The 57,671-nt window shown below is 68.8% G+C and carries 48 protein-coding genes and 11 pseudogenes (2 of these 59 running past the window's edge); 36 read left to right on the top strand and 23 right to left on the bottom strand.

All coding sequences use genetic code 11. The features are described 5' to 3' along the window. The 6 genes from ACQEXA_RS13190 to ACQEXA_RS13165 all read left to right on the top strand — a co-directional run. Positions 1-1,036 carry the 3' portion of an IS701 family transposase gene (locus tag ACQEXA_RS13190; protein WP_432938733.1) on the top strand. 314 nt of this gene lie to the left of the window's left edge, so the window shows 1,036 of its 1,350 coding nt (coding positions 315-1,350); its start codon lies off the left edge, out of view; its stop codon occupies positions 1,034-1,036. 102 nt (positions 1,037-1,138) lie between these two features. Next, a complete protein-coding gene (locus ACQEXA_RS13185; RefSeq protein ID WP_432921201.1) occupies positions 1,139-2,467 on the top strand; it encodes an IS701 family transposase in 1,329 nt (442 codons plus the stop codon). Between the two features lie 301 nt (positions 2,468-2,768). Further along, positions 2,769-3,782, top strand: coding sequence for a LysR family transcriptional regulator (locus ACQEXA_RS13180; protein ID WP_433129908.1), 1,014 nt, complete (start codon positions 2,769-2,771; stop codon positions 3,780-3,782). 145 nt (positions 3,783-3,927) lie between these two features. After that, a complete protein-coding gene (locus tag ACQEXA_RS13175) occupies positions 3,928-4,581 on the top strand; it encodes a BON domain-containing protein (RefSeq protein ID WP_432934748.1) in 654 nt (217 codons plus the stop codon). Between the two features lie 108 nt (positions 4,582-4,689). Further along, positions 4,690-4,950 (top strand): hypothetical protein, encoded by a 261-nt coding sequence (locus ACQEXA_RS13170; protein WP_432934749.1) that lies wholly within the window; start codon positions 4,690-4,692, stop codon positions 4,948-4,950. Between the two features lie 189 nt (positions 4,951-5,139). Next, positions 5,140-5,520, top strand: a complete 381-nt coding sequence (locus tag ACQEXA_RS13165; RefSeq protein WP_432934750.1) for an SsgA family sporulation/cell division regulator — start codon at positions 5,140-5,142, stop codon at positions 5,518-5,520. Between the two features lie 4 nt (positions 5,521-5,524). Here the strand turns inward: ACQEXA_RS13165 and ACQEXA_RS13160 are convergent, their stop codons facing one another. Beyond that, on the bottom strand, positions 5,525-5,962 hold the full coding sequence (locus tag ACQEXA_RS13160) for a hypothetical protein (RefSeq protein WP_432934751.1): 438 nt from the start codon (positions 5,960-5,962) through the stop codon (positions 5,525-5,527). Between the two features lie 214 nt (positions 5,963-6,176). Here ACQEXA_RS13160 and ACQEXA_RS13155 point away from each other — a divergent pair, with 214 nt between their 5' ends. Beyond that, the gene (locus ACQEXA_RS13155; protein ID WP_433129906.1) at positions 6,177-7,577 is read left to right on the top strand and encodes an NAD(P)/FAD-dependent oxidoreductase; all 1,401 of its coding nucleotides are present in this window, start codon (positions 6,177-6,179) and stop codon (positions 7,575-7,577) included. A gap of 46 nt (positions 7,578-7,623) precedes the next feature. Here ACQEXA_RS13155 and ACQEXA_RS13150 read toward each other — a convergent pair. The 4 genes and pseudogenes from ACQEXA_RS13150 to ACQEXA_RS13135 form a co-directional block, all read right to left on the bottom strand. After that, positions 7,624-9,074, bottom strand: a pseudogene (locus tag ACQEXA_RS13150) (alpha-amylase). Further along, entirely contained in the window at positions 9,071-9,673 is a 603-nt protein-coding gene (locus ACQEXA_RS13145) for an MGH1-like glycoside hydrolase domain-containing protein (RefSeq protein ID WP_433134547.1), read from the bottom strand. Before ACQEXA_RS13145 ends, ACQEXA_RS13150 begins: the two are co-directional and overlap by 4 nt. A 27-nt stretch (positions 9,674-9,700) precedes the next feature. Next, complete coding sequence (locus tag ACQEXA_RS13140; protein ID WP_433129903.1) at positions 9,701-10,999, bottom strand: MGH1-like glycoside hydrolase domain-containing protein; 1,299 nt, start codon at positions 10,997-10,999, stop codon at positions 9,701-9,703. Between the two features lie 27 nt (positions 11,000-11,026). Next, on the bottom strand, positions 11,027-11,236 hold the full coding sequence (locus ACQEXA_RS13135) for a hypothetical protein (protein WP_433129901.1): 210 nt from the start codon (positions 11,234-11,236) through the stop codon (positions 11,027-11,029). 178 nt (positions 11,237-11,414) lie between these two features. On the opposite strand from ACQEXA_RS13135, the gene ACQEXA_RS13130 reads away from it, so the two are divergent. Continuing rightward, positions 11,415-12,449: an IS630 family transposase gene (locus tag ACQEXA_RS13130; protein ID WP_432923211.1), complete on the top strand. Its 1,035-nt coding sequence runs from the start codon at positions 11,415-11,417 to the stop codon at positions 12,447-12,449. Here ACQEXA_RS13130 and ACQEXA_RS13125 read toward each other — a convergent pair. The 3 genes and pseudogenes from ACQEXA_RS13125 to ACQEXA_RS13115 form a co-directional block, all read right to left on the bottom strand. After that, a pseudogene (locus tag ACQEXA_RS13125) lies at positions 12,447-12,896 on the bottom strand (MGH1-like glycoside hydrolase domain-containing protein); the annotation flags it as partial. The gene ACQEXA_RS13130 and the pseudogene ACQEXA_RS13125 sit on opposite strands and share 3 nt — an antisense overlap. Positions 12,897-12,960: 64 nt before the next feature. Then, positions 12,961-13,272 carry a WhiB family transcriptional regulator gene (locus tag ACQEXA_RS13120; RefSeq protein ID WP_432934755.1) on the bottom strand — a complete coding sequence of 104 codons (312 nt, stop codon included), beginning with the start codon at positions 13,270-13,272 and terminating at the stop codon, positions 12,961-12,963. 162 nt (positions 13,273-13,434) lie between these two features. Beyond that, complete coding sequence (locus ACQEXA_RS13115; protein WP_433129899.1) at positions 13,435-13,905, bottom strand: DUF1003 domain-containing protein; 471 nt, start codon at positions 13,903-13,905, stop codon at positions 13,435-13,437. A 230-nt stretch (positions 13,906-14,135) separates the two neighbouring features. On the opposite strand from ACQEXA_RS13115, the gene ACQEXA_RS13110 reads away from it, so the two are divergent. From ACQEXA_RS13110 to ACQEXA_RS13070, 9 genes are all read left to right on the top strand, one after another. Next, positions 14,136-14,687 (top strand): DUF308 domain-containing protein, encoded by a 552-nt coding sequence (locus ACQEXA_RS13110; RefSeq protein ID WP_433129897.1) that lies wholly within the window; start codon positions 14,136-14,138, stop codon positions 14,685-14,687. Positions 14,688-14,755: 68 nt separating this feature from the next. Further along, the gene (locus ACQEXA_RS13105; protein ID WP_432934758.1) at positions 14,756-15,316 is read left to right on the top strand and encodes a hypothetical protein; all 561 of its coding nucleotides are present in this window, start codon (positions 14,756-14,758) and stop codon (positions 15,314-15,316) included. A gap of 185 nt (positions 15,317-15,501) precedes the next feature. After that, entirely contained in the window at positions 15,502-18,294 is a 2,793-nt protein-coding gene (locus ACQEXA_RS13100) for an ATP-binding protein (RefSeq protein WP_433129895.1), read from the top strand. 154 nt (positions 18,295-18,448) lie between these two features. Beyond that, positions 18,449-18,769, top strand: coding sequence for an SRPBCC family protein (locus ACQEXA_RS13095; protein ID WP_432934760.1), 321 nt, complete (start codon positions 18,449-18,451; stop codon positions 18,767-18,769). Between the two features lie 514 nt (positions 18,770-19,283). After that, positions 19,284-20,507: an IS110 family transposase gene (locus ACQEXA_RS13090; protein ID WP_433128595.1), complete on the top strand. Its 1,224-nt coding sequence runs from the start codon at positions 19,284-19,286 to the stop codon at positions 20,505-20,507. Positions 20,508-20,886: 379 nt separating this feature from the next. Beyond that, a complete protein-coding gene (gene tnpC, locus ACQEXA_RS13085) occupies positions 20,887-22,335 on the top strand; it encodes an IS66 family transposase (RefSeq protein WP_432920114.1) in 1,449 nt (482 codons plus the stop codon). A gap of 271 nt (positions 22,336-22,606) precedes the next feature. Next, positions 22,607-23,329, top strand: a complete 723-nt coding sequence (locus ACQEXA_RS13080; RefSeq protein WP_432934761.1) for an IS5 family transposase — start codon at positions 22,607-22,609, stop codon at positions 23,327-23,329. Positions 23,330-23,916: 587 nt separating this feature from the next. Next, on the top strand, positions 23,917-25,335 hold the full coding sequence (gene ltrA / locus ACQEXA_RS13075; protein WP_432930471.1) for a group II intron reverse transcriptase/maturase: 1,419 nt from the start codon (positions 23,917-23,919) through the stop codon (positions 25,333-25,335). Between the two features lie 145 nt (positions 25,336-25,480). Then, on the top strand, positions 25,481-26,773 hold the full coding sequence (locus ACQEXA_RS13070; RefSeq protein WP_433134545.1) for an IS701 family transposase: 1,293 nt from the start codon (positions 25,481-25,483) through the stop codon (positions 26,771-26,773). Between the two features lie 495 nt (positions 26,774-27,268). On the opposite strand, the gene ACQEXA_RS13065 is transcribed toward ACQEXA_RS13070, so the two are convergent. Continuing rightward, on the bottom strand, positions 27,269-27,478 hold the full coding sequence (locus tag ACQEXA_RS13065; RefSeq protein ID WP_432934763.1) for a hypothetical protein: 210 nt from the start codon (positions 27,476-27,478) through the stop codon (positions 27,269-27,271). A 73-nt stretch (positions 27,479-27,551) separates the two neighbouring features. Here ACQEXA_RS13065 and tnpC (ACQEXA_RS13060) point away from each other — a divergent pair, with 73 nt between their 5' ends. Both tnpC (ACQEXA_RS13060) and ACQEXA_RS13055 read left to right on the top strand, forming a co-directional pair. Continuing rightward, the gene (gene tnpC / locus ACQEXA_RS13060; protein ID WP_432926078.1) at positions 27,552-29,078 is read left to right on the top strand and encodes an IS66 family transposase; all 1,527 of its coding nucleotides are present in this window, start codon (positions 27,552-27,554) and stop codon (positions 29,076-29,078) included. Between the two features lie 47 nt (positions 29,079-29,125). Next, positions 29,126-29,725 (top strand): reverse transcriptase domain-containing protein, encoded by a 600-nt coding sequence (locus tag ACQEXA_RS13055; RefSeq protein WP_433129893.1) that lies wholly within the window; start codon positions 29,126-29,128, stop codon positions 29,723-29,725. A gap of 9 nt (positions 29,726-29,734) precedes the next feature. On the opposite strand, the gene ACQEXA_RS13050 is transcribed toward ACQEXA_RS13055, so the two are convergent. The 4 genes and pseudogenes from ACQEXA_RS13050 to ACQEXA_RS13035 all read right to left on the bottom strand — a co-directional run bounded on the left by ACQEXA_RS13050 (position 29,735) and on the right by ACQEXA_RS13035 (position 32,804). Beyond that, positions 29,735-31,954: a recombinase family protein gene (locus ACQEXA_RS13050; protein ID WP_433129891.1), complete on the bottom strand. Its 2,220-nt coding sequence runs from the start codon at positions 31,952-31,954 to the stop codon at positions 29,735-29,737. Further along, the gene (locus ACQEXA_RS13045) at positions 31,947-32,111 is read right to left on the bottom strand and encodes a hypothetical protein (RefSeq protein WP_359412609.1); all 165 of its coding nucleotides are present in this window, start codon (positions 32,109-32,111) and stop codon (positions 31,947-31,949) included. Before ACQEXA_RS13045 ends, ACQEXA_RS13050 begins: the two co-directional genes overlap by 8 nt. Positions 32,112-32,274: 163 nt before the next feature. Next, a pseudogene (locus ACQEXA_RS13040) lies at positions 32,275-32,415 on the bottom strand (DUF5372 family protein); the annotation flags it as partial. Between the two features lie 11 nt (positions 32,416-32,426). Further along, positions 32,427-32,804: a hypothetical protein gene (locus ACQEXA_RS13035; RefSeq protein WP_359412606.1), complete on the bottom strand. Its 378-nt coding sequence runs from the start codon at positions 32,802-32,804 to the stop codon at positions 32,427-32,429. A gap of 529 nt (positions 32,805-33,333) precedes the next feature. Here ACQEXA_RS13035 and ACQEXA_RS13030 point away from each other — a divergent pair. The 5 genes and pseudogenes from ACQEXA_RS13030 to ACQEXA_RS13010 form a co-directional block, all read left to right on the top strand. After that, positions 33,334-34,455: pseudogene (locus ACQEXA_RS13030) on the top strand (recombinase family protein); the annotation flags it as partial. A gap of 499 nt (positions 34,456-34,954) precedes the next feature. Then, positions 34,955-35,254, top strand: a pseudogene (locus ACQEXA_RS13025) (reverse transcriptase domain-containing protein); the annotation flags it as partial. Between the two features lie 24 nt (positions 35,255-35,278). Further along, complete coding sequence (locus tag ACQEXA_RS13020; RefSeq protein WP_433134543.1) at positions 35,279-35,731, top strand: group II intron maturase-specific domain-containing protein; 453 nt, start codon at positions 35,279-35,281, stop codon at positions 35,729-35,731. Positions 35,732-35,857: 126 nt separating this feature from the next. Further along, positions 35,858-36,022, top strand: a pseudogene (locus ACQEXA_RS13015) (IS5/IS1182 family transposase); the annotation flags it as partial. Further along, complete coding sequence (locus ACQEXA_RS13010) at positions 36,019-36,423, top strand: PspA/IM30 family protein (RefSeq protein WP_432934769.1); 405 nt, start codon at positions 36,019-36,021, stop codon at positions 36,421-36,423. The pseudogene ACQEXA_RS13015 and the gene ACQEXA_RS13010, both read left to right, overlap by 4 nt. A gap of 228 nt (positions 36,424-36,651) precedes the next feature. Here the strand turns inward: ACQEXA_RS13010 and ACQEXA_RS13005 are convergent, their stop codons facing one another. After that, positions 36,652-36,825: a hypothetical protein gene (locus ACQEXA_RS13005; RefSeq protein WP_432934770.1), complete on the bottom strand. Its 174-nt coding sequence runs from the start codon at positions 36,823-36,825 to the stop codon at positions 36,652-36,654. A gap of 65 nt (positions 36,826-36,890) precedes the next feature. Between ACQEXA_RS13005 and ACQEXA_RS13000 the strand changes: the two genes are divergently transcribed. Together ACQEXA_RS13000 and ACQEXA_RS12995 are read left to right on the top strand one after the other, a co-directional pair. Then, positions 36,891-37,595 (top strand): alpha/beta fold hydrolase, encoded by a 705-nt coding sequence (locus ACQEXA_RS13000; protein WP_432934771.1) that lies wholly within the window; start codon positions 36,891-36,893, stop codon positions 37,593-37,595. Positions 37,596-37,718: 123 nt separating this feature from the next. Continuing rightward, positions 37,719-38,144, top strand: a pseudogene (locus ACQEXA_RS12995) (IS607 family transposase); the annotation flags it as partial. A gap of 50 nt (positions 38,145-38,194) precedes the next feature. Here the strand turns inward: ACQEXA_RS12995 and ACQEXA_RS12990 are convergent. After that, a pseudogene (locus ACQEXA_RS12990) lies at positions 38,195-39,064 on the bottom strand (integrase core domain-containing protein). Between the two features lie 23 nt (positions 39,065-39,087). Between ACQEXA_RS12990 and ACQEXA_RS12985 the strand changes: the two are divergent. Then, positions 39,088-39,360 (top strand): GntR family transcriptional regulator, encoded by a 273-nt coding sequence (locus tag ACQEXA_RS12985; RefSeq protein WP_432934772.1) that lies wholly within the window; start codon positions 39,088-39,090, stop codon positions 39,358-39,360. Positions 39,361-40,016: 656 nt separating this feature from the next. Next, the gene (locus ACQEXA_RS12980; RefSeq protein ID WP_432934773.1) at positions 40,017-40,160 is read left to right on the top strand and encodes a hypothetical protein; all 144 of its coding nucleotides are present in this window, start codon (positions 40,017-40,019) and stop codon (positions 40,158-40,160) included. A 504-nt stretch (positions 40,161-40,664) separates the two neighbouring features. Here the strand turns inward: ACQEXA_RS12980 and ACQEXA_RS12975 are convergent. Beyond that, entirely contained in the window at positions 40,665-41,459 is a 795-nt protein-coding gene (locus tag ACQEXA_RS12975; protein ID WP_432934774.1) for a replication-relaxation family protein, read from the bottom strand. Positions 41,460-42,320: 861 nt separating this feature from the next. Here ACQEXA_RS12975 and ACQEXA_RS12970 point away from each other — a divergent pair. After that, positions 42,321-42,545, top strand: coding sequence for a hypothetical protein (locus ACQEXA_RS12970; RefSeq protein WP_432940071.1), 225 nt, complete (start codon positions 42,321-42,323; stop codon positions 42,543-42,545). Positions 42,546-42,846: 301 nt separating this feature from the next. Here ACQEXA_RS12970 and ACQEXA_RS12965 read toward each other — a convergent pair. Then, positions 42,847-43,943: pseudogene (locus ACQEXA_RS12965) on the bottom strand (integrase core domain-containing protein). A 442-nt stretch (positions 43,944-44,385) separates the two neighbouring features. After that, the gene (locus ACQEXA_RS12960) at positions 44,386-45,306 is read right to left on the bottom strand and encodes an AEC family transporter (RefSeq protein WP_432934775.1); all 921 of its coding nucleotides are present in this window, start codon (positions 45,304-45,306) and stop codon (positions 44,386-44,388) included. 163 nt (positions 45,307-45,469) lie between these two features. On the opposite strand from ACQEXA_RS12960, the gene ACQEXA_RS12955 reads away from it, so the two are divergent. From ACQEXA_RS12955 to ACQEXA_RS12945, 3 genes and pseudogenes are all read left to right on the top strand, one after another. Continuing rightward, positions 45,470-45,775, top strand: coding sequence for a bifunctional DNA primase/polymerase (locus tag ACQEXA_RS12955; protein ID WP_433129889.1), 306 nt, complete (start codon positions 45,470-45,472; stop codon positions 45,773-45,775). A gap of 748 nt (positions 45,776-46,523) precedes the next feature. After that, on the top strand, positions 46,524-48,251 hold the full coding sequence (locus tag ACQEXA_RS12950; protein ID WP_433129887.1) for an Ig-like domain repeat protein: 1,728 nt from the start codon (positions 46,524-46,526) through the stop codon (positions 48,249-48,251). Between the two features lie 780 nt (positions 48,252-49,031). Continuing rightward, positions 49,032-49,451 (top strand): annotated as a pseudogene (locus ACQEXA_RS12945) (ISKra4 family transposase); the annotation flags it as partial. Positions 49,452-49,632: 181 nt separating this feature from the next. On the opposite strand, the pseudogene ACQEXA_RS12940 reads toward ACQEXA_RS12945, so the two are convergent. Both ACQEXA_RS12940 and ACQEXA_RS12935 read right to left on the bottom strand, forming a co-directional pair. Then, positions 49,633-49,886 (bottom strand): annotated as a pseudogene (locus ACQEXA_RS12940) (ISKra4 family transposase); the annotation flags it as partial. Between the two features lie 48 nt (positions 49,887-49,934). Continuing rightward, complete coding sequence (locus ACQEXA_RS12935) at positions 49,935-52,277, bottom strand: hypothetical protein (protein ID WP_433129885.1); 2,343 nt, start codon at positions 52,275-52,277, stop codon at positions 49,935-49,937. Here ACQEXA_RS12935 and ACQEXA_RS12930 point away from each other — a divergent pair. After that, positions 52,264-52,395 (top strand): hypothetical protein, encoded by a 132-nt coding sequence (locus ACQEXA_RS12930; protein WP_432934778.1) that lies wholly within the window; start codon positions 52,264-52,266, stop codon positions 52,393-52,395. The genes ACQEXA_RS12935 and ACQEXA_RS12930 overlap by 14 nt on opposite strands. 31 nt (positions 52,396-52,426) lie before the next feature. On the opposite strand, the gene ACQEXA_RS12925 is transcribed toward ACQEXA_RS12930, so the two are convergent. Beyond that, positions 52,427-53,137, bottom strand: a complete 711-nt coding sequence (locus ACQEXA_RS12925; protein WP_433129883.1) for a hypothetical protein — start codon at positions 53,135-53,137, stop codon at positions 52,427-52,429. A gap of 136 nt (positions 53,138-53,273) precedes the next feature. Here ACQEXA_RS12925 and ACQEXA_RS12920 point away from each other — a divergent pair, with 136 nt between their 5' ends. The 3 genes from ACQEXA_RS12920 to ACQEXA_RS12910 all read left to right on the top strand — a co-directional run bounded on the left by ACQEXA_RS12920 (position 53,274) and on the right by ACQEXA_RS12910 (position 57,065). Beyond that, a complete protein-coding gene (locus tag ACQEXA_RS12920) occupies positions 53,274-55,271 on the top strand; it encodes a histidine kinase (protein ID WP_433129881.1) in 1,998 nt (665 codons plus the stop codon). Next, entirely contained in the window at positions 55,262-55,909 is a 648-nt protein-coding gene (locus ACQEXA_RS12915) for a response regulator (protein WP_432934781.1), read from the top strand. The genes ACQEXA_RS12920 and ACQEXA_RS12915 overlap by 10 nt, the downstream gene beginning before the upstream one ends. Before the next feature lie 865 nt (positions 55,910-56,774). Then, entirely contained in the window at positions 56,775-57,065 is a 291-nt protein-coding gene (locus ACQEXA_RS12910; protein ID WP_432934782.1) for a hypothetical protein, read from the top strand. Positions 57,066-57,178: 113 nt separating this feature from the next. Here the strand turns inward: ACQEXA_RS12910 and ACQEXA_RS12905 are convergent, their stop codons facing one another. Then, on the bottom strand, positions 57,179-57,379 hold the full coding sequence (locus tag ACQEXA_RS12905; RefSeq protein ID WP_432934783.1) for a hypothetical protein: 201 nt from the start codon (positions 57,377-57,379) through the stop codon (positions 57,179-57,181). Between the two features lie 238 nt (positions 57,380-57,617). Further along, a protein-coding gene (locus ACQEXA_RS12900; RefSeq protein WP_433129879.1) for a metallophosphoesterase crosses the window boundary here: on the bottom strand, positions 57,618-57,671 show its 3' portion. It continues 1,167 nt past the right edge of the window; the window shows 54 of its 1,221 coding nt (coding positions 1,168-1,221); its start codon lies beyond the right edge, outside the window; its stop codon occupies positions 57,618-57,620.

Here is a 57,671-nt window from a genome sequence, read left to right as displayed (position 1 = left end):
GGTGGTGATCGCGGACGAGACCGGAGACGCGAAGTCTTCCACCGAAGCCGTCGGTGCGGCCTACCAGTACTCCGGCGCGCTGGGCGGAGTGGGCCTGTGCCAGGTCGCAGTCCACCTCACCTACGCCACCCACCGCGGCCACGCAATCATCGACCGGGCCTTATACCTGCCCGCCGCCTGGGCCGAAGACGAGGAGCGGCGCCTGCTGCGGCACGTCCCCGATGAGATCGCCTTCGCCACCAAGCCCCAGCTCGCGGCCGCCATGCTCGCCCGTGCCCGCATCCTGGGTATCGTGGCACGCTGGTTCGCCGGCGATGAGGTGTACGGCGGGCGCGAGCTGCGCTGCGAGGCCCGCCGTCTGGGCTTCGACTACACGCTGGCCGTCAAGGCCGACCACCACCTCACCACGTCCGGCGGCCGCTACACCGCCGCCGAACTCGCCCGACTCATCCCGAAGAAGGCGTGGATGCGGATGCGCACCGGCCACGGGCTCAAGGGCGACCGTCACTACGACTGGGCACTGGTCGACGTTCAGGCTGACGACACCCCCGACGGCCACGAGGACGGCCACTCCCATCTGGTCATCCGCCGCCACCGCTACACCGGGGAACTCTCCTTCTACCGCTGCCACTCCACCACCCCCGTCACCCTGGCCACCCTGATCGAAGTGATCTGCTACCGCTGGAAGATCGAAGAGGACTTCCAGCTCCACAAGGGCTCCTGCGGGCTCGACCAGGGCCAGACCACCTGCTGGAACTCCTGGATGCGCTGGACCCTCATCAGCATGCTCGCCGCCGCCGTCCTCACCATCACCCGCCTGCGCACCACCGCCGCGAGCAGCCCACCCGGCCCGCTCCGCCTCGTAGCAGCCAGCGCCCGCGAACTACTCCGGATCCTGCGCGCCACCGTACTGCCCGCGCCCTGCCGCGACCTCGACCACGTACTGCGCTGGTCCGCCTGGCGCCGCCACCATCAGCATCAAGCCGCCCAGGCCCACCGCAACTGGAACAACATCACCGCAGCCGCAACGACATGACCACCGTGATCACGAACTACAGCTGCCGTGTCGGTCCCTTCAGTTGGAGATCAGCGGCCCCGCTGTAGTTCCTCGGTCATCGTGTGGGGGTAACTGCCTTGTATGAAGGCGGAGTTACTGGACATTATGCCGGAGATCACCGATCGGGAGCGGGCCGAGGAGTTCTCCGATCAGTTGGAGAACCTGCTGGTGGAGGTTGGCGGGATCTTCCCGCGGGCGGATCTGCGGATGCGGGCCGCGCGGTGCATCCGCGGCCTGCTCTCCCCGGTGTCACGCAAGAATGGCTGGCAGCTTGCCGAGTACGGCGGCGACGCCGAGCCGTGGGGGCAGCAGCATCTGCTGGACCGCTCGGTCTGGGACGTCGATGCGCTGCGGGACTTCACCCGACGCTACGTCATCGATGGCCTGGACGACGGCGGGAGGGGAGCTGGGCCCGGCGGAGCGGGGGTTTTGGTGGTCGACGAGACCGGCTTCGCCAAGAAGGGCCGGGCCTCGGTCGGGGTGGCCAGGCAGTACTCCGGCACGCTCGGCGGGGTCTTCCCGTGCCAGATCGGGGTGATGGCCGCCTGGGCCACCGGACGCGGGCAGGCACTGATCGACCGGGAGATCTACCAGCCCCGGGAATGGACCGAGGACCGGGCCCGCTGCCGCGCCGCACACGTCCCCGACACCGTCGGTTTCGCCACCAAGCCCCGCCTGGCCGAGCAGATGATCGCCCGTACGCTGCCCAACCTTCCCGAGGACCGGGTGTGGGTGGCCGCCGATGAGGTCTATGGACGCGACGGCGCCTTCCGCGTCTTCCTGGAGGAGCACCATCTGCCCTACGCGGTGAACGTGCAGGCCAACCACACGGTGCTGCCCCGTCCCGGCTGGCGGCACGCCGCGAGGCTGGTGGAGCGGCACGCCGCCGAGGACGACTGGGTCACCCTGCCGGCCGGCCCCTCCCAGCTCGACTCCCGCGTCTGGCAGTGGTGGGTACGCCGTATCCCCGACCCTGAGGCGGAGACCGGCGACGGGGCGTGGGCGCGGTGGTTCATCGCCCGGCGACGGCCGCAGACCCCCACCGGGCGCGACTACTACCTGGCCTGGGGCCCGCCCGAGACCACCGTGGAAGAGCTGGTCTGTGTACCCGGGGCCCGCTGGCGAGTGGAGGAAGCGATCAAGCTCGCGAAGTCGGCCGCCGGGATGGCCGATTACGAGGTGCGTTCCTTCCACGGCTGGTACCGGCACATCACCCTGGCCCAGCTGGCCGCGGCCTTCCTGGCTGTCCAGGCCGCGGCCGCCACCCGCGACGAGGAGCCCGCCCCCGGCCCCGACCGCGTCGCGGAGATCCTGCACGCCAGCTTGGACACGCCTCCCGGCCACACAGGGGGACCTCGCCGATCCCACCAGCCCTACCGGCACCGCCGCTATCGCGTTCACGGCGTATGAAATCGCCCGACTGCTGTGGGTGATGGCACCCCAGCCCACCCCGGCCGAGCGGATCCGCCACGGCCTGCACTGGTCCTGGTGGCGACGCTGCCACCAGGCCGTCGCCCGCGCCTGTCACAGGCGGCGCAACCGTGCCCGCGAAGCCGAACACCCCACGGCACGGCCGCCACCCACCGGTCCTCAAACTACAGCGGGGCCGCTGATCTCCAACTGAAGGGTCGGTGAGGACATCGCGGCAGTCGGATGACTCAAGCCCGGCAACGGGGCCTCCGGCAGCATGACATGAGTCCGCTTCTCTCGAGTGGCCGGATGGGACTGCATGGAAAAAGCCGAGAACGAATCGATTTTGTCGCTCGATTCCGAGAATTCGGCACCCCAGGGTGTCGAACTGCGTCATCTGCGTTATTTCGTGGCGGTGGCGGAAGCGGGCACCTTCACACATGCCGCGGAGCGCATGTATGTCGCGCAGCCGACACTGAGTCAGCAGATTCGGCGTCTGGAGGAATTCGTCGGCACGCCGTTGTTGCAGCGTCGGCGTGAAGGCGTTCGGCTGACCGAAGCCGGCACAGTACTGCTGGAGGAGTCCCGGGCCGTCCTGTCCCTGGTCGATCACGGAGTCAGCCGAACCCGACGGGCGGCGGGGCTGGGCCGGTCGCGTCTGCGTTTCGTCGTCCAGCCGTATCTGCCGCCCACGCTCGCCGCGGCGGTCGTCTCGCGGCTGCGATCCGCGGCCCCCGAGGTCGACGTGACCTGGTTGGAGACGGCGCTGGACGCTGATTTCTCCTCGATCCTTCAGCAGCGAGCCGACGCCGCTCTGGGCTGGATGGACCCGGCGAACTGTGTGCTGCCGGACGCCCTCGACGTGATGGACATCGGGTCGTTCGAACCTGATGTCTGGATTCCCGCACCGCACCGAGGGGCGCTGAACGGAGCCATCGGCCTCGACGAACTCGCCCGCATCCACATCATCCACGGTCCTCGTCACACCGACCCCGCAACGTACGACGCATGGCGCTCGGTGCTGCGGACCAGGAACCCGTCCTTCGACTTCACCGACCCGCCGTTTCGGCAGTCGCTGCCCATGACGCTGGCCTTCGCCGCGACCGGGAGCCGGCCGAGCGCCGTCCTGACGGGACCGTGCCGCCCCGTGGGGATCGCTCCGCAGTCGACGGCGGACGCAGGCCGTCACGGGATGGTGCCCGTTCGCGTCGAGGGGTCCCCCCTGACCGCCACCGCTGGTCTGGTGTGGAGCACGGACCTCCCCCGTGAATTGCAGCAGGTGCTGTTCGAAACCGCCGAAAAGATTGCTGCCTGAACCGCTGCCCAGGCCTGTGTCGCGGAATCCATAGCGCAGACCAATACCAGAATCGTTCACATCGATTTTACTGGCGTCGGGGTTCCGCGGTGAACTCATGACGGGGCGGAAATCCGCCGCTCTCACCGAAACGGAAGGATCCCCGATGAGCAAGACAAAGGACATTCGCCAGTCCGTCGAGGCGGAACTCGTCTTCGACCCGCTGGTGTACGCGACGGACATCACCGTTCACAACCTGGGGGGTGAAGTGCGGCTCACCGGCACCGTCCCGAGCTACCTCCAGTACCTGGAAGCCGCCGCCGCTGCGCAGCGTGTGGCCGGCGTCACCAAGGTCCACAACAACCTGGAGGTGGTGCTGCCGCTCGCGCACGAGCGCGACGACGCGACGCTGGCCGAGACGGCGAACAGCGTGCTGCTGATGAACATCGCCGTGCCGGTCGGTGTCGAGGCGACCGCCCGCAACGGCAACCTGACGCTGACCGGCGTCGTCCGGTACGGCTCGGAGCGTCGAGCCGCGGAGGACGCGGTCGCCGGGCTCACGGGCGTCCGCGGTGTCAAGAACAAGATCGAGATCTCCGACGACGCCGACCCTGTCGACGTCACCCTGCTGGTGTCGGACGCGCTGGACCGCAACGCGCTGATCCTCGACGACAGCGAAGTCGGCGTCACCACCAACGGGAACACGGTGGTCCTCACCGGCCATGTCCGGACGTGGGCGGAGCACGACGCCGTGATCGCGGCCGCCTGGATGGCCCCGGGCGTCTACGACGTACGCGACGACCTCTTCATCACCGGCTGACAGCCGCATCAGGAGTTTCACAAGGGCCGGTTCTTCGGGAAACCCCGCGGGACCGGCCTGCTCCTCTTCTCAGGACCACCCGAACCAGACCGAGAGGCACAGCACGCCATGCACGACGCGGCTCGATCCACGAAGAAGGGCACCGGCCGGTTCCGCGAGCCGGGCACCGAGCTCGAAAACCTGCTGCGGGACGCACTCGCAGTGGTCGCCGGCACCAAGGCGGTCTCCCGCACACCTTCCCACCATCACCGGTTCCATGACGCTCCGCGCCACAGGCTTGCCCGCACCGCAGGCCACCTGGCCGGCTACGCACTGCTCGGCTACATCGTCGTCCACCAGCGGCGAAGCCTGAAGAACCTGAGCCTCTGACCAGGGGGCTGGCTGCCCGGCGCGGCACAGGGGGCACACCCGGAGGCCGCGCCGGGCGCAGCCCACGCGCTCCGGCACAGATCAGCACAGAAGGGGAAGCACATGGCTCACTCGCACAACGGACCAGACAGGGACGTACGTTCCTCAGAACAGGACTGCGCGGATCTCTCCCTGAGGATGTGGCGGCACGTGTCCCTGCACGAGACATTGCCGATCCAGGCCCGCTTCAGCTACGAACACACCCAGCCCCTCGAGGTGCGCGTCGAATTTTTCAACGACATCGGCGGCGCCGTCACCTGGGTGCTCTCGCGGGACCTGCTCGTGACGGGCCTGGACCGCCCGAGCGGTGACGGCGACGTACGGATCTGGCCGCCGTGCCAGCGCCATGGCGGGGACAGCCTCTGGATGCTTCTCCAGGGTGAGACCGGCGCGGCACTCCTCGAAGGCCGCGTCGAACCACTACGCGCCTGGCTCGAAGAGACGCTGTGGTCCGTTCCCTTCGGCACGGAAGGCCTCTCGATGGACTGGGACGAGGCCTTCGCGCACGTTCTGCCACAAGGGGATCGCTGACAGCCTATGGTGCGCAGTAGGGTGTCACGCCATCGATGGCCTGGGCTCTGTGACGCAGGTCCAGGCCATCGACAAGGGCGGAGTCGGACAGGCGCATCCGCCGCTCCCGGGTACGCAACAGGGCGAGGACGATCTGGTCGAGCTCGGTGCGCCGGGGCAGCACGTCGACCAGCCCGTGACGCACTGCCCGCGAAAGCTGGGCGCGTCCCACGTACTGGGCCACCAGCACGATGCGCGGCCGCCCATGTTCCGTGCACGCACCGCGCATGAGCGCGAGCGCCTCCTCGTCGAGGTCCGCGGCCAGGATGAGCAGTGCCTCCGCCTGCGCTTCCTGCTCTGGTAGCAGCACGCGCACGCGGGGCCGGGCACGCAGGGCGGTGGAGATGTCACAAGCAAGCCGGAGGTCGCCGGACTTGACGGCCACGGTCACTGGAGAGGTCACTCGTTCCGTTCTTCTCATGATTCCGAAGCTAGGTGGCCGGCGACCTGTCGGCTTCCGTCGGACGACTGCCCGACAGGACGTACGGCGGCCGTCTGGACCGTTCCCGTCGCACGGTAGGCCTTTGCGTCATCCGACGGAAGCCGCTGTCTTCCAACCCCGATCACGATGGCGGCCCTCAGCCCTCTTGCCCACTCAGCCGCTCGGAGGAAGTGCCATGACCAGTTCGATCAACCCGACCCGTCCCCGTGTCCTGATCGTCGGCGGCGGCTTCGCAGGCGTCGCCTGCGCCCGTCGTCTGGAACGGGTCCTGAAGCCCGACGAGGCGGACATCGTCCTGGTGACGCCACTCGATTACGAGTTGTACCTGCCACTGCTGCCGCAGGTGGCGGCCGGCGTGCTGACACCGCAGTCGATTGCCGTCTCGCTGCGCAGGATGCTGCGCCGCACCCGGATCGTCCCCGGCACCGCCCTGGGTGTCGACCTCGACTCCCGGGTCTGCGAGGTACGGTTGATCACCGATCAGGTGGTCCGCGAGGGATACGACATCGTGGTGCTGGCCAGCGGGAGCGTTACGCGCTCGTTCGACATCCCCGGTGTGCCGGAAACCGCCCGCGGCATGAAGACTCTGTCGGAGGCCGTGGCCATGCGCGACCACGTCATCGCACAACTCGACCTGGCCGACGCGAGCGAGGACCTGGCGGAGCGGGAGGCACGGCTGCGGTTCGTCGTCGTGGGCGGCGGATACGCGGGCACCGAGACCGCCGCCTACCTCCAGCGACTCACCGTCGCGGCGACATACCGCTACCCGGGGCTGAGCCGGGAGGCGATCGAGTGGCACTTGGTCGATGTCTCGCCCCGGCTGATGCCGGAACTGGGCCCGCGACTGGGTGACAAGACGTTGGCCCGGCTGCGGCGGCGCGGCATCGAGGTCTCCCTCGGCGTGAGCGTGGCGTCGGCCGGGCCCGGCTGGGTCGAACTCACCGATGGGCGCCGGCTTCCCACCCACACCCTGGTGTGGACCGCGGGGATCGCGGCGAGCCCGTTGGTCGCGACCACGGGCGCGAAGACCGTACGGGGGCGGCTCGCGGTGGCCGCGGAGCTGACCCTGCCGGGCCACGACGACGTGTTCGCCCTCGGCGACGCCGCTGCGGTACCGGACCTCGCCGCTGGCGGGGACGCGATCTGCCCGCCCACCGCGCAGCACGCTCTGCGTCAGGGCAGGACGGCTGGTGACAACGTCGTCGCGCGGTTGCGCGGACGGACTCTGAGCCAGTACCGGCACCGCGACCTCGGCCTGGTCGTCGACCTGGGCGGCCTGGGTTCCGTCGCCCGGCCGCTGGGCATCCCGCTCAGTGGCCTTCCGGCACAGCTGGTGACGCGCGGCTACCACCTGCTGGCGCTGCCCACGTTCGTGGCCAGGACCCGCGTCGCCACGAACTGGATGCTGCACGCGGTAGCGGGAGACGATTTCGTCCGCACCGGATTCCTCGCCGGACAGCCGAGCACGATCCGGGCGATGGAGCACATCGACGCCGACCTGACCACTGATCAGGTCCACGCCACCGCCGACTCCGAGAAGTCCGCGAGGACGCGACAGGCCTCAGGAGCGTCATGAGGAAGGGGGCGGCCCCGGCGGCCGAGTCGCAAGGGTCACCCGTCGCCTAGCGGCGGAACGAGAGCAGGTGCCAGTGCCAGGAGTCGAGGGCGACGAACAGGCCCGGGTCGACCAGTTCGTCGCCCTCCCGTTCATTGGTGTCCTCGGCGAGCAGTTCGGCCAGTCGGCATGACCGTCCGTGAAGGTCGGTCCAGGGCAGCGGAACCCGCCCCTGGGCAGGCCGGTCCGAGTAGTTGATCACGACGAGGTACCGTTCCTGGCCGGCGGTCCAGGACCAGGCGAGCAGGTTGTGGTGGCTGTCGTTGTCCGGCCAGCCCGTGCAGGTCAGGAGCTGCCAGTCGCCCTCGCGAACGGGGGCCACGGCGGTCAACAGGCGGTCGTGGAAGTCGCGCAGGGACTCGTCGGCCGGTTCCTGGGGCCGACGCGAGAGGAACACGGGCGTGCGTACGCGGTGGCCGTCGAACTGGCCCTCGTGCCACAAGGTCGCGCCGGGCAGGGTGGCGACGGCCACGGCTGCCGCGCGTTCCCGTCCGCCGGGCAGTGCGGCGGCGGCCCGTGGTTCGTCGTGGTTCTCCGGGAAACGGACGAGCCGGCGTTGGTAGCCGAGGTCGGCGCCGAGGTGGGTGCGGACGGATCCGGCGTCCTCGTGGACCAGACGGTCGTAGAGCCGCTTGTCGTAGCAGTGGTCGAAGCCCTGCTGCTGGAGGGCCCATTCGAGGTCCCAGTACGCCTCCGCGACGAAGATGAGATCGGGGTGGCGCTCCCGCACACGGGGGATGACGTACGGCCAGAAGTCCTCAGCGGGGGCCGCTCCCGCCAGGTTGCCCCAGGTCTTCGCGAACACGTCGTTCATGAGGAGCATCGTCATGTCGCAGCGCACGCCGTCCGCCTGGTCGCCGATCGCCGCCAACGTGTCCACCGCCGCCGCCCGCAGGCCGTCGCTGAAGGCGTTCAGTTGGACGACGTCCGGCCACGGCGGGAAGTACGGGTCGCGGCCGCGCGCGTACACCTGCCCTCCCGCCTCCAGGAAGGCCTCGGGTGCGCGGGCCAGGTCGTCCGGCGTGCCCCGGACCAAGCAGTCGGGGCGCCCGGTGAGCCGGGGGTGGTCGGGGGCCACGTGATTGGGGACGTAGTCCAGGATCAGGCGTACGCCCCGTGTGGCGAGTTCGACCCGTGCCGAAGCCAGTCCCTCGGGGCCGCCGAGGCTCTCGTCGACGACGTAGTTCCGTACGCAGTACGGGGAACCGGCGATGTCCGCCAGGGTGAGGTCGGGCAGGGCGTCGCGGAAGGAGGCGAGCAAGCGGTCGTCCCGCAGGGCGATCCTCAGCCCCGCCGGGCTGCACTCCCACACGCCATCAGCCAGACGGTGTCCACACCCGGCCGTGCGACCTCGTCCCAGACCTCGCCGGGCACGTTGCCCAAGGTGACGCGGCGTCCGTACTGTTCACTCAACTCACCGAGCCAGACGAGGGTGTTGATCTCGTAGATCACCGTCATGACAGGGGTTCCTCCCGCAGGGCGCCCCAGTCACCGGCGCCGACGAGGTGGAACAGGGTGGCGGTGACCGCGGCCAGGCCGGTCCAGCCGGTCTGGTGGGAGGCGCCGAGGTCGGCGCCGTTGTCTCCGTGGAAGTACTCGTAGAACAGGATCAGGTCCTTCCAGTGCGGGTCCTTGGCGAACTTCGGCTGGGCGCCGTGCACCGGGCGGCGGCCGTCGGCGTCGTGCAGGAAGGTGGAGGTGAGCCGGCTGAAGATCTCGCGCGCGACCTCGTAGAGGTTCAGCCTTCGGCCGGAGCCGGTGGGGCATTCCACGGTGAAGTCGTCGCCGTGGTAGGCGTGCAGGTTCAGCAGGGCGCGGATGAGCAGGAGGTTGACCGGGAACCACACCGGGCCACGCCAGTTGGAGTTGCCCCCGAACATGCCCGAGTCGGACTCGGCCGGCAGGTAGCCGACTGTGTAGGTCTCGCCGTGCACCTCGAAGGTGTACGGGTGCGCGGCGTGGTACCGCGACAGGGAGCAGATGCCGTGCGGGCCGAGGAACTCGTCCTCGTCGAGCATGCGGGACAGGATGCGCCGCAGCCGGTCCTCGTCGAACAGGGCGAACAGGTGACGCCCCGCCGCGCCCTACCCAGGCACGTGGTGGGAGGAGACAAAGGCCTCGACGGCCGGGTGCCTGCGAACGAACTCCTGTGCTCCCTGGGCCATTTCTGGGAAGCGCTGATCCGCCCAGCCGCTGATCACGCTGGTCGCGGCGAGCGGGATCAGCCCGACCAGGGAGCGGACCTTCAGTCGGGTCGCGCCGTCGTCGGGCAGGCGCAGGACGTCGTAGAAGAAGCCGTCCTCCTCGTCCCACAGGCTCTGGTTCTCGTCGCCGATGTGGTTCATCGCCACCGCGATCCAGGCGAAGTGCTCGAACAGGATCTGCGCGTGCTCGACGTAGACCCGGTTGCCGTCGGCCAGTTCGATGGCGATCTCCAGAAGGTTCTGGCAGTACAGGGCCATCCACGCGGTACCGTCGGCCTGGTCGAGGTGGCCGCCGGTGGGCAGCGGGGCGCTGCGGTCGAAGACACCGATGTTGTCGAGACCGAGGAAGCCGCCCTGGAAGACGTTGTTGCCGTCGATGTCCTTGCGATTGAGCCACCAGTTGAAGTTCTTCATCAGCTTCTGGAAGGCGTTCTCCAGGAAGACGCGGTCGCCGCGGCCCGTGCGGTGCTTCTCCAGCTCGTAGACGAAGAAAACGGCCCACGCGTGCACCGGCGGGTTGACGTCGCCGAAGTTCCATTCGTACGCCGGGATCTGGCCGTTGGGGTGCAGATACAGGCGACGCAGCAGCAGCTCCAGCTGCGCCTTGGCGAAACCGATGTCGACCATGGACAGGGCGATGGTGTGGAAGGCGAGGTCCCAGGCCGCGAACCAGGGGTACTCCCAGGTGTCGGGCATCAAGATGACCTCGTCGTTGACCATGTGGTACCAAGCGCTGTTGCGGATGCGCGGGTCGGCGGCGAGCGGATCGACGCCGTGCTCGGCGAGCCAGCGCTCCACGTCGAGGTAGTAGTACTGCTTGCTCCACAGCATCCCGGCGAGGGCCTGCCGCACCATGCGCCGCTCGTCCTCGGCCAGGCCGTCGGGGACGACGCCCTCGAAGAACACGTCGGCCTCGCTTCGTCGCGTGTCGAGCAGTTGGTGGAACTCGGCCCAGGGGTCTGCGAGTTCGATGTCGGTCAGGCGCAGCCGTACGGTGGTGCTGTCACCGGCGGGCACGGTGAGGACGTGGTGGACGGAGGCCTTGGTGCCGGTCTGCCGCGGGTTGACGGCGCCGGTCTCGCCGTGGACGATGTACCGGTCGATGCCGTCCTTGACGTACGGCGTGGCGTTCGGACTGCCGAAGATCCGCTCGTTGTTCGTGTCGTTCTCGGTGAACAAGATCTGCGGTCCACCCGTGAAGTACAGCTAGCGCGGACCGATCTTCGCGTGGTCGGCCCGGATCGCGCCGTCCGTCCGCCGCAGACCGGGCACGGCCGTGCCGCCCACCCACGACCACGTGCGCCGGAACCAGAGCGTCGGCAGCAGGTGGAGGGTGGCCTCGTCCGGTCCGCGGTTGTGCGCGGTGATCTCGATCAGCAGGTCCTCGGGGCCGGCCTTGGCGTACTCGACGAACACGTCGAAGTAGCGGTCCTCGTCGAAGACTCCCGTGTCTAAGCGGATGACCTGAAGTTCTGCGCGGAATCTGGAGCGGCAGCGGCGGCCTGGCGCGATGGCCTCGATGACGAGAAGACCTCGCCGGGTGTTGTATCGAGGTTGACCAAACTACGACAAAACCGGCGAGGTCAAGGCCAGTATGCGTCCGGCATCCGTGTTCGCCAACCGCCCCGGTCCGGCGTACCAGCACCTGTATCACCTGCTGCATCACCGGTGGCGAGAGGCCTCCCGCGCGGTGATCGTGCTGCTGTCCGCGGCCGGCATGACCGCAGGAGAGATCGGCGAGCTGCTCGGCTACCACCCGGCCACGGTGCGCCGCTGGATCCATCGCTACAACACCGCCGGCCTGGCGGGCCTGGCCGATCGCCCCCGCGCGGGGCGGCCCCGGCTCGGCGGGCCGAGGCTGGGCGAGCGCATCCGCCGCCTGCTGACCCGCCCCGGGCCGTGGACCATCCGCCGGATCTGGCGCCGCCTGGGCCGGCCGAAGATGAGCCTGCGCACCGTGTACCGGCACACTCGCGAACAGGCGGCCTGGCGGCGGCCCCGCCTGGTGGCCAGGGGTGACCCCGAGCGCAGGCGCACCCTCGCCGCCCTGCGCCGCCAACTCGCCGCCCTGCCCCACGGGTCGGTGGTCTGGGCCGAGGACGAGACCCACCTGCACCTACTGCCGCACGTGCGGGCGAGCTGGATCCTGCGCGGGACGCGGCAGCAGGTGGCCACCCCAGGCAAGAACCGGCAGGCCACCGTCTTCGGGGCCCTGGAAGTGGCCACCGGCGCCTGGGTCTACACCCTGGGCCGCCGCAATGCCGCCGCCTTCGTCGCCTTCCTCCAGCTACTGCTGGCCGCCTACCCCGCCGCCCCGGTCGTCGCGGTGGTCTGCGACAACGACAGCATTCATCACGCGAAGGCGGTGACCGCCTACCTGGCCGACCAGCCCCGCCTGCGCCTGCTGTTCGGCGCCCGCTACAGCCCGCACGACAACCCGGTCGAGCGCATCTGGGCCGCGCTGAAGGCCCACATTGCCAACACCGCCGTCACCTGGCCGGGCCGCCTGCGCCAGGTCCACGCCTTCTTCCGGCAGCGCTCACCCACCCAGATGCTGACCACCGCCGCACCCTGGGCCTCGCCCTGGCTGCCGAAGAGTTACGCGCAGAACTTCAGGCAAGCCGCTTAGGAGCTCGTACTCGAGGTCCCGGCGGTCCCTGGCCCTGTTGGTGGCCACCAGATCGTCGTACGGGAACGGTTCCTGCGGGTACTTGTAGAGGAACTTCATATACGAGTGGGTAGGTGTCGAGTCGAGGTGGAAGTAGTACTCCTTGACGTCCTCCCCGTGATTGCCCTCGGCGTTGGTCAGGCCGAACATCCGCTCCTTGAGGATCGGATCCCGGCCGTTCCACAGCGCGAGCGCGAAGCACAGCCGCTGCTTGTCGTCGCTGACGCCCGCGATGCCGTCCTCGCCCCAGCGGTAGGCCCGTGAGCGGGCCTGGTCGTGGGTGAAGTACGACCAGGCATCACCGCCGGGGCTGTAGTCCTCGCGCACCGTGCCCCACTGCCGCTCGCTCAGATAGGGCCCCCAGCGCCGCCACGCCGCCCGGCCCGCATCGGCATCCGCCAGCCGCAGCCGCTCGGCGTCCGCCCCCGCCACTGTTCTCCGTCATCGCACACGCCCTTCCCATGCAGCACCTTCACTCAGACTCTGGCGTCTCGGACTCGGCTGCAGCGATCTGGTGGGGCCGGAGCTGCCGAAGCCGTCTGCGTTCACCCTCGGACAGGCCTCCCCAGACGCCGTACGGTTCAGGACCGCTCATCGCGGTCCAGGCACAGGGCTGGATCACAGGGCAACGCCTGCAGACGGACCGGGCCTTCTTCTCCCGCTCCCGCTTCTCGGCACCGTGCTCGCCGGACGGAGAGAAGAAGACGGAGCTGTCCATGCCCCGGCAGAGCGCGTGCTGTTGCCAGTGCCAGTAAGCGAGGAAAGGGCGATGTCGCTGGATCATGACGCTTCCTCCAGGTGACAGGTCGATCCGGTACACGTCATCGTCATGGCTGGGTCGGAGTCGCGGCTTCCGTCGGTTGACTCATCTCCGGACGTATGTGGGGATGCGGGCGGGGGAGGGCGGTGGCCGACGCTGCGGCTCCACGCTTCTGTCTCACTGCACCTATTGGGAGGACTGCTCGGTGCCGTTCATCTTCGCCTGGTTCTGCGCGAGGAGGGTCTGCACCTCCTGATCGACCTGTTTGGGGTCGACTCCGTGGGCGTGCCCTATGTGAGCCGACCACACTTCGGAGCGGATATTGGTCTCGAAGTCCAGGTCGGCGCGGACTTTCTCGCGACTCGCCTGGCGGTTCTGGCTCACCATCACGAAGGTGGACAGAAAGATCGCCTCAAGGCTGACGATCATGGTGAGCAGTCCGTAGGGGTACGGGTCAAAAACCGCGGAGCGACCGAACAGTCCCTCGTTGACGGCAATCCAGGCCGCAAACCACGCTGCGTGGATGTAGACGAATCGCATGGTTCCGGCGAAGGCTGTGATCGCGTCCGCGATCCGGTCCTGGGTCCCGCGCATCCGCGCGAGAACGTCCTGCTCGTTCGGAAGACGTATGTCCAACCCATTGGTTCCAGGGGCCATGGCCACTCCTTGATCGGCTGCTTACGCGAGACGCCCGCCAGCGTACGTGTGGGGCAGGTGCCCCCCTTGGGTCAATCGACTGCGTGCAGCGCCGAATGCTTAGCCGTGCGCAGTTCATTTGAGTCGGTTGACCGAAGCGAGCCGAGTAGGGGCTGCCGCAGAGTGACGGCGGGGCCGCCCCCGCTTCACCCCGCGTGAGCGGCCACTTTTCGAAAGAGAAGGGCATCAGCATGGTCAAGTCGACGGTGACTCCTCTGTTCTGGAGAGGGGGGCTGGCGGTCGTCGTCGGAGTCGTGTCGCTGGTGTGCCCCGGCGTCACCTTGGAGGCGTTCGTCGTCGCGTTCTCCGTCTATGCCCTCGTCGTTGCCGGTATCGATGTCATGCGTGCCTTCAGCTGTGACCGCGTCGTCGCGGTAGGCGGGCGTCTGCTCCTCGCCGCGCTGTCCTTGGCCGCGGCGTTCGGTCCAGTGACATGGCCGGAGGTCACTGCGCTGGTACTGACGGTATGCGTGTCGGCGTGGGCACTGGTCTCCGGGGTCGTGGAGGTGGCCCTGTTCTTCCGGTACGGCGAGCGCGCTGGGGAGCGGGCCACATGGCTGCTCAGTGGTCTGGTGTCGGTCCTCCTCGGGACCGTGCTCGCCGCGCGGCCCGGCGCCGGAGCCGTCACGCTCGTCTCCGTGTTCGGCGTCTTCAGCGTCCTGCACGGGGCCTTCGTGCTCATAGCGTCCGCGGGGATTCGCCGCGCCCCGTACGCCACGAGGCGACTCGCCCGCTCCCACTGATCCACCTGTATGCACCTCGCTACGCCCCGCCACCGAACAGCACACGTCCAGCAAGGAAGGCATGCAGCATGGCAGACCTGATGCCGCAGAAGAACCAGGCGCCTGGGACGATCTCGGACGGCCCGGCCGGCCGCCTCGCCGAGCTCTCGCAGAAGGCAGAGGAAGCGCAGCGGACCGTGGCGGCAAGTGTGGCGGAGGACCGGCGGAAGCTGTCCGCCGCGGTGGCCGACGCAAAGGACAAGGCCGAGCAGGGCGCGCAGAGGCTGCAGGCGAGTGGGCGACGGGCGCAGGCGAGCGTCGCCAGAACCTGGACCCAGGTGCAGACTTCCCGGCAGGAGCATGTCGAATCGGTCCGCGAGAAGCTGGAGGAACGCAAGGCGGAGCGCGACCTGAAGCGTCTGCAGAACGCTGCCGACGATGCCGAGGAGTACGCCGCCGACGCGATCGACTTCGCGATCGCGGCCGTCGAGGAGGCGGAGTACGCCACGCTGGATGCGGTTCTGGCAAGGGTGGAGGCGGCCGACTCACAGAAAGACACTCCGAGACCCGCAAAACCTCGTCGGCCACGACCGCAGCCAAGTCCAACCGCCGCCTCGCCACGGGGATGTTGTCAAAGATATCGCTCATAACCCCAGGTCATATTGGACGAGCACGCACCCACAGATGTTGAATCGCACCGCAACCGGCGCCGCCCGACGCGGAACAAACCCTCGGAGGCATCGTGGCCGAGCTACCTCCACGGCAGGAACGTGACCGTATCTGGGTACGCAAGGGTTCCGTTGCCCACACAGCCCCACGGAGGAGAAGCCGGCCGATGGACACCACCCCAGCGCATTACTCGCGCCGCCTGATCGGCCGGCAGTACGAACTCGGCTTCATCCGCCGCCTTTTCACCGAGGCATCCGTCAAGGGCGGCGCGCTGGTGGTGACGGGTGACCCGGGCATCGGCAAGTCAGCGTTGCTCGATGCCGTCACGCAGGACGCCCAGCAGCTCGGATGCACCGTGCTGCGAGTGGTCGGCGTCCAGTTCGAGGCCGACATCGGCTACTCGGGCCTCAACCAGCTCCTATTTCCCCTCCTACCTTGCCTCGACAACCTCAGCGAAGCCCACCGCGACGCTCTGCGCGTGGCCACCGGCATCGGCTCCGGTGCCGCTCCCGACCGGCTGCTGGTGTCCACGGCGACCCTGCTCCTGCTGCGCAAGGTCGCGGAGGAAGCCCCTGTCCTATTGGCCGTGGACGACGTCCCCTGGCTGGACCGGTCCACCGCCGTGGTGCTCGGGTTCGTAGTCCGCCGCCTCATCGGCAGCAGAGTCGGATTTGTGGCCACCGCCCGCACGGGCACCGACGGCTACTTCGAACGCGGTGGCCTGCCCGAGCACGTACTCAAGCCCCTCGCGGACGACTCCGCCCACGAACTCCTGCGCACCGTTCATCCACGCCTCGCCACCAGCGTGCGCCGCCGCATCATTGCGGAGGCCCGCGGCAACCCCCTGGCGCTGGTCGAACTGCCCGCGATGCTCTCGGGACCGCAACAGCAGGCCGAGGCCAGCATGCCCTTGATCCTGCCGCTCAACGAGCGCCTGAAAGCCCTGTTCGCAGAGCGGGTCGCGGAGCTCCCGTCGGGCTGCCGCCATGCTCTGCTCCTGGCCGCCCTCGACGGCACGGGCGACCTTTCCGTCATCGAGCAAGGGATCGGGTCTTCCTTCGTGGACGACCTGGGCCCGGCGGAACGATCCCGCGTAGTGATGGTGGACCTCGCCTTGTACCGGCTGGCCTTCTCCCATCCGCTTCTCGCCTCCGCCGTGGTGGAGAGCGCCACCTCCGGTGAGCGTCGGGAAGCACACCGAAGCCTGGCCGCCACCTTGGTCGCACACCCCGAGCGCCGCGCCTGGCACCTCGGGGAAGCCGCCTCCTCAGCCGACGAGGAGGTCGCTAAACTGCTGGAGGCCGCCGCCCAACGCAAGCTGTCCAGGGGCGACGCCACCGGTGCCGTCGCCGCCCTGTCCCGTGCCGCGCGGCTGAGCCCGCTGCCTCAGGACAAGAGCCGCAGGCTGGCCGAGGCCGCCTACATTGGTGCCGACGCCGGGGGAGAACTGCGCAGTGCCTCCGCCCTGCTGGACAGCGCACGGCGCGCGGATCCGGCACTGCGTGGCTCGCTCCTGGCCGCAGCCGCCACAGCGCACCTGCTGATCAACACCGACGGCGACGTCGACACGGCCCACACGCTTTTGCTCGGGGCAGTCGAGGCGCACCTGTCCAGCCCCGAGCCGAACGACGACTTCGCCCTCGGCGAGGCCCTTCACACCCTCCTGCTGCTGTGCTGGTACGGTGGCCGGGCCGAACTGTGGGAGCCGCTCGTCGAGGCCATGGACCAGATGGGAGACGCGGTCCCCGAACTGCTCTGGCTGACCTCCCGCACCTTCGGTGATGCCGCCCGCACCGGAGCCCAGGCCCTCGAGCGCCTGGACCGCGTGCTGCGCGAGTCCTCGGCTGAGACGGACCCCACCCGCGTGATCCGCATGGGCACTGCGTCGGCCTACGTCGACCGGCTCGGCGACCTCCGGGAAGCGTCTTGGCGCGTAATACGGCAAGGACGCCGCGGCGAGAGCCCCGCCCGCCGCCACCTCGGCGCCCTCATGCATCTGTGCGTTGAGTACCTGTTCACGGGCCGCTGGGACGAGGTAGACGGATTCGCTGAAGAAGGACTCAGGATCTGCGAGGAGCAGGAGTACAACTTCTTCGTCTGGTACTTCCGCTACTGCCAAGCCTTCATCGCCGCCGTGCGGGGACAGAACGACACCAGCCGCGTGCTGACCGAGCAGATCAAGCAATGGGCCGCACCTCGCGGCGCCCACGGGGCCGCGCTGTGGGCCGCGCAGGCGCAGGCCCTGTGCGCCCTGGGCTGTGGCGACTTCGAGGAGGCCTACCGCCAGTCCTGCCTGGTCTCCGGGCCCGGAGAGCTGTCACCGTTCGTGCCGCACGCCCTGTGGAACGCCCTCGACCTGGTGGAGTCCGCCATCCGCACCGGCCGCACCGACGAGGCACGCCGCCACGCTCGGGCGGTCAGGGACTCGGATATGCCCGCCCTCTCCCCGCGGCTGCACCTACAGGTGCGCGTGATCGAGGCGATGACCGCCTCCGGGAAGGAGGCCGAGCAGCACTTCGAAGCCGCGCTCGCCGGAGAACAGGCCCGCCGCTGGCCCTTCGAACACGCCCGGACGAAGCTGCTATACGGCGAGTACCTGCGCCGTGCCCGCAACACCGGGGAGGCGCGAGCGCACCTGTCCTCCGCGCTCGCCGCCTTCCGAGGCCTCGGCGCGCTCCCGTGGGCCAACCGGGCGGCCGCCGAGCTGCGGGCTGCGGGCGAGCGCCTGCCCCGGGAGGCGGGGGAGGGCCCCAAGGCACTGCTCACCCCGCAGGAGCTGGAGATCGCGACCTTGGCCGCCACCGGTCTGACCAACAAACAGATCGGCGAACGGCTCTTCCTTTCGCACCGCACCGTCGGCTCCCACCTGTACCAGATCTATCCGAAGCTCGGGATCACCACGCGGGCAGCGCTGCGTGACGCGCTGGCGGACCTCGAAGAGAGCGCGGCGAACGCCTGAGCCATACCCCCGGCGGGTTGGCCGCCATCCGACAGTCAGATGACGGATGCATCGGTCAGCCACAGGCGCGAGTCTTGGGAAAGCGGCTCCTGCCCTTGAGCACGTGAGGCCGCGTTATCAAGACATCGCGGCGCAGCGAGGGGAAGACGATGACATGCCCAGTGATCACAAGGGCCTGACGATTCACTGGCCGTCCGGATTCGCTCCCGACGACGCCGACTATCACTTCCGGGCAAAGACCACCATCAACGCGTCGCCCGAAGCGGCATTCGGCTGTCTGGCGGATCTCAACCGCTGGCCCCTGTGGGTACCGGGCGTCTCGGAGGCCGGCCCGACCATGTCGGGCGGCGTGCTGAGCCTGCAGGAGTCCTTCCGATACCAGCTGTTCGGAGTGGACTTGGAGTGCCTGATCGCGGAATGGCTGCCGGGCAACCGCCTCGGCTGGTCAGGGCTCGGCCCGGGGCTGCACTTCTAGCACGCCTGGACCTTCGAGCCGCAGCAGGAGACGACGATCGTCGCCACCGAGCAGGCGGCGCGCGGCGCCACCGCAGTCACCATGCGCGACTCCCACCCCGAATGGGAGGACTTCTTGCGTTACGGCTGGCTCGACGCCCTCAAGCAGCGGGCGGAGATGAGCTGAGGGCGATCGTGCCGCTCGGTTAACGGTCCCGGAAACAGAACGGCCCCGGCGCCATCCGGTCGCCGAGCCGGGATCGCTCGTGCCCCGTTACCTTTTCCGTGGCCCCGCAATGGGGCGCCTGGCCCCCGGGCCCGGTATGGCTGTTTGCCCCCTGTCGAGGTGATGACCTGGGGGGTGTTGCCGCCGGGCTTTGGGGCACCGCTTGACCGCTGATGAGGGGCCTGACGACCGCCTGGCCCGGTGCAACGCCGGACCGCTTGTGGGCGGGGATGTCTGCGTAACGTGGTTGCCGGCGTGTGGTGCCGCAGGGACGGCCGGGGGGAGCACGAGTGACGAGGGGCACGCGTACATGGTCGACACCGCCGGGATAGATCTCTTCCTCGGCCTGGACCTGGGCAAGGAGTTCCACCACGCCCACGGTCTGACGTGCGAAGGGAAGACCGTCCACGACAAGAGACTGCCGAACACCGAACCGAGGCTGCTGGAGCTGTTCAGCCGGCTGGTGACGAAGTTCGGCACCGTCCTGGTGATCGTGGACCAGGTCGCCAACATTGGCGCGTTGCCGCTGACGGTGGCCCGCGCGGCAGGCTGCCGGGTCGCCTACCTGCCCGGCTTGTCGATGCGCCGGGCCGCCGATCTGCATCCGGGCGAGGCCAAGACCGACGCCCGTGACGCCTACGTGATCGCTGAGACCGCCCGGAGCATGCCGCACACCCTGCGCGCGGTGGACCGTGACGACGAGGCGCTGGCCGAGCTGACCATGCTCACCGGCTACGACAACGACCTGGCCGGCGAGGTCAACCGCACCACGAACCGGCTGCGCGGCCTGCTCTCCCAGATCCATCCTTCCCTTGAACGCGTCCTCGGCCCCCGCCTGGCCTACCCCTACATCCAGGTTCTCCTTCAACGGCACGGATCCCCGTCCAGGCTGAAGAAGCTGGGCCGTGCCCGCTGCGAGGCCCTGCTCAAGGCCCACGGCTCACGCAAGGCCCACCACCTGACCGCAGAGATCTTCGACGCGCTCGCCGAGCAGACCCTTGTCGTTCCGGGCACCGAGGCCAGCGCCGTGATCGTGCCGGGACTCGCCGCCCAGCTCGCCGCCGCCCACACCCAGCGCCGCCAGGCCGAGCAGGAGATCGCCGCCCTGCTGGAGGCCCTCCCTCTTTTCCACCTCCTGACGTCCCTGCCCGGCCTGGGCGTCAGGACCACAGCCGCCGTGATCGTCGCGATCGGTGACGGCACTTCCTTCCCCACCGCCGGACACCTCGCCTCCTACGCCGGACTCGCCCCGGCCACGAAGTCCTCGGGCACCTCCATCCGCGGCGAGCACGCACCCCACCGCGGCAACCGACTCCTCAAACGCGCCCTGTTCCAGGCCGCGTTCGCCGCGATCGGCTGCAAGTCCGACCCGTCCTCCCGGATCTACTACGACCGTCAACGCGCACGCGGCAAGACCCACACCCAGGCGATCCTCCGCCTGGCCCGCCAGCGCGTGAACGTCATCCACGCGATGATCCGCACCGGCGCCCTCTACGAAGCACGCACCCCGGGCGACGTCGGCCTCGCCGCCTGACGACCCCACCGCCCCGCCCTCCAGGCCCCATCACGCCCGCGCACCGGCATGGCCACTCCGGCTCCGCCGGCCACCGGGCTGCCCATCAGCCACCCGATCCACCGGGAACGTCCCGATCCCGCTTCGCGGGACGTTCCCGAAAACCAGGATCAACCCCTGCGAACCGACCCCACCGGGGTTGACGAAACAGATAGGGGCACCCCCCCGCCGCCCGCTGGCCAGAGACCCGGGCGGCGGGGCAGGTCCAGGCCGACCAGCTGGCGCTCAGCGTCGCTCCGGGCGTCGTTTCAGAAGCCGTATCTCTATCGATCGTAACTGGTTTGGTGGTCCTGGCGCACTGAGTTGATCTTGGCGTCCAACTCGTTGATCATTGGATCTCGTGTCCGACACCCCGCCGCTGCCGAGCTACGCGGAACTGATTGCACTCGTTGGCGAGTTGAGGGCCGAGCTGACGGCCGCCCGGGCCGAGATCGCTGAGCTGCGCGCGGAGAACGGTGAGCTGAAGCGGCGTCTGGGGATGAACTCGAAGAACTCCTCCAAGCCGCCGTCCAGCGACGGGCTGGCGAGGCCGACGTCGCTACGTAAGCCCTCGGGCCGAGGCCCGGGCAAGCCCCGCGGCGGCGCCGGGGGCGCGCTGATGCAGGTCGACGAGCCCGACGCGATCGAGGTCCATTCCCCGACCGCCTGCCTGGGCTGCGCGGGTGACCTGACCGGGGCCGAGGTAGTCTCCATCGAGCGGCGGCAGGTCTTCGACCTGCCCGAGATCCGCCTGCGGGTGACCGAGCACCGCATCGAACACCGCCGCTGCGCCTGCGGGCAGGTCAACGCTGCCGCCACCCCTTCCGACGCCCCCGCCGCCCCGGCCCAGTACGGGCCGCGGCTGAAGAGCCTGGCGGTCTACCTGCTCACTCGCCAGCACCTGCCCTACGAGCGGTGCGCCGAACTGCTGGCCGACTGCCTGGACGCGGATGTGGCCACCGCGACTCTGCTCGGGTGGGCCGGGCAGGCCGCCGAGGCAGTCGCCCCGCACACCGAGGCCGTGCGGCAGCAACTCATCGAGTGCGAGGTGGTCGGCTTCGACGAGACCGGCACCCGGATCGCGGGGCGCACCTGCTGGGTACACACCGCCTGCACCCGCTCGCTGACGCTCTACCAGGTCCACACGAAGCGCGGCGTGAAGGCGTTCGAAGCCATGGGCGTCCTACCGCACTTCACCGGCATCGCGGTCCACGACGGCTGGAAGCCCTACAAGACGTACACCGACGCGGTCCACGCCCTATGCAATGCCCACCACCTGCGCGAACTGGCCTCCGTCGTGGACAACGCGCCTGCCGGCCACCCCGAGGACTGGGCCGAAGAGCTGGCCGCGCTGCTGGTGGACACCTGGGACGAGATCAAGAACATCCAGACCGCGCACCCTCACGCCACCGGCTTCACCGTCGACGCCCTCGAACGCCTCACCGCCCGCTACGAGGAGATCATCGCCGCCGGACGGACCCTGCACCCGCCCCGCGCCCCCGGCGAACCACGCCGCAAACGGGACAAGGCCGCGAACCTGCTCGACCGCCTCGACACCGAAAGCCACCAGGTGCTCCGGTTCGCCTTCGACTGGCGGGTGCCCTTCGACAACAACACCAGCGAGCAGGCCATCCGGATGGCCAAGATCCAGCAGAAGATCTCCGGCGGCTGGCGCACGGCACCCGGAGCCGAGCGCTTCTTCGCCGTGCGCGGCTACCTATCTACCGCCGCCAAGCAGGGCCGCAACCTGCTCGACACCATCACCCGACTCTTCGACGGCCGAGGCGCCTGGATCCCCACCCCAGCCTGACCACCAAACCAGTCACTATCGATCATGAGGACGGTTCTGATCGAACACGGTCCTTGGTGGGGTGATCTCGGCCGTGTGGATGCATGAGTACAGGGCCCCTTGGTAGCTCGGGGTTGCGACACCACTCGAGTATCAGGAGGCCCTGTTGTTCCAGTCTTGCGTGCCGGTGCCCGTTTCGTCCAACTCTCGCGTGTCGGAGTGTGATTGCCTCGCGCACCGGTTCGGGAACGCGGCCGACCGCCCGGACAGGGGGCGTCGGTATCCGTCGGACATGACGGATGCGGAGTGGGCTGTGGTGCGGGACGCGATGCCGGTGCCGGCGTGGCTGGAGGGCCGGGGCGGGCAGCCGGAGGGCTACTGCCACCGGCAGATGGTCGACGCGATCCGGTACGTCACCGACAACGGGATCAAGTGGCGCTCCATGCCAGTCGACTTCCCGGCGTGGGACCGCGTGTATGCCTTCTTCCGCAGGTGGCGGGAGAAGGGCCTGGCCAAGGAGTTCCACGACCGTCTTCGCGGCCGCGCCCGCGTGGCCGCAGGACGTGAGGCGGAGCCGACCGCGGCGGTCATCGACTCGCAGTCGGTCAAGGGCGCCGCCTCGGTGCCGGCGGCCTCACGCGGCTACGACGGCGGCAAGAAGATCAACGGCAGGCGCCGGCACGTCGTCACGGACTGTCTCGGCCTGATCCTGATGGTGCTGGTGTGTGCTGCGGACGTCACTGACCGCGAGGCCGCCCGCATCATGCTGCCCGGCCAGCGGGCACGGTTCCGCACGGTCACGCTGGTGTGGGCCGACGGCGGCTACACCGGGCGACTGGTCACCTGGGCGAAGGAGAAACTCCAGCTCACCCTGGAGATCGTGAAACGCAGCGATGACATGACAGGGTTCGTGGTCCTGCCGAGACGGTGGGTGGTGGAGCGGGTGCGCCGTGAAGCGCTTGTTGATCGAGTGGAGGTGAGAGACCGTGCGCCACGAGGCGCTGGTGCGCCGTGAGGCGCGGTGAATCGAAGGAGGTGCGAGACCTCCTCGCCAGGTTGTCGCAGCAGCCTGGTGGGAGCTGAGCGCAGTCCGATCCGGGAGACGCCGGGGAGGGCGGGAAGCAGCGCTGACAAAGCCGGGACTGCTCGGAACTACCAGACGGGCCGGGTCCGGCGAGCGAGATCAGAGGGCGTACGAGAGGAACCAGTGGTAAAGCTCCGTAAGCGTGGCACCGGCTCAAATCTGGTGGATATGGGCCGGGTTGTAGCGCACAGTTCGCTCGTTGAGCGGGCTGACTCCGTAGCCGACTTGGCGTGTCGGTGGGGAGGCCACGGCGAAAGCCTGCGGCGTAACCGTGGCGATGCTGCCGGGGCAAAGCTGGGCGCCGGACTGACCGATCGATTCACCGTGAACACGGGAACCATCTCGCGTTGTTCCCCGGGCCCGGAATCCATCCGGGTTCTTGGGATAGATACGTCGTCTGTCGAAGGCGCGGGATGGGGCGGAGGCCCCGTAGTAGTCCGAGCGGACGAGAGGTCCGCGCATGGCGAAGGGGGCCAGCAAGTCGGCAATAAGGATGCTGGAATGCCGGGAGGCCGTTGGTGAATACCGACGAACTGGAATACGTCTTACTCAAGGCGGAACGCCGGGTACTGGAAATCCAGACCAAGCTGCACCGTTGGGCCAGTGATGACCCTCATCGCAGGTTCGATGATCTGTACAACCTCGCCGCGGACCCGGGCTTCCTGCTGGTGGCCTGGGATCGGGTGCGGAATAACAAGGGCGCGCGCACGGCGGGAGTGGACGGCGAGACCGCCTACTACATCGAGTCCGTGCGGGGGCTGGAGGGGTTCCTTTCGGAACTGCGAGATGATCTCAAAGCCCGCACCTTCCGGCCCCTCCCGGCTCGGCGACGCGCGATTCCCAAGGCTGGCGGCAAGGTCCGCTACTTGGGGGTCGCGACCATCCGAGACCGGGTAGTCCAGGCGTCCGTGAAACTGGTGTTGGAGCCGATTTTCGAGGCGGATTTCCTCCCGTGTTCCTACGGATTCCGTCCGAATCGCCGGGCTCACGACGCAGTGGCCGAGGTGCACCATTTCGCATCCCGCTCGTATGAGTGGATTGTTGAAGGTGACATCAAAGCCTGCTTCGACGAAATCTCGCACACCGCTCTTATGGGCCGGGTGCGGGAACGGGTCGGAGACAAACGTGTCTTGGATCTGGTGAAGGCATTTCTGAAGGCTGGCATCCTCGATGAGGACGGCACGCTGGTGGATACCAACGCTGGGACTCCGCAAGGGTCGATTCTTTCGCCGTTGCTGAGCAATGTGGCTCTCTCGGTCCTGGACGAGCATATCGCCCAAGGGCCGGGCGGCCCCGGAGCCAGCCCGTATGGAAGGGCCAAGCGACGCCGTCAAGGTCTGCCCAACTACCGTCTCGTGCGGTATGCGGACGACTGGTGCCTGCTCGTGTCGGGCACCAAGGCACACGCTGAAGCCCTGCGGGAAGAAATCGCCGGGGTCCTGTCCACGATGGGCTTACGCCTGTCGCCGGAGAAGACCCTGATTACCCATATCGACGAGGGCCTCGTCTTCCTCGGCTGGCGCATCCAGCGCCACCAGAAGCGAGGCACCGGCAAACAGTACGTCTACGTCTATCCAGCCAAGAAGGCCCTGGTGGCCGTCATGGCCAAGGTGAAGACGATATGCCGGCGGAGCACGAACCTGTCGCTCGAAGACCTGCTGCGTCAGCTCAACCGGATGCTGCGGGGCTGGACCGCGTACTTCAAGTACGGGTGCTCGAACGCGACTTTCAGCTATCTGAGGGCCTATCTCTGGAAGGAGATCATCAGATGGCAGGAGCGCAAGCATCGGCGCGTTCCTTGGAAGGTACTACGCCGACGCTACGGCATCTGGCCCGCCGAGGGCGGGAAGGAATTGTTCGATCCGGCAAGAGTGAGCGCAAAGCGCTACTACTACCGGGGAACACGCATCCCGACACTGTGGCCGAGCACAGCATGAAGTGAACACCGACCCACGGGACTTGTGGAGAGCCCGGTGCGCTTAGTACTCCAGCTGTAGATCGTGATCTTGCTGGTGGGGCCGGTGCGGAGACGGGTGCGGCCACCGTTGATCATCGTGAGTTGTGTGGACTTACGAAGAGACGGTGGCCGCAGGTCACAGCATAGATCCCGCGCGTTGGCGGGAGGCGTTCGAGGGTCTGTTGGGGCGGATCGCGGGCCGGTTCAAGCGGGTTGAGCCCCGGCGCCGGGCCGAGCGGCTCGTGCTCGGGCTGCTGTCGGACCTGCCGAGAAAGAACTGCTGGACGATCGCGGAGTGGGCCGGGGAGGCCGGCCCGCACGGCATGCAGCATCTGCTGTGCCGGGCCGTTTGGGATGCCGATGCCGTCCGTGACGACGTGCGCGAATACGTGGTCGAGCACCTCGGCGACGAGGCCGCGGTGCTGGTCGTGGACGAGACCGGGGACGTGAAGAAGGGCACCCACACCGTCGGTGTCCAGCGCCAGTACACCGGAACGGCCGGGCGGATCGAGAACTCCCAGGTCGCGGTCTACCTCATCTACGCGGGCGAACGGGGGCATGCGGCGGTGGACCGGGAGCTGTACATCCCGCGCTCTTGGACGTGCGACCCGGATCGTTGCCGGGCAGCGGGGCTCGACGAGGACACCGTTTTCGCGACCAAGCCGGAACTGGCCCGCACGATGATCGAACGGTTCCTGGACGCCGGACACCGCGTCGGCTGGATCACGGGGGATGAGGTCTACGGCGGCAATCCGAAGCTGCGGGCGGCTTTGGAGGAGCGCGGTATCGGCTATGTCCTCGCGGTGGCCTGCTCGGCCGAAGTGACCACCGGCGCGGGCACGTTCCGCGCTGACGCCCTGGCGCGGAAGGTGCCGAAGCGGGCCTGGCAGAAGCTGTCGGCCGGGCCCGGTGCGAAGGGGCAGCGGTTCTACGACTGGGCCGTCATCGACCTCGTCGAGGCGGCACCAGGCAGCCGCCAGCTGTTGATCCGCCGCAACCGCACCACCGGTGAACTCGCCTACTACCGCTGCTATTGCACCGAGTCGGCGCCACTGGCCGCCCTGGTCAGGGTCGCCGGCTCCAGGTGGCGTGTGGAAGAGACCTTCCAGACCGAGAAGGGGCTGGCGGGACTCGATGAGCACCAGGTCCGCCGCTACCCCTCCTGGGCCCGCTGGGTCACCCTGGCCATGCTCGCCCATGCCTTCCTTGCTGTCGTCCGCGCCGACGAACACGCCCGCCGTTCCGGGCCCGCCGACCTGGTCCCGCTGTCCTGCAACGAGATCCAGCGCCTATTCATCGTCGCCGTCCAGCCCCTGCACGACATGGCCCACCGACTCGGCTGGTCCGACTGGCGACGCCGCCATCAGCAGCGATCACGCACCAGCCATTACCGGCGACAAGCCGCGTCCCAGACATGAAGATCACGATGTACAGCTGGAGTATTAGCGGTGCACGCCGGGTTCGGGAGGCGACCCGGAGAAACGGGCTGGTCGTGAGGCCAGTACCGCGCTCCGGGTCGACCTCACTGATCCGCGTGCGGGTGTGAGACCCGCACCGTCGTCCCGTCGCAGCGGGACGGCAGAAGCAGGGGGTAGCTGGGCCTGGGGAGTCGGCCGGGTCTGGTGGAGAGCAGCCCCGACAACGACGGGACGCACCGGAACTACCGGACGGTGCGGGTCCGGCAAGCGAGACGGGAAGGTGGACGCGAGGAACCAGCGGTGTAAAGCCCCTCAAGACCTCCGCCAGCTCAAACCCGGTGGATCTGGGCTGGATCGCGGTGCGCACTGCTCCCCTATGGGCAGGAACTCCTGGATCGGATTGATCTTGCCGATCGGGAGGCCACGGTGAAGGACTGCGGCGTAACCGTGGCGATGCCGCAGGGGCAAAGCTGGCCGCCTCACCCGACGAGCGGATCACAGTGAACGTGGGAACCACTCCGGAGCCCTCGTCTTGGCGCGCTCCCCAGGCGCGTCGGGCGGGAAGGCGCGACGTCCGCCGACGGCCCGGGGTGGGGCGGAGGGCTGGTAGTAGTCCGGGGGCGGGAAAGCCGTCCACATGGCGAAGCAGCCCAGCGGATTCAGGTAGTTGAGGAACTGCAAGGGACGGAGACGCTGGGTAAGCATTCACGTGGTCTGTCCGCTGGTGGCGAGTTGACGATGTGACAGGCCGTCGTGGTCTCTGGCACGCTGCGGGATCGTGTCTGTTGCTGCCGAGTCCGCCGCGTCGCGTGAGGACCTCCTCGCGCTGATTGCGCTGCTGCGCGAGCAGAACGTGGCGCTGGCCGAGCGGTGTGCACTGCTCGAAGAGCGGAACACTGTGCTGGAGACGCGGGCCGCACTGCTGGAGGACCAGAACGCGCAGCTCGCTGCCGCCAACGAGCGCCTGACGAAGCGGGTCGTGGAGTTGGAACGGCGGTTGAACCGCAACTCGGGCAACTCCAACTTCCCGCCCTCGCAGGACGTGTTCGGTCTGCCGAAGGACGACAAGCCCGAGGCGCAGCCGAAGGGCCAGGCCCGGCGGGGCAGGCGCAAGGGCGCGCCCGGTGCGGGGTTGGGCATGGTCGAGAATCCGGACCAGGTCGAGAACCATCGCCCGCGTGCCTGCGCGGACTGCGGCAGCCACTTGCGCGGCGCGCCCTCAGTCGGCTTCGCTCGCCGTCAGGTCAGCGACATCCCCCTGGTCACGGTGAAGGTCACCGAGTACCGGCTGCACAAGGTCCGCTGCGGCTGCGGGCACACCACCACAGCCGAGGCACCCGACCACCTGGCGGGCTCGCCCGCGTCCTACGGCCCGAACCTGCGCGCACTGGCGGTCTACCTGGTCGTCTTTCACCACGTCCCCGTCGAGCGGACCGCCCGGCTGATAGCCGACCTGACCGGCGCCGCGGTGTCCACCGGCTGGGTCAGCGGTATGGTCGCCGAGGCCGCCGAACTGACCGGCGACTCGCTGAACCTCATCAAAACCCTGCTGATGCTCGGCCACATCTTGCACGCGGACGAGACCACCACCCGGATCGGCGCCAAGCGCCGCTGGCTGCATGTGGCCTGTACCGAGCAACTGACCCACCTGGCCCTGGCGCCGCGCTCGCGTGAGGGCGCCAACTCCCTGGGCATCCTGCCGGGTTTCCGCGGCACGCTGGTCCACGACTCGCTCTCGCTCTACGCCGGCTACCCGGACGCGGACCACCAGTTGTGCGGCGCGCACCTGATCCGCGAGCTGACCGCCGCCGAGCAAGACCATCCCAAGCAGAAGTGGCACCAGCAGATCCACTGGGCCCTGGCGGGCCTGAACCGCCAGGCCCGGCGCGTCAGGGACGGCGAGAGAGCCGAGATCGGCCCCACCTCGCTGCTGTTCTACCAGCAGCACTACCACCGAGGCGTCACCGCCGGACTCGCGCTCCACCCCAGAGCCCCCGGCCGCAAGCAGTCCCCGGCCCGCAACCTGCTGGAACGGCTCCGCGACCAGGCGAACAACGTGCTCCGCTTCGCCGACCACCCCCGACACGTGCCCTTCACCAACAACACCGGCGAGAGAGCACTGCGACCGGTCAAGACCCAGGTCAAGATCTCCGGTTGCCACCAGTCCGAACACGGTGCCGCGGCCTGGCTCGCCGTGCGCTCATACCTCGACTCCGCCCGCAAGCACGGCCTGAACCCCTTCGACGCCATCCGCCGCGCCTTCACCGGCAACCTCTGGATGCCACCCATCGCCCTGGCCACCTGACCAGCAGATATCACACAGCGTCAAATGTCGACAGGCATTCCTTGTGAATGCTTACGACGCTGGTGAATACCGGTGAGCTGTGGCCCGACCCCGATGGGGCCTGGCTGCGGGTACGACGGATGCAGACCAAGCTGCACCAATGGGCGGTCGATGATCCCGACCGCAGGTTCGATGATCTCTACAACCTTGTCCATCACCCCGACTTCCTCACCGTTGCGTGGGAGAGGGTGAGGGGCAACAAGGGGGCACGCACCGCCGGCGTGGACCGGGTCATCCCGGCCTTCATCGCCGACGACGCCGACATCGTGGCCTTCCTGAAGAACACGCGGGAGCAGTTGAAGGCCCGCACGTTCACTCCGCTGCCGGTGCGGGAACGGATGATCCCCAAGCCGGGCGGCGGGGGAAAGCTCAGGACGCTGGGGATTCCCACCGCGATGGACAGGCTCGTGCAAGCCGCTCTCGTGCTGGTCCTGGAGCCGATCTTCGAGGCGTCCTTCAAGCCGGTCAGCTACGGCTTTCGCCCAGAACGACGGGCCCATGACGCCATCGCCGAGGTGCACCACTTCGGCTCTAAGGGATACCACTGGGTGCTGGATGCGGACATCGAGGCGTGCTTTGACGCATCGTCACACTGCTCCTTGTGCTGATTGTGGGGGTCAGAACAGGCTGTTCTGAGGGGTCGGGGGCTCGATACGCAGGCCTTTTCTGCGTCCGGTGCGGACGTGGACGGCCTTCAGTTCGCCGTGCTTGACACGCTGCAACAGGGTCTGGCGGGAGACGCCGTAGGCGAGGGTGGCCTCGAGCATGGCGAGCCAGCCGTCGGGGGCGTCCTCGACGAATAGGGCACGGAGTTCGTCGGTGAGGCGGATGCGCCAGGGGGCGCCGGGGGTGTCCTGCTCGCCGGCGATGAAGCCGTCGCCCAGCCAGCGATGCAGGGTGGAGGGCGCGAGACCGAGTCGGTCGGCGGCCTGGGCCACGGTGACCAGCTCTCCTTCCTGCGGCTTGTCGCTCTTGGTGTGGCAGGGGATGCCCCAGTGGTGCCGTAGTGATTGGACTCTACTGGCCGTGTATGACAATCCCCGGGCGGTGCGCCGACCTTGGCGGTTGAGGATCCCGGCGATCTGGGCGTCCGGGTAGTGCACCGCCAGGCGGCGGATGAGGTCGACGGTGTCCTCGTCGGTGCGGATCTTCGGCTGCGGTCGGCGGATCGGCACCACCAGTTTGCTGATCGCGCCGCCTTTCCAGCGCATGACTGCCTCGGCGCGCGGGTCGGAGTCGTCGCGGTGGACGGTGAGGGTGACGTCCTCGAGCAGGGTGTGCAGCAGCTGCTTGCGGTCCTTGTCGGTGGTGGTCTCGGCGGTCCAGACCGGGTGGAGGTCGTCGGCGAGGGCGAGCACCGTGGCGCGCTCGGCCGCGGTGAGGGCGGTGGGCCGGCGGCGATCGCGGCGGGCGAGCTCGGCCTCGGCGGCGGCCAGGGCCGTGAGCGTCTTCTCCCAGTCGGCCTCCAGGCCGCGGGCGACCAGGCGGTTGTCCGGGTCGACGGCTCGGTAGCGGCGCTCGGCGCGCAAGGCGTCGTAGCGGGCGCGCTCGACCTCGCGCCGGTATTGGGCAAGCGCCGTGTCGTGGTCGGCTTCGAGTTGGTCGGCAGCCTTGAGGCAGGCTTCCAGGGCGGCGGGGGTGAGCGCGGCCAGGAACGCGGCGGCCACCGCGGCGTCGATGGCCTGCCCGCCGACCTGCAGGTGGCGCGTGCCGCGGCCGTCGACCAGCTGTCCGGATCCGGTGCAGTAGTAGCCGGGGGTGGCCTTGGCAGGGCCCTGGTAGAAGACGGCGAGTTTGCGCCCGCAGATGCCGCAGACGGCCAGGCCCTGCAGCAGCGCGCACCCCTCACGGACCGCGCCGGTACCGGGCTCGTGACGCCGCGGGCGGGTGTTTGCACTGATTTTCTCCTGGTTGGCCAGGTAGTCCTCCCAGGTGATGAAGCCCTCGTGGTGGTCCTCGATCAGGACCTGCCACTGGTCGCGGGGCAGGACGCGGCGGTGGGTGCGCACGGTGCCGTCGGTGTCGAGGCGGCGTTCGAAGCGGGTGCGGCCGTAGACGTAGGCACCGGCGTAGGCGGGGTGGGTGAGCGTGTTGTGCACCGCGTGGTAGGTCGGCTCGACCCAGACGATCTCGGTGCCGTTGACGTACCCGGTCGGCTGCAGCGGCCACTTCAGGCCCTGCTCGCGCAACCACAGCCACACCCCGCGCGCTGAGCCGCAGGCGGCGAAGTGTTCGAAGACCGCGCGGATCACGCCGACCACGGCCTCGTCGGGATGGAAGAGGATCTCGCCATCGGCTTCGCCCCAGACCAGACCGACGGGAAGGCCGCGTCGCAGTTCCCCGCGGGCGGCCTTGTTGCGCACCCCGCCGTCGAGGCGGGCCCGCAGAATGTGCAGCTCAGCTTCGGCCATGGTCCCCTTCATGCCCAGCACGAGGCGGTCGTCGAACCGGCGCGGGTGGTAGACGCCGTCCGCGTCGGCGACCAGCGTGTCGGTCATCGCCGCGAGGTCGAGCAGCCGGTACCAGTCCGCATTATTGCGGGCCAGCCGGCTCACCTCGAGCGCGAGGATGATCCCGACCTGGCCCAGGCCGACCCGGGCGGCCAGCCCGGCGAACCCGGACCGCCCCAGGGCACTGGCGCCGGAGATGCCCTGGTCCTCATCGACGACGCTGACCTGCGCACGGGACCACCCGAGCGCCACCGCACGCTGGCCCAGATCGTACTGGCGGGCCGTGGACTCCCTGTTGCGTTCCAACTGAAGCAGAGTGGACTGGCGCACGTAGACGATCGCCGCTCTTTGTCGATGGGACGCGGTGACTTTACTGTGCTCACTCATCGTCAGCCTCCGTTCGGCGTGCGGCGGTCATCTTGGCGATGAGATGGGCCAGCTGGGTGACGGCCTCTTGCAGCTGGGGCTGCGGGAGTCGGCCGATCACTTGGTTCTGCGGCGGGGATACCTGCTCGGGGAGCAGACTGAGTTGGACAGGCTGCACGGTCGTCCTCCTTGCACGGTGACTGCCGTGCAGCCTGCTCCCGCCCAGCGATCGCCCGGGCGAGAAGCGAGGAAACCAGCCCGTGCGCCTCCAACAGCTTGACCGACGAGGCAAGTTGCCTGATGCGATCGTCTCCGGCGCCGGTGGCTTCTTCCCTGTCCTGAGGGAAGTCAGTCCAGGCGGCCGGGATGAGCGACTTGCTCCCGTCCGGCAGGACCAGCAGCAGCTCCAGCCGTCCCCGGCAGTGCATCTGGCCGAGTACCTGAAGGCTGCGGCCCTTGAGCGGGTGGTGGTCCCTGACCACCTGCACGGACCTCACCGCGCACCACCGTCTCGCAAGGGCAGAGCGACCTCCGCACAGCCGCCGGCGCGCAGCACGGCGCGGGCCACCAGTACCACGGTGGGTGCGTCCACGCTGGTCAACACGGTGCCCAGGTCAACGGGGACGCCCTCGACCAGGCTCGCGCACAGCCGCAGCACCTGGCCCTCGCCGGTGGAGCAGGCCAGCCGCCCGCGCTTCAGACAGGCTGCCACCCGCGACCAGTCGACGAACGCCATCGGCGTCCCGTCCGCAGCAGGGACGATCTCGACGAAGTCCGCGATGAAGTCGTCGCGGCGCAGCCACCGTTCCTGGCCAATCAGCAACTCGACGGCCGCCACCGCGCAGTACAACCCCGCGGCCCCAGCGCGCAACGCGGCCGCGAGGTCCTCGATGCGGGTAGTAAGTCCGGGCTTCGTTCGACAACATCGCGCACTCCGCTCTCCTTGAGCGGATGCGCCGACGAGTCGAAGACAAGCGGGTTCTCGCCCTGGTCAAGGCATTCCTGAAGGCGGGCATCATGTCCGCCGACGGCGAGACCAGGGACACGAACACCGGCACACCCCAAGGCGGCATCGCTACGCCCCCAACGCAATGGGCAACTTCTGCTTCGAGGTCACGCTGAGTTACCGGCGGGTGGAGCGGCCGCGGCGGGGCGGGGGCGGTTGAGATGGCCGGCGGTACGGTCGGCTCATGGCCAGTGGTCTCGGTGCCGGCGGCCAGAGCCCTCCCCGGTGGGCCGAGGCGACAGCCCGGCGAGTACGGCGATGAACGGGGCGAAGGTCGAGACCGCGTGCGTCTTCGACCGCCTGGCGGCCGCGGACCTCTCGGCAGCCTACGCCATCTTGGTACCTCCGCGGCGGGCCCGCGTGCGGCGGGCCGGCCAGGAAGGAGCGCCGCATCATGACGAGCGCGGCGATCTACGCCCGGGTCTCCTCGGCCCGGCAACGGCAGGATCAGACGATCGGGTCGCAGACGGCGGCGCTGCGCGCGCACGCCGCGAAGCTGCGGCTTGAGCTGCCCGAGGAGTGGGTCTTCGAGGACGAGGGGCACTCCGGGGCCACCTTGATGCGGCCCGGACTGGAACGGCTGCGGGACCTGGTCGCGCAGGTCGGGGTGGACGTGGTGCTGTGCTACGCGCCGGACCGCCTGGCCCGCAAGTTCGCCTACCAGGCCCTGCTGATCGAGGAGTTCGCCCGCGCGGGCACCCGGGTGGAGTTCCTGCGCGGCCCGCGCGGCGACAGCCCCGAGGACCAGCTCCTCATCCAGTTCCAGGGCATGTTCGCCGAGTACGAAAAGGCCCAGCTGATGGAGCGCTACCGGCGGGGAAAGGCCTACCGGGCCCGGGCCGGCTCCATCAACGTCCTCGGCGGTGCCCCGTTCGGCTACCGCTACCGGCGCAAGAGTCCGGAGTGCGGGGCCACCTACGAGATCGTGGAGAGCCAGGCCGCACTGGTCGCGGAGCTGTTCCGCCGCTACACCGACGAGGGCGCCTCCATCGCGGAGCTGACCCGCTGGCTCACCGAGTCCGGCACCCGCACCCGCACCGGCAAGACACGCTGGGACCGCAGCGTGGTCTGGGGCATGCTCCGCAACCCCGCCTACGCGAGCACCGCCGCCTTCGGCAAGACCCAGGCCGTCCACGAACCGGCGGGCCTGAACCGCCGGGCCCGCCTGGAAGGCCGCACCACCCCCAGCCCGGTCAAGGCCGTCGCCCGCCCGCCCGAGGAATGGATCACCATCCCCGTCCCCGCCATCATCAGCCCCGCCACCTTCCAGCGGGCCGCCCAGCGCCTGACGGACAACAAGAAATTCGCCTCCCGCAACAGCAAGGACCCCTCCCTGCTGCAGGGCATGATCGCCTGCGCGAGCTGCGGGTACGGCTACTACCGCAGCCACACCACGACGACCGCCAAGAACAAGATCTACTACTACCGGTGCCTGGGCTCCGACGACTACCGCCACGAAGGGGGCCGCGTCTGCGCCGGCAAGCCGGTCCGCGCCGACTACCTCGACGCGGTCGTCTGGGACCACATCACCGCCCTGCTCGCCGACCCCGCCCTGATCCGCGCCGAGATCGACCAGCGCCTGGCACAGGCCCGCGCCGGCGACCCGGCCACCCGCCAACGGCACCGACTCCAGCTCGCCCAGGCCAAGGCAAGCACCGCGATCACCCGCATGATCGAAGCCTTCCAGGAACAGCTGATCACCATCGACGAGCTACGGGCCCGCATGCCCGGCCTGCGGGCCCGCGAGGCCGACCTCCGCCGCCAGCTCGACGCCCTGGAAGCCCAACTCGCCGACCGCGACGCCTACCTGAAACTCGCGGACGACCTGGAAGGCTTCCTCGCCCAGCTCCGCCACCACGCAGCCACCGCCACCCTCCAAGAGCGCCAGCGCGTCCTGCGACTGCTCGTCAAGGACATCCTCATCGGACCCGAGAAGATCACCATCCGGCACCGCATCCCCATCCGCGAACCCACCCCCACCAGCCGACCCCACGACCGCGCCCCCGACACGGAGAGTGACACGGAGAGTGACCGCGGCCCGAGTTATCTATTGCGTTGGGGGCGTACTCTCCCCACTGCTGGCCAACATCGCCTTGTCTGTGCTCGACGAGCACGTGATGGGGCCCTGGAAGCCGGGTGGGACGATGTCCAGCAGTTCTCGTCGGATCACGCGGGTGGCCAAGCACCTGCCCAACTGGCGGATCGTGCGTTACGCGGACGACTTCGTCGTGCTGGTCAGAGGCGAACGCCACCACGTCGAGACGCTGAGAACGGAGATCGGCGAGGTTCTCGCCCCGCTCGGGCTGCGCCTGTCGCAGTCCAAGACGCGCGTGGTGCACATGGCCGAAGGGTTCGACTTCCTCGGCTTCCACGTCAAGTGGATGCATAAACGAGGAACGGACAAGTGCTACGTCTACACCTTCATCGCGGACAAGCCCGTCCGTGAGCTGAAGCGGAAGATCAGGGCACTGACCCACAGGAGGTCGCAGGTCCCGTTCGCCGCCGTGCTGTCGAGGATCAACCAGATCCTGCGCGGCTGGGCCAACTACTTCAAGCACGCCGTCGCCAAGCACACCTTCAACGCCCTGCGTTCGTTCGTGTGGTGGCGGGTGGTCAACATGATCACGTATCGGCGGCGCATGACGTGGACAGCCCTGCGCCGACAGTTCAAAGGCCCCCAGGGCTGGCGGCAAATCGCTCTGGATGGAGTCGAGCTGTTCAACATCGCCGCAGTGGCGGTCACCCGCTACCGCTGGCGCGGACTGAGCATCCCGACACCATGGGCCGCATAAAGATCATCGCCCCAGCGGCAGTGACCCGTGGAGAGCCGGATGCGGTGAGAGTCGCACGTCCGGTTCGGTGAGCGGCTCGGGGAAACGGAGCCGGGGAAACCCTGCTACCGCGCCCCGAGTCGACTCTCCGTCAACGGCACCCTCATGCTGCACCGGCGCCTCGCCCGCGACTACGACCACCGACCCGACAACGCGGCCTCCCGCGTCTACTGGGCCTCCACCGCCGGCATGCTCCGCCGCCTCACCACCCCTACCCCCACCTGGCGGGACGACGTGGAGCTGACCGCGTGAACGTCAGCGAACTCCTGCGGCTGCTGCAGACCGAACACGATGAGGCCGCCGCACGAGCCGACCACCTGCGCGAGCAGATCGAGCGGCTCACCACCGCCCTCGCCGAGACCGAAGCCCGCCTGGCCGAGCTCGCCGCCACCCGCAAGGTCATCGACGCCCTCACCCCTCCCGACCACGCAACGGCCCCCGCGGAGACCGCCACCGCCACCGTCTACCAGCGCATCGTGACCACGTTCAACGAGCACCCCGGAAAGGTGTTCCGCGTCCACGATCTGCACGAGCACCTCGGCCTACCCACCGACGAGCCCTCGATCAACGTCACCCGCTCCCGCCTGGGACGACTCGTCCGCCAAGGACTCCTCACCCAACCCGGACGCGGCCGCTACCAGAAACGGACTTAACGCCCTCTGATGGGGAGCTGGCTGCTGCCGCGCTGTGGTTGAGCCCGTCGTGGGCGCGCCGGCGTGAGGGGTTCGGCTGGGGCGCCCGGTTCCTGGCGGTTCGTTCTGCGGTGTGATCGCTGTCGGCCAGGTCGGTGCGCCGCGTGTCGCCGCGCGCGGCGTCGGCTTCCACCGGCCGAGCGTGCTACTGGTCGTCTCCTTCCGGGTGTCGGGGCGGCGGGCCGGTGGTCAGCCGGGATCGGGTAGGGCCTGGATGCGGTCCCACGCAGCGACGGCCTGGTGGGCGGCGGCCCAGTCCCGGTCGAACTTGAGCTCCCAGCGGCGGGCGTGTTCGGTCAGCTTGGCTGGGACGTCGAACAGTTCGCTGAGGACAGTGGTAGGTTCGGCCCCCCAATCCGGCACAGACCGCTACATCACAGCGTGTCGCCGCTCGTTGCTGTCAACAGTTCACTGCTGATGGAGAAACCGTGAGAAATCTTCCTGCTTTGCTTCTCGTGCACGGCGCCTGGCATGGCCCGTGGTGCTGGCAGCCTTTGATCGAACATCTGCCGGGCGTCGACGTGCGGACCGTCGCGCTGCCCAGCAGCGGTGCCGATCCGGCGGACTTGGGGGACCTCTACGACGACGCGGCCGCCGTGGCGAAGACGCTGGCCTCTATCGGTGGGCCCACCGTGGTCGTCGGACACTCCTACGGCGGCAGCCCCATCACCGAGGCCGCCGCGCAAGTCGACAACGTGATTCGGCTTGTCTACGTCACTGCCCTGATGCTCGACGTCGGCGACTCCGTCCTGTCCGCGGCCGACGGCGTCTACCCGCCCTACTGGGACGTGCGGGAGCGACCTGACGGACACCCTGACAAGGGCTTCTTCCAAGTGTCCCAGCCGTTGGAGATCCTCTACGGTGACGTGGACCCCGAACTCGCGCGGCTGTCGGCCGCCAAGCTCGGCCGCCAGTCGCTGGCCTCAGCCACCCAGCCTCTCACTGAGGCGGCCTGGCGTACGGTGCCGAGTACCTACATCGTGTGCGAAGCCGACGCGGCGATTCCGGTGCCTCTCCAGGAGGCCATGGCTCAGCGTGCCCAGCGTACGCGGCAGGTGGACTCCGCGCATTCACCGTTCCTCTCCAACCCGGCCGAGTTGGCCCGCATCCTGCGGGAGGAACTCGGCGGGTAGAACGGCGGCGCGGTCGGCGTCCCGGTGGGACCGTTTGACCGGCTTCTTGAGCGCAAGCCCGGGTGTTCACGCCCGGTTTCTGTACGCCAGACGCCGTCCGGGACGTGGCTGGTCGACGAGCCCGCCACTGAGGCGTCCGGTCGGGTTGTGGCGCACTGCCGTGTTTACTCCGCCGACCAGAAGGCGGACCTTGACCGGCAGGTCGCCCGCGTGGTCCAGGGGGCTACCGGTCTCGGTTTGCCGGTCGCTGAGGTGGTGACTGAGGTCGGATCGGGGTTGAACGGGGGCAGCCGCAAGCTGCACCGCCTCCTGTCCAACCCGGACGCCGCTGTGATCGTGGTCGAGCACCGCGACCGGCTGGCTCGGTTCGACGTCGAGCATCTCGAAGCAGCGTCCGGTCGGCGTCTGATCGTCCTCGACCTCGACGAGACCGCTGACGACCTGGTGTGCGACATCACTGAGGTGCTGACGTCGATGTGCGCGCGCTTGTACGGGCGCCGAGCGCCAAAGAACCGGGCCGCCCGCGCGATGGGCGAGGCCGCCGAGTGAAGAAGTTCCAGCCGCAGCCCTGTAGGTGCCAAGAACTACGTCCGCGCTGGTCACGCTGCATGTTGGTACTCGTGGAGGATGCCGCCGAGGTGGTCGTGTCGGCGGACGTTGAGGTGGGTGGGCTGGCGAGGTTCGGTGATCGGTTCGGGTAGGGGGCGGAGGGGAGCGGCGCCTTGGAGGGTGCGGTGGGGGCGGTGCCCGTTGTAGAACTGCTCGTACTCGCGTAGTGCGTGGAGTAGGTGGGCCTGGTTCCAGACGAGGGTTCGGTCGAGGAGTTCGGCCCGGCAGGTTCGTACCCAGCGTTCCATGATGGCGTTCATGCGTGGCATCCGGACGCCGGTCTGGACGACTTCGATGCCTTCGGCTTGCAGGACGGCGTCGAACGGGGCTGGGTAGCGCGCGTCTCGGTCGCGGATGAGGAACTTCACCTTGGTGCCTGCGTCGTGGAGGTCCATGACCATGTTCCGGGCGAGTTGGGTGACCCAGTCCGCTGTGGGGTGTGCGGTTGCGCCGAGGATCCGCACGCGCCGGGTGGCGTGTTCGATGACGGCGAAAACGTAGAGGGTCGCACCGGTCAGCGTCTTGGTCTCGAAGAAGTCGGCGGCGAGGATGGTTTACGCTTGGGAGCGCAGGAAGGTGGCCCGGGTGGTGTGGTCGCGCTCGGGGGCAGGATTGATGCCGTGATGGTTGAGGATGTTCCACACGGTTGCGGCGGCGACCTTGATGCCGAGAGCGGCGAGCTCTCCGTGGATGCGCCTGTACCCCCAGTTGGGATTCTCTTCGGCGAGCCTGAGCACCAGGGTACGGATCGAGCGGATGGTGCGTGGTCGACCGGGACGTTTGGGTCGGGAGGCTTTGCCGTGGCGGCGGTGCAGGAGTTCGCGATGCCAGCGCAGCACCGTGTCGGGGGAGACGATCAGGTGTAGCGCTCTACGGTCAAAACGTGGACAAGATCAGCCCTGACTCGCCGCAGTACGTGTACGAACAGCTGGCCGCGATCATCGAACGCAAGATCCGTTCAGGCGAGTACCCTCCCGGCACCCGGCTGCCAGGAGAGCTGACCATGACCCACGACTACAAGGTCGGCCCAGGTACGGTCCGTCGCGCGCTGGACCTCCTTCGGGACAGGGGGTTGGTGGTAACTGTGCGTGCCCGTGGGTCGTTCGTGGTCGACCCCCTTCCTCTCTCCCTCGAAACTCCCCCTCCCCTCACGTAGCCGAAGCCGCAGTCGCCGTGCCGCGTGCGATCCGCAGCGCACCGTGGTCCTGGCAAGCGTGGGCCCGGGCCGACGGCTATGACGGCTCGGGCTCGAGTGAAGACGGTGGATGTTCCTGCGAGATGGACGGCCGGGCAGGGGCGTCGTTGGGGAGATGGACGGCGAGGCGGCCGTGTGAAGCCTTCGGTCGTGCGGCTGCGAGGCCGGTGGGGTGTCGCGCGCCGCCCAAGGTTCCGCTGGAGGAGCGCTCGCGTCACGATGGGGAAACGGGGGCTGTGGTCGGCCCGCCACAGCCCCAACCAAGCCGCAGGAGGGACTGAACGCCGCATCGTCGCAGAGGTCGCCGTGATCTGGTGGCGCGAGGCGGGGATCTCGGCATCCTTCGCGCGGTCGCTCATCGAGAGAAATCGCTGGAGGGCGTGGGCATTCATGACGCCGAGGTAGGCCAGTTTCAGCAGTACGGGCGATCATCGTGCCGCCTTGATCCACAGGGCAGCCAGGGTGCTGATTTTGACACTTCGGACGACGAGGTCGGTGCCCGGTGGCCGAGGCGCACCGGCTCCCATCGGCGCGGATGAGTTGTCGGCGGGCGCAGGGTCTGGGTCTGTGCGGTGCTCGCCGTGATGCTTGCGAGGCTGGGTGCTGTGATGGTTGCGGTGAGCCGGTCCGGGGCGAAGGTACGGGCGATCCACGAATCCGGCGCCCGGCACAATGCCGTCTTCGCGCAGGTTGACGGTCCGTGGGTGGTCGAGCCCGGGGTGGAGCGCGGCTTCCTGCTCCAACGCTCAGACGACCATTAGCCCTTGCTGAAACGGATCTGCGCAATCGGTTGTGCATTTGTGTCCGGGACCATTGCGCAGCCCCGCACCCCCACGCGACTTCACGGTGCGCAGTCTGCGCACCGGGCCTGGACACGCCCCATCCGTCGTTGCGCGATCGAGCTCCCATTGCGCAGCTTTCGGCCGGACGGTGTGCGCACCGCTGTGACCTGCTCTGGTTGGGTCCATGGTCGGGCTGGCCCGCTTCATGGTCGGGGCCGTGCAGGTCGTGGTCGGGCATGATGCCCAGGCCATGTCGGCGGTGTGATGGAGGCGGCCTGGGCGGTTGCACAGCCATCGCGTGCGCAATGTGCCGTGCAGCGCTGTGACCTGCTGTGGTCGGGTTCATGGTCGGGAGCATTGCGCAGGATCGCGGGCGGAGCGGCTAGGGGTGGCGGGACTGTGTCCAGCTGACCTTGTGGTCTTGGTCCGGGACGTGGACGGGGTGCCATGCGGGTGCGGAGGGGCCGTTGCGGAGCAGGTCGGTCAGGTGGCTGCCAGGATGGGGACGTCGCGCAGGAAGCTGGACAGCGTCAGTGCCGTGGTGGCTGCGTGCAGGGCTTGGATGCGCGTGGCGATGTCGGTGGGGCCGGTGCCGTCCAGGACGAACAGCAGCCGCGGGAACAGGGCGTAGCGGCGCTTCCAGTCTTCTTCCTGGGGCTGGTGGGCGAGGATCGGTCGTGGGCGGCCGATGGGTGTGGGCACGTAGGTGTGGAGGCGGGCGTAGGCGCCGAGTTTGACGGCGAGTCGTTCAGGGCCCATGGTGGCGCGGTCGACTTCGACGAAGGCCCGCAGCATCGACCCGCCGTGGTTGGAGGTGCGGTAGTACAGGTGGGCGTCGGGGATGACGGCTTCGCCGCCGAGGGAATGGTAGACGTCGGAGATCCAGTCCAGCGGCCGGCACACGTCGCCGCGGCGGCGGGCGTCCTGCAGGAAAGCAAGCCCGGTCTCCGTTACCGCCCGCGCGTGCCCTGCCCGAAGCCGCGCGGCGGTAGGGTCGGCGATCAGCTTCGGCGGCTGCCACTCCCGCAACTCCGGCCACTCGGAGGCGACCTGCACACCGTACTGGGTGGCAAACCACACCCGGGTGCGCCCGGCCTGGGGTAAGGTGATGCGATCGATCAGGCCCTCGCTGCGCAGCTTGACCAACCTTCGCCGTGTCTGTTCGATCCGCACCCTGGGCGCGATCACCCGATGCATCTGCTCGGCCGTCGCCATCCGGTACTGCGCCAGTACCGCCCGCGCCAGCCAGTCCCCGCCGCCCGCGCCCACCTTCATCATCGCCGGGTCCTCCCGTAGGGTGTGGCACCGCTTGCCCGGTGCCGCGCGTGGGGACAGACCAGCAGTCGGCCCCGACCGCACGTGCGACCGTGGAGGCCCGACCGGAGTCGCGATGCGATAACCCCGCCCTCGACCCCGCCGGAAACCCGGCCGAAAGCCCCGTCGGCATCCCCGCCGACAAGTCCCCGCCCTCCTCGGGCGCCTGACGGTGTATTCGCAGCTCACCACGCCTGATTGGGCGTGGCCGGGAGCCCGACATCCCCCTATGCGCCTCTCGCAGCCGACCCCTGAAGCAGAAAGAGAAAAGGTCGGGGCGGGCTGGGGCGGGTGGTCGGCGCGGCGGGGGATCGGGCGGCCCGAGGTCTTGTTGCGCGTCGGCCGGACCTCCGCGCTGGCGCTGGGCAGGCCAGCGTTGTGAGGGGACTGGCCGGCGAGGCACAGCGGGACAAGAACACGCGTCATCGTCACGATGCCACGGTGGTGCTTTGCCCACCCTAATCGCCCTCGTGCAGAGCGCAGACGCCAAGCCCGAGTGATGTGCAAGCGAAGCGCTGGGGCGGCTGCCGTATGGCGACGCTGGCTCACCATTACTGTGCCGTACGTGAGGGTCCTTGTTCGGCCTCGTACTGGGCGCGTGCCTCGTTCACGGCCGCTCCGGCGACCTCGTCCTCGACCCCATGTGCGGCATCGGCACCACCCTCGTCGAAGCCGTCCGCCTCGGCCGCCATGCCATCGGCCCCGAGTACGAGCCCCGTTGGGCCACCCTCGCCAGCGCCAACGTCCGCCACGTGATCACCACAACGGGGGGTGGCCAAGACGAGGTTGTCTGCGGTGACGCCCGACGCCTGACCACCCTCATCGGTGAGGAGTATCACGGCCGGGGTCGCCTTCGTCGTCACCTCACCGCCATACGGCAACTCCCTCCACGGCCAAGTACGTTCCACCAAGGAGACCGGCACGCCCGGCGTGCTGAAGAAAGACCACCGCTACAGCCACGACCCGTCCAACCTCGCCCACGTCACCACCGACCAGCTCCTGGAAGCGTTCACCGACATCCTCACCGAGCGCAGGTGCTGCTCGTTGTAGATCAAGAGCCGGTCGGTGCATTCGCGCCGGACGGTGCCTACCCAGCGTTCGGCGATCGCGTTCGCCCGCGGTGCACGGACCGGTGTCCGGATCACCCGGGCACCCAGTGAGGTGAACACCTCATCGAAGACACCGGTGAACTTCGCGTCGCGGTCTCGGATGAGGAACCGCACCTGTTCGGCTCTGTCGCCCAGATCCATGACAAGGTTCCGGGCCTGCCGAGCGACCCACGAACCCGTTGGGTTCGCCGTGACCCCTGCGATGTGGACGTTGTAGGTGCCAAGAACTACGTCCGTGCTGGTCACGCCACGTGTTGGTACTCGTGGAGGATGCCGCCGAGGCGGTCGCGTTGGTGGACGTCGAGGTGGGTGAGCCGGTCGGGTTCGGTGATCGGTTCGGGCAGGGGACATAGCGGTGTGGCGCTTGCGATAGTGCGGTGGGGCCTGTGCTGGTTGTAGAACTGCTCGTATTCGCGCAGGGCGTGGAGTAGATGGGCCTGGTTCCAGATAAGGGTGCGGTCGAGGAGTTCGGTTCGGCAGGAGCGGATCCATCGCTCCATGATCGCGTTCATGCGCGGCATCCGGACGCCGGTCTGGACGACCTCGAAACTCTCAGCTTGCAGGACGGCGTCGAAGGCGGCCGGGTAGCGCGCGTCCCGGTCGCGGATCAGGAACCTCACCTCTGCGCCGGCGTCGTGGAGGTCCATGACCAGGTTTCGGGCCAGTTGAGTGACCCAGCCCGCGGTGGGGTGCGCGGTCCCGCCGAGGATCCGCACGCGCCGGGTGGCGTGCTCGATGACAGCGAGGACGTACAGGGTCGCCCCGGTCAGCGTCTTGGTCTCGAAGAAGTCGGCGGCGAGGATGGTGTGAGCTTGGGAGCGCAGGAACGCTGGCCAGGTGGTGTGGTTCCGCTCGGGGGCGGGGGCGGGGGCGATGCCGTGTTCCTTGAGGATGTTCCACACGGTGGAGGCGGCGACCTTGATGCCGAGAGCGGCGAGCTCGGCGTGGATCCGCCTGTACCCCCAGCTCGGGTTCTCTCATGCGAGCCGGAGCACCAAGGCACGGACGGAGCGTACGGTGCGCGGTCGACCGGGACTCTTGGGGCGTGAGGCCGTGGCATGACGGCGGCGGAGCAGATCGCGGTGCCAGCGCAGCAGCGTGTCGGGAGAAACGATCAATTGGAGTCGGCGAAGGTGTACCCGGGGGAGGGTTGCAGGAGCGCCGCGAGCAGCGCGCGGTCAGGCCAGGTGAGCTGCGGCTTGTCGATCTGCCGCTGCAGCACGGCCAGTTGGTGGCGCAACGCCAAGATCTCAGCATCCCTGTCGCGATCGCCCATCGGCAGCAGTCGTATCAAGGTGAACACGCTCGTCAGAGCCAGGTAGGGCAGTCGCAGCAGCACCGGACCATCTTGGAGCCGGCCCGATCCGGCCAGCAATCAACGAGCGATGCCTTCAATGTCATCGCCGACTGGCAGGACCCGCAAGAGTACTCGCACACGTGCTGACCAGCACGGATGAGGATTCTGGCACCTACAGCGTCCCTGCGTTCAGCGAGCCGGACCAAGATCGACACGTGCGGAGCTTCCCACCGCCTCGATCTGGCAGCAAGGCATGCCCCCGGACTCGCGCAGGGGCAAACGTTGCCTGGTGCGGCACTGGCTACGTGGCAATGGATCGACCCCGATGATGGAGACGAATTCCCCCGGGTAGCCCTCAAAAGGACCCTCTCCGTCGCTTGTGTCGTACGGCTCGGCCTTGAGGCACCAAACGAGGTCGTCGAACTAGCGCGCCCGTCGACCTCGTCATCGACTCCGGCGAGTGCCCGGTCGACTGACACGTCTGTCAGCCCAGCAGAGCCGCGACCACCACCAACACCGGCACCGAAAGCACCGTGGACAGCAGAATCGCGTCCCTGGCGAGCACCTCGCCCACCCCGTACGTGCTGGCGTACGTGTAGAGGTTCTGCGCGGCCGGCAGTGCCGAGGTCACCGTCACGTCGAGCAGCGGCGCTCCGTGCAACCCGAAGACGTTGGTAGCCAGCGCCCAGGCGACGACCGGCTGGCCCGCCGCTTTCAGGGTCACGGCGAGGAGCACAGGGTGGCGATCCCGGCCGCGGCCGGGCAGGGCGCTGCCGCGCAGGGAGATGCCGAAGGCGAGCAGGACCGCCGGGACGGACATGTTGCCGATGAGGGTGATGGGGTCCATGATCGGACCGGGGACGCGGACGCCGGTCGCCGAGACCAGGACACCGCTCAGCGAGCCCACCGCGATCGGATTGCGCAACGGGGTCAGCAGGCGTCGCCACCACGGGCCCTTCTCGCCCATGCCGGAGAGGTCGAGGATCATCAGGGCGATGGGGGTCACCATGACGACCTGGAAGAGCAGTACCGGGGCTACCAGGGACGCGTCGCCCAGGACGTACACGGCGATGGGGATGCCGAGGTTGCCGGAGTTGACGTAACTGGAGCACAGGGCGCCGATGGTGGTGCGGCCCACGCCCCAGTGGCGTACGACACCAACCGCGACGAAGGCGCCCGCCGCCGCGGCCGTGCTCATCGCCGTCACCAGCAGCCGGCTGGAGAAGATCACCGACAGGTCGGCGTGGGCTAGCGTGGTGAACAGCAGGGCGGGGGAGGCCACGTGAAAGGCCAGCTTGGTAAGCACCTCCCGGCCGTGCCCACCGAGGTGGCCGCCGCGGCCGAGGACGTAACCGACGGCGATGACGACCGCGATGACGACGAACCCGCTCAACACCCCCTGCACGGCGCCTCCTCGGTGGACCGGAGGCCGTCGGGTATCCAGGGTGGTGCTGATCCTGAGGATCCATGGGGCATACAGCCAACCCTCCGGGGCGAGCCCGGCCGGGTCAATGTGATGTTCGCTGCCCCGCCCTGCACCCGGAGTCACCGCAGGCCAGAGCGCTCCCGTGGCCGTGATCGGGGCACGGATCCGGGCTTCTGCTCGGCGAGCGAGTGAAGCTGCGCAACGCAGTCCTGCACGCCGCAGCGGTGGATTCCACTTGTACTTCGCCGCCCCGCCCGGCGTCCGGCTCGGCAACACGGCAGGGCGACTCGGCAAGCGAATCGACACCCGCGCGTGGGGAGGCCATGTCGTCGCCCCGGCAGCCTCACCCATGTCGGGGTCTACGCGTCGTCGTCGACGCACCGCCTGTTCCTCTGCCGGATTGTCTGTACGTCTGCCTGACGGAGCGTCAGGTCTCACGGGGCTTTAATTGGCCGCACCGTCGTCGGTCCGGGCGTCCCGCTACACCACAGCGGGCTTCAACGCGGAAACCGCGAGTGTGCGGGCAGCCCCGGAGGGCGAGCGCAACGCCACCTCGCTCCGGGCGGCGCGAGCCCTGGGGGCGGTTCATCGCGTGGGGCGACCTTCCGTGAGAACAGGTTGAGGAGGCTCTTCAGTCGGCAGGGGAGGACGCCGGACTCTCGCCGCGATCCTGCGCGGCGTCGATTCGGAGCGGTCTGAACTGGTCCATCGCGCGCAGCGGTCAGCGGAGGACAGCATGAGTACCCGCTCTCGCACTCCACTGAGGTTGGTCCACTCCGCAGAACGGTCGGCGGACGGCGGCACGAGCACCCGCTCGACAAGGACGTGTGGCGCGAGGAGGCGGGCCTGGTCCCCGAGCACCTCAACATCTTCGGCGACCACAGGCCGAAGGAGCTGGGGGACGAGTACCGACTGGTCCAGCGTCTGGGCTGACCCCTCCGAAAGGCTCCGCGGCCGGTCGCGTGCCCTGACCAGCGTTCGTCACGGCCAGCGGCGGTGCACACCGGTGAGGCCGCCGCACAACGGCGTGCGGGGCCGCGGGCCAGTGCCGGCCACCGTCCGCCGTCCACGGAGAGGACGGCGACAGGTCCTCACCCGCGCCCCTTGGACAGGCAATCTTCTCAGCTGTTTCATGGGTGTTACAGGTGCCTCATTGAACGCAGTGGGCACCCGACACAGCCTGTGGGGGGGCACAGTTGAATACAGCACACCGTCCCAGACGTCTGGCGGCCACGTTGCTCGCCGCCACGCTCGCCGGAGTCGGCCTGACCGTCGCCGTGGCGCCCGCGGCCCACGCGGCGGCCTCCGACGCGGTGGTCAAGCTGCCGTTCTCGTCGTACTCGGCGATCGCCGTCGACTCCGTGCACCAGCGCGTGTTCGTCGCGGACAGCAACACCGACTACTACCTCAACAAGGGCACCATCGTCGCCTACAACTTCCAGGGCGAGCGCCTCACCACCATCCAGACCCCGGCCCACGTCTCGGGCCTGGCCCTGAGCGCCGACAACACCAAGCTCTACGCCGGCCTGCGTGAATACATCCAGACGTACGACACCACCACCTTCGAACCGGCCTTCCTCGCCTACACCAACACCGACACGTGCGGCAGGGAACTCGCCTTCTCAGGCGACCAGTTGTACTTCACCACGCCCTACTCGCAGTACGTGGGCGAGTGCAACAACGCCCAGACCTATTTGGACGGCATCGTCAACGGTGTGCATACACGCACCGGTTGGAACGACTACGGCAAGCTCAAGCTCGAGGCCGGCCCCGACGACCGGATGCTGATGGGCCAGCCGCACAACGACTACGCGGCCAACCCCTTCCTCGCGGTGTACGACACCAGCAACGGCTCTCTCGTACGGAACGCCGTCCGCCGTTTCGCCGACAGCGCGGGCAACGGCGCACTCGACCTGAAGGACATGGCGTTCTCCGCCGATGGCAGCAAGGTCGCCGTCGCCGACGCCAACTACGGCACCCGGCTGCTCAACACTGACGACCTGTCCGACGCGGCGAACGGCTACCAGCCGCTCCCGGTCGGCGCCACCGCCAGCTCGGTCGCCTTCAGCGGCGACGGAAAGTACATGGCACGCGGCGCGGCGGCCACCGGCTCCACACCCGACCTGCTGCTCCAGCCCGCCGACCCCACCGACTCGACAGCCCCGCTGGAGTTCGTCTTCGAGGGCAGCCTCGACGGCGACCGGGTCGCCCCGCGCGGGATGGAGTGGTCGGCCGACGGCTCCCGGCTGTTCGCGGTCACCACCAACGCCGTCGGCAGCCAGTACTGGCTGCACATCATCCAGCCCCCGGCCGTCCAGTACGACACCCGCTTCACCGGCGGCCTCACCCACAGCCCTGCCCCGGCGGTCGCGGGCGAGCCGCTGGCCGTGCGCGGCAGGCTGGAGCTCGACGGGCCCGCTCCCGGCACTCCGCTGAAGGTCACGGCGACCCGCACGGACGCGACCGGCACCCACGACCTGGGCGCCGCCACCGTCAAGGAGGACGGCACCTTCGCGGTCCTCGACGAGCCGGACCTCGTCGGCGACGCCACGTACACGGTGTCCTTCCTCGGCGACCTGACCCACCGCCCCGCCACGGACATCGTCCACATGGTGTCCGTGGCCAAGGCGCCGACCTCGATCGCGCTTACCGCCCCGGCGCAGGCCACGCTGGACGGTGTCCGGATCACCGGCACCTTCACCGCGCAGGGCAAGGCGCTGCCGGACCGGGCGGTGCTGAAGGTCGTACGGACTGACAAGCTCGGTACGGGCACGCTGTCGTCGGTGTCCGTCGCCGCGGACGGCACGTTCACCATCGACGACATTCCGCGCGCCCGGCGCGAGGTGACCTACACGGTCAGCTGGCCGGGCGACGACCTGCACGAGGCGTCCGAGGCCGTGGTAGCGGTCTACGTCACGCGCTGATCCCTCCGGTCCCGCCCCGGCCCTCCAGGTACTGGGTGTGGGAGTCCTGACGGTGGGCCTCGGTCTCGCCTCGGAAATCACTCAGGGGCCTGATCCACTCTCGCGGATCAGGCCCCTGACCTGGTACTCCCCTGTCGGGGTGGCGGGATTTGAACCCACGACCTCTTCGTCCCGAATTAGGCCCTGGAAGATCGCCCACCTGCTACTCATGCCAAAGGAGCAGGTCAGAGCGTTGGGACATGTCGGTCTCCGTTGGTGATTCGGAGACGTGATCGCAAGATCATCTCCAGGATTTCTCCATAGAAGCGCGACCAGGACTTTGCTGTGGTCGCCATCCGGCAGGGGTATTGACCTGGACCCTGGGGCTCTCTCTCCTATCGACGGGGCATGCGATGTACTGTCCTGCCGACGCTGTGGCTGAGCAGGTACGACCAGGGGAGATAGGGGGGCGCGTGAGCCAGTGCACGACTACAACGACCAAGGGGACCCGTTGCCGGAACCCGATCATGGTCTGGTACGGCATCGGTCCTCACCCGCAAGTCTGCGAGAGCCACGCCACCCCAGAACAGAAGGCCGCGTCAACAGCGGCGCTGGACATCCCCGTCGATCTCGCCACAGCGGACCCCGCCGCGGTGTTCCCCGGGGTGTCCATTACGCCGCAGCGCCTCGTCTGTAACGCCATGAGCGGCTGGGTGGCCAAGATCCGTGGCACGAACGAGAAGTACATGTACGCTCGGACATTCCTCAACCGCAGCCGTAAGCAGCCTTACGGATGGGCGCTCCCGGACCTGGGTGGCGGACAAACTCACCGCGATCCTCGCCGGACACGCCGACCGCGCCGCCACCGAGATGTCCGCACAGGCCGCCGCCGAACAACTTCCCTCTGCCCGCCGCGAGGCAGTCACCACATGCCACCGCTACCTCACCGGCCACCTCGACCAACTCCACTACGACACCGCACTCGCAGCCGGATGGCCGATCGCCACCGGCGCCGTCGAAGGCGCCTGCCGCCACCTGATCGCCGACCGCCTCGACATCACCGGCGCCCGATGGGGACTTACCGGAGCCGAAGCCGTCCTCCAGTTCCGCGCGCTGATCACAAACGGAGACTTCGAGAACTACTGGATCTTCCACGCGGCCCGCGAGCATCAACGCCTCTACCCCAGTCCTGGCCAGCAGAACTACAGCCTCACAGCCTGATCAGGAACGTCACTTCAGAGGATCCGCACCCATCATGGAGTCCCCGACAACCCGAATCCGACGGGTTCGCGGATTCCAGACGCACTCTGGTGACGAACCCGAGGGGCAGTGTTCCTGAACAGCCCGCACCATACATCGCGTTCGTTGCTGGGGAGGACTCTTCTGAAGTGAAGGTCGTGGATCAGGCGGTCAGTGTGTAGCCGTCCTGGTCGGGACTGGGATAGAGCCGCTGGTGTTCACACGTGGCATGGAAGACCCAGTAGGCGTCGAGGTCGTTGTTGGCGGTGAGGGCGCGGAGGCGGAGGACGGGCTTCGGCTCCTTCGAGGCCCCAGCGGGCGCCGGTGATACCGAGGCGGTCGCTGACTGAGGTGGCGGCAGGTGCCTTCGACGGCGCCGATGGCGATGGGCCAGCCTGCCTCGAGTGCGGTGTCGTAGGCTTCCCGACCACACCCGGTGTACGGGCGGCAGGCCGCCCGGAGCTGTCAGCGGGGCGGGCGAACGGCGAAGGTTGCTGTCACCGTGCCGTCCTGGTTGAGGTCCGGTACGCAAGGGTTGGCACCGGCGCAGGCACCCGACCACCCCGTGAAGAAATAACGGGAGTCCGAGATGGACGCGGTCAGCTGCAGTCCTTCCGCTGAGACGTCGAAACCACATTGCGTAGGGAGGACTGAGCCCTCGCAGGTCGTCCCGTCCTGAGTACCCTGGGCTGCGACCTTGCCGTCAGATTCACCAGTGAGGACGACCATGAGATGGACGAATCCGGTGCCGGTGAGCTCGGCGGGCGTGGAGGTGCTCTTCCCCGAGGTGACCGTGAGCTGGGTGCTCGCGGGGCCGATCCGGCTCGGCGAGAACTCAACCGACACCCTGCAAGAGGCGCGGGCCGCCAACTGGCCCGGGCAGGTGCCGTCCGCGTATGAGAAGTCGGTGTCGTCGGGGATATCCACGGAGTCGACGGCGATGGCCTGGTCGTTGGGGTTGGTGACGGTGAAGTCCAGTACCTGGGCTTCCACGCCGGGATAGATGTGCACCGGCCGGAAGTCTTGTACGGACGGGGTGATGGCGGGTGGGGAGAGCGGGATGTGCGTCCCGCCGTCGGTACCGGTTGTCGTGCTGTCGTTCGTTGCCTTGCCGGTTGTCGTGCTGTCGTTCGTTGCCTTGCCGGTCGTCGTGCTGCCGTTCGTTGCCTTGCCAGTTGTCGTGCTGCCGTTCGTTGCCTTGCCGGTCGTCGTGCTGCCGCCGTCGGTTCCACCGGAACGGGAAGCCGCGGGTGGTGAGGACGAGGAGCCGCCACCGTCGCCGGAGCCGCCCATGGCCTGGCCTATCGCCGAGCCGATCGTGAGCACGGCCACCACCGTGGCGACGGCGGTCAGCACACGCCGCCGGGTATTCGATGTCCGGGGTGGGGGAGGGGGCGCTGCCGGTTCGAGGAGGGCCAGGTTGGCGCTGGTGACCGCCGCACCCGCCGCGTCGCCCAGCTGTGTTCGCAGGTCAAGCGCCCGTTGGAGGAGCCGCCGGGCCTGGTCCGCGCGGTCGTGGAGAAAATGCTGGATGCCCTGCTGGTGGGTGAAGTAAGCCTCGGACACGGTGTCCCCCGCTGCCTGTGCGGCGGTGATCCCCTGTGTGAGAGTGTTCTGCCAGGCCTGCCAGTGCCCCTGGACGAAGAGCACCCGCTCGACGACGGTCGTCAGACGGACGACCGCCTCCCACTCGCGCTGTTCGGCCGCGAAGCCGAGCAGGCTCACCGCCGCGTCGATGGCCCCGCGTGCCTCCTGGCCGCCCGGGTCGCAGGACGCGAGCCAGGCGTTCAGCGAGCGCAGCGCTGAGGCGAGCCCGATGTAGCGGTACAGGATCCGCCGGTAGGGCTCGGCCTTGCAGACTGGTAACCCGAAGCGGTCCTCGCGTTGCTCGGCCAGGCCGCGCGCCGTCAGCGACTCCAGGGTGTCGCTGACGTACGCGATGTCGGCCATCTGCGAGAGCAGATCACCGGGCAGTAGCGCGCCGCCGGCCAGCGCGAGCACCGCCAGCGCGCGCTTGGCCTGGGGACCGGCCGCCGAGATACACAGCTCGTCCAGGACGCCCGGGTCTGACTCCGCCCGTGCGGCGAGTTCGCCGAAGGAGCGGCCGTCGAGTCGCACCAGCGCGCCCGCCTGCCGCAGATGCAGCGGCTGCCCGTCGACGGCGGTCACCAGCCGCCGTACCGTGGCCATCTCGAAGTCCGGGATGAAGCGGCCCACCTCGCGCGAGAGCAGGGCCACAGCTGCCGACTCCGGCAGGCCTGGTAGCGCGGACGAGGTTCCCAGCGCACCGAGTACCGGGGCTGAGGTGCCGATCACCAGCGCGCAGCTCGGCAACGCCCGCCGTAAGTAGCCGAGTTGCTCCGGACCGTATGACACGTCGTCGAGTGCGACGACCCCGCTGACGTTCCCCAGCGTCTGGGCGCACTCCTGGGTGGTGAGCCTTCTGCCGCCCGGGCGGGGGTAGATGTAGAAGTGCCGCGTCAGATCCTGGAAAAGGTCCTCTAGTTCGGTGCCGCCCACCCGCAGGTATGCTCCGGGGGCGCTGCTGGCGGCCGCGTTCTTGAGGAGGGCGGACTTCCCCACTCCGCAGGGCCCCGTGAACTCCACCGCTGCCTGCTCGCGGGCCGCTCTCCGGATGAGGGCGAGTTGTTCCTCCCGGCCGACAACGAACGGCGGCGGAGGGACGTCCGGGCCGTAGGGAAGCCGTACCGGCTGTGGACCAGATGCCCGCAGGGGCAGGCGCTCGAGGCGAGCTCCGTGCCGGTCTGTGAGAGTGACACTGAAATGACCGAAGATGACACTGTCCATTACTCAGATCCTCCAGCTTCAGGAGGCCGGTGTGACGGAGGAAGAGCTACTTCCGATCGTCGCGGGGGCCATCACCGAGTCGTATTTCGCGGAATGGGGCACGTTGGCACCCGTGTGATCACCTCAGTCTTGGCGCCGTGCGCGACCTCTCAGTTGGAGGTCTCGGCCCGGTCGAGATCCGGGGCAGATGCGGAGCCCCCGGATCGGGACTTCCGCGGCGACATCATGAGGCCGGCCACGACGGCCCAGATCCCGATGAGTGAGGCCAGCGGAAACAGCGCGTCGAAGCGGTCGGTGAACGCGATCGTGGCGGACGCCAGCGCGTAGGCCAGCCCCCCGACGAGGCCGAGCGCGAGCGTGATCGGGTTGCCGAGGGTGCGCGTGAGGCCGCCGGCGACGGCGAGGGTTGCGATGCCCAGGCCCCACAGCGGATCGACGATCGTCTCGTTCCACGTCTGCATGTGGTAAAGGAGCGTCTTCTCGCCACCGGCGATTCCGTCCGCACCGAGAGCGGCGAACAGGTGCAGCGTCATCCCGATCGTGGCGACGACGGCGATGACGGACACGACGCCGGTCACCGTGGCCATGGCGGAGCCGAGACCGCCGCGGCGCCGGAACCCGAGGATCGCGGCCGCGAAGCACGCCATCGCGGCCAGCAACAACGCGTGCGAGGGGTACCACATCGAGTCGACCAGCATGTCGTGGAGTTGGGAGACCTTCGATCCCTTACCACTGTCACCGGGGTGGATGGCGCCGCCTGCGAAGAAGGCGGCCCCGCCCAGCACCAGGAGGGGCCCGGCGACCCGCTCGGGGTGTCCGGCGCTGGACAGTTGGATGTGGATCCGAGTCGACGTGCTCATGGTGACTCCTTCGGTCGGGACGAGTCGGTGGTCCCACCGTGTCCCTCCCAGGGGTTCCGGGATACGGTGCGCACCCTGCACTTCGACCAGGGGAAACCCTCATCCATGAGCGTTGCCGCTGTGCCAGCATGGCTTCATGTCAGCGGCCACGGAGGCACATGACCAGGCACCACCGACGGTCCGCGAAGCCGGAGCAGCGCTGGTGGCGCTGGTGGTCGCGACCCTCGTCGGCTACGGCTGGTACCTCGGCTTCCACTTGGAGAACGTGCACAACGGGCTGATCGGCGCCTCCTTCACCGCCGTGGGCCTGTACATCGTCCGGATGCGGCCGCGGCACCCGGAGGGCTGGCTTTTCGTCGCGACCGGCGTGCTGCACGCGGTGATGTTCTTCGGCCGCCAGTACGGCCTGCACGACGGCCCCCTGGCCGGGGCCTCCTGGCTCGGCTGGGTCGGGGTGTGGCCGTTGCCGCTGGCGATCGCGCTGGCCGGGTGGACGTTCATGGCGTTCCCCGACGGGCGGCTCCCGTCACCCCGGTGGCGGTTCGCCGTGGTCGCGATGATGGCGGTCGCGGTCGTACTCGCGGTGGTGTCGGCGCTGTGGCCGGTGGAGTACGACCGGATAGGACTGGCTGCTCCGCACCCGCTGGCTGTCCCTGGCAGCGAAGTGGCAGACCGTGTCTGGGAGTACGCCCAGTACAGCTACCTTGTCTTCCAGGTGCTGTGGACTGTCGCGATCGTGGTGCGTGTCCGCCGCGCTCGTGGCGACGAGGCGCGCCAGATGCGCTGGCTCGTGTTCGCGGTGGTCGCGGGGATCGTGTTGCTGGTGGCCGGCTTGCTGGCGTTCGGCAGCCCGGTGCCGGGCCTGCTCGCGCTCCCGTTGATCCCGGTCGTCGCCGGGTTCGCGATTCTCAAGTTCCGGCTCTACGACATCGACCCGGTCATCAACAAGTCCCTCGTTGTCGGGGCCATGCTGCTGCTGATCATGGCCGCGTACGTGGCGATCGTGGTCGGTGCGGGAGCCGTGGTTCCGGCTGACGAACGAGTGCTGGCGCTGGTCACGACGGCCGTTGTCGCGGTTGCGTTCGAGCCGCTGCGGCGGCGGGCCCAGCGCCTGGCGGATCGCCTCGTCTACGGGCATCGCGCGACGCCATATGAAACGCTGTCCCGGTTGTCGGCCCACCTCGAGGACCCGCCGCAGGACCTGCTCGACGCCGTCGCGGCCACGGTCGCTGGCGCGGTCGGCGCCAGCGAGGTTGTCGTGTGGGTGGGCGACGAGCATCGTCTGGTGCCGCGGGGCCGGTGGCCGACTGCGACGGTCGATGCGGGCCCGGCAATGCTCGCTGGGCTGGACGGACCGCGCCGGCTGGTCCGGCCTGTCGTCCACCGCGGTACCGTGCGCGGCGCGATCACGGTCCGCAAGCCGGCAGGGGAGTCGCTCAGCGCCACGGAGGTCCGTCTGCTGTCGGACCTGGTCGCGCAGACCGGGCTGATCATCGTGCAGCAGCAACAGGCGCAGGAGATCCAGGCGGCGGCCCGCCGGATCGTCACCGCCGAGGACGCGGCCCGCCGGCGCATCGAGCGCGACCTCCACGACGGTGCACAGCAACGGCTCGTGACCCTGGGGCTGGAACTCGGCGCCCTGGCCAAGCAGGCGGAGGTCGGCGGCACGGCGATGGCGGATCGGGTCAAACAGGCGCGGGCGCAGTTACTGGAGGCCACTGCCGAACTGCGTGAGCTGGCCCGTGGCCTGCACCCGATGGTGCTGGCCCAGTCGGGTCTCGAGCCCGCGCTCGCCGCCCTCGCCGACCGGTCGGCGATCCCGGTGCGACTGCACGTGACCGGCGCCGGTCGCCTGCCGCGCGACATCGAGGCGACGGCGTACTACGTGGTGAGCGAGGCGCTCACCAACGCCGCACGCTACTCGGGCGCGAGCGTGGTCGTCGTCGACGTGGCCCCGGTCGACGGCGGGCTGTGCGTGGAGGTCACCGACGACGGTCGTGGCGGCGCACGCCCAGGACCGGCAACGGGGCTGCAGGGGTTGGCGGATCGCCTCGCCGCACTCGGCGGTGACCTCCAGGTCGACAGCCCCTCCGACGGGGGAACCCGGGTCAGGGCGGTGCTGCCGTGCGAGTGATTGTCGCCGACGACGCGGTCCTCTTCCGTGAGGGGATGGCGCGCATCCTCGCCGAGGAAGGCTTCGACGTGGTGGCCCAGGCCCGGAACAGTGCCGAGCTGGTCGGTCTCGTCCGCCGCGAACCACCGGACGTAGTGATCACCGACCTGCGGATGCCGCCGGGCTTCGCGGACGAGGGCATCGAGGCCGCGGCCGAGATCCGATCGTTCGCGCCGCAGGTCGGGCTGATGCTGTTGTCGCAGTACGTCGAGGTGCATCACGCGCTACGGCTCATGGAAGAGTTCGACGGTGCGGTCGGCTACCTGCTCAAGGACCGGGTGTCCGACCTCGGTGCCTTCGCCGTCGACGTACGACGCGTCGCCGGTGGAGAGGTCGTGATCGACGCCGAACTCGTGTCCAGACTGGTCGGCCGGCGACGGGAACGTGACCCGCTCACCACACTGACCGACCGCGAGCGGGAGGTGCTGGCGCTGATGGCCCAGGGGCTGACCAACGCCGCATTGTCCGAGGAGTTGGTCCTGAGCCCCAAGACGATCGAGGGCTACGTACGCAGCGTCTTCACCAAGCTCGGCCTGGAGCAGAGCGAGCGCGAGCACCGGCGGGTGCAGGCGGTGCTCCAGTTCCTGCGTTGGCAGTGATCCCTTTCCAACTTGGCTGGTGACGCGCCCGCTGTCGCCAAGAGAAATCTGCACGCCCGGAGCTTCGCGTGCATGCCGTCACGCGATGCGTGAGCGGACAGTCAGGCGCGGCCGTAGAGGACGTCCCAATGGTTCATCTCGCGGACGTACACGTTGCCAGCCGCCGACTTGCAGAGCTTGTGACGTCCTTACGGGCGCTGGCCCGCTTGAAGTGGCTGAAGATGTACCGGTCCAGGCACCCATCCTGCTTGAACATGTCGACCTTGTAACCGTTGCGGTGGGAGTACGGGCCAGGGTTGTGGCCGACCTCGGTTACGGCGGTAACGATCGTCAAGGTTTGAACAGACCAGCATGGCCACCTGGCCCGCTCCTGACGCCCTGTACCAGGCCCACGAGTCGGTCGCCGCGCTCGCCGACCGCGCGAAAGACTTGGAGACGACCGGGCACCGGCCGGTAACCCGGACGTCGACGACAGCGGGCGCTGGCGGCAGCCGATCATCGCGCCGTCCGCCGGGCCGGGCACCCGGGCGGTATCCGTCACCGACACCCAGTGCCCCGGCGGAAGCGCTCGTTGGCAGGTCGCCACGGCCGACCTGTGGGGCCAGTGGTCGCCGTTCGGCAACTCCGGGGACGTCGATCCCCCGCAAGGCCGTGGCTGCCAGCTCCGGGAGTCATCCTCGACTACCCCCGGCCGACCCGCCGCCCACCGGCGCCGCCCCCGCGAGCCTGGGCACGGTCACCGTCCGGGCCCGTCCCCGCACCGGCCGCCGACGGCGCCCCGGTCAGCACCGTCGAGGCCGGTGCCAGCCGGGAGAGCCACCAGCAGCAGGCCCCGAGGACCGCGGGTCCGCCCGCAATCAGCCCGGTGCTCGCCGCTCCCCCCACCGCGCGGGCCCGTCTGGAGGTCGACGTTGCGGCCCCGCGTGCCGACCTGGAGGCGCTGGAGCTGACCGCCGAACAGCTCAGGTCCCTTGGCGGCGCCGGGCAGCGGCTCTCCGCGCTGCGGAGGGACGCCAACCGGTGTGCGTCCCAGGCCGCCGCCGATAGTGCATCGGGTGGGCAGGCCCCCCTGCCGCGCAACGCCAGGACGAGAAACAGGCGCATCGGTACCACCCGCAGGAGCCCGGCCGGCGCTGCGGTGCACCGCGCTGAGTGAGGCCGCTTCACGGACCAGGTTGCGGCAGTGTTCGGCCCGCTGCCGCGGAACGGCTTCGGCGAAGAACAGCACGTCCGGTGTGAGGGTGCCGCCGCAGATCGTGCTCTTGCGGGTCAGCCGTCGGCTTGGTCTTCCGGTCCGGACGCCTCGCCGATGGTGACGCGCAGGTCATGCATGCCTTGCAGGATGTCGATGAACATCCTCGCGGAACTCTTCCGGATACGGCTTCGGCACAGCGACATCCTTCCCACCCGCCCCACAGGGCAAGCCAGTTCAGACGGCACCCGATCGTGCAGCGGACCCGTGCGTTGCATCTCCAGGTATCCATGGTCAGCCACTTGCGCTGAGTGCCCAGCAGCTTCTTCGTCTGCTGGTGGTACAGGCGTCACGCGTCGCTGACCTGCGTAAAACGTTGCCACGTATGGCTCGTTGGAGCCGTTAGCCCGGGAATGGGCCGGATTTTGTCCTCAGCGAGACGGGCATGGTCATCTGTCGACGCCGCACCCCTCGGCTCGTGCACTGCTCCAAGCGGATGTGTCGGCCCGCCCAGTGCTACGGCGAGGCGGGCAGGTGCGGGGAGCGGAGCACGAGCAGGGTGATCTCGCT

It is taken from the genome of Streptomyces sp. CA-106110 (assembly GCF_050936285.1).
Lineage (GTDB): Bacteria > Actinomycetota > Actinomycetes > Streptomycetales > Streptomycetaceae > Streptomyces.
The sequence above is the reverse complement of the archived record's forward strand: the minus strand, read 5'-3'. Positions and strand labels throughout refer to the sequence as shown.

Coding starts and splice junctions, on each gene's coding strand:
- ACQEXA_RS13130 (WP_432923211.1), top strand. CDS start 11,415: ATGCGTCCGGCATCCGTGTTCGCCAACCGCCCCGGTCCGGCGTACCAG.
- ACQEXA_RS12905 (WP_432934783.1), bottom strand. CDS start 57,379: ATGCAACGCACGGGTCCGCTGCACGATCGGGTGCCGTCTGAACTGGCT.
- ACQEXA_RS12930 (WP_432934778.1), top strand. CDS start 52,264: ATGACACTGTCCATTACTCAGATCCTCCAGCTTCAGGAGGCCGGTGTG.
- ACQEXA_RS13065 (WP_432934763.1), bottom strand. CDS start 27,478: ATGCTTACCCAGCGTCTCCGTCCCTTGCAGTTCCTCAACTACCTGAAT.
- ACQEXA_RS12935 (WP_433129885.1), bottom strand. CDS start 52,277: ATGGACAGTGTCATCTTCGGTCATTTCAGTGTCACTCTCACAGACCGG.
- ACQEXA_RS12925 (WP_433129883.1), bottom strand. CDS start 53,137: ATGAGCACGTCGACTCGGATCCACATCCAACTGTCCAGCGCCGGACAC.
- ACQEXA_RS13170 (WP_432934749.1), top strand. CDS start 4,690: ATGCACGACGCGGCTCGATCCACGAAGAAGGGCACCGGCCGGTTCCGC.
- ACQEXA_RS13115 (WP_433129899.1), bottom strand. CDS start 13,905: ATGGCCCCTGGAACCAATGGGTTGGACATACGTCTTCCGAACGAGCAG.
- ACQEXA_RS13050 (WP_433129891.1), bottom strand. CDS start 31,954: ATGAGTGAGCACAGTAAAGTCACCGCGTCCCATCGACAAAGAGCGGCG.
- ACQEXA_RS13100 (WP_433129895.1), top strand. CDS start 15,502: ATGGACACCACCCCAGCGCATTACTCGCGCCGCCTGATCGGCCGGCAG.
- ACQEXA_RS13090 (WP_433128595.1), top strand. CDS start 19,284: ATGGTCGACACCGCCGGGATAGATCTCTTCCTCGGCCTGGACCTGGGC.
- ACQEXA_RS13020 (WP_433134543.1), top strand. CDS start 35,279: ATGGCCGAAGGGTTCGACTTCCTCGGCTTCCACGTCAAGTGGATGCAT.
- ACQEXA_RS13185 (WP_432921201.1), top strand. CDS start 1,139: ATGAAGGCGGAGTTACTGGACATTATGCCGGAGATCACCGATCGGGAG.
- ACQEXA_RS12975 (WP_432934774.1), bottom strand. CDS start 41,459: ATGATGAAGGTGGGCGCGGGCGGCGGGGACTGGCTGGCGCGGGCGGTA.
- ACQEXA_RS13055 (WP_433129893.1), top strand. CDS start 29,126: ATGCTTACGACGCTGGTGAATACCGGTGAGCTGTGGCCCGACCCCGAT.
- ACQEXA_RS13120 (WP_432934755.1), bottom strand. CDS start 13,272: ATGATCCAGCGACATCGCCCTTTCCTCGCTTACTGGCACTGGCAACAG.
- ACQEXA_RS13155 (WP_433129906.1), top strand. CDS start 6,177: ATGACCAGTTCGATCAACCCGACCCGTCCCCGTGTCCTGATCGTCGGC.
- ACQEXA_RS13175 (WP_432934748.1), top strand. CDS start 3,928: ATGAGCAAGACAAAGGACATTCGCCAGTCCGTCGAGGCGGAACTCGTC.
- ACQEXA_RS13095 (WP_432934760.1), top strand. CDS start 18,449: ATGCCCAGTGATCACAAGGGCCTGACGATTCACTGGCCGTCCGGATTC.
- ACQEXA_RS12920 (WP_433129881.1), top strand. CDS start 53,274: ATGTCAGCGGCCACGGAGGCACATGACCAGGCACCACCGACGGTCCGC.
- ACQEXA_RS13105 (WP_432934758.1), top strand. CDS start 14,756: ATGGCAGACCTGATGCCGCAGAAGAACCAGGCGCCTGGGACGATCTCG.
- ACQEXA_RS13110 (WP_433129897.1), top strand. CDS start 14,136: ATGGTCAAGTCGACGGTGACTCCTCTGTTCTGGAGAGGGGGGCTGGCG.
- ACQEXA_RS13080 (WP_432934761.1), top strand. CDS start 22,607: ATGACGGATGCGGAGTGGGCTGTGGTGCGGGACGCGATGCCGGTGCCG.